Source organism: Rhizobium sp. 268 (assembly GCF_036571585.1).
Taxonomy (GTDB): Bacteria; Pseudomonadota; Alphaproteobacteria; order Rhizobiales; family Rhizobiaceae; genus Rhizobium; species Rhizobium redzepovicii.
In genome coordinates, this window is record NZ_JAPPSO010000001.1 from 220733 (window position 1) to 275712 (window position 54980).

58 protein-coding genes, 2 tRNA genes and 1 pseudogene (1 of these 61 cut by a window edge) are annotated in these 54980 nt (G+C 61.7%); 32 read left to right on the forward strand and 29 right to left on the reverse strand.

The features are described 5' to 3' along the window. Window positions 1–49, reverse strand: the 5' end (the start) of a protein-coding gene (locus OS035_RS01225) for a LysR family transcriptional regulator (RefSeq protein WP_331813263.1). Its footprint begins 848 nt before the window's first position; 49 of the gene's 897 nt are visible here — the first part of the coding sequence; the start codon lies at window positions 47–49; the stop codon falls past the left edge of the window. A 228-nt stretch (window positions 50–277) separates the two neighbouring features. On the opposite strand from OS035_RS01225, the gene OS035_RS01230 reads away from it, so the two are divergent. The 6 genes from OS035_RS01230 (at window position 278) to OS035_RS01255 (ending at window position 4082) form a co-directional block, all read left to right on the forward strand. Further along, window positions 278–1012, forward strand: a complete 735-nt coding sequence (locus tag OS035_RS01230; protein ID WP_097627351.1) for an SDR family NAD(P)-dependent oxidoreductase — start codon at window positions 278–280, stop codon at window positions 1010–1012. 47 nt (window positions 1013–1059) lie between these two features. Continuing rightward, window positions 1060–1812, forward strand: a complete 753-nt coding sequence (locus OS035_RS01235) for an SDR family NAD(P)-dependent oxidoreductase (protein ID WP_331813264.1) — start codon at window positions 1060–1062, stop codon at window positions 1810–1812. A gap of 31 nt (window positions 1813–1843) precedes the next feature. Continuing rightward, complete coding sequence (locus OS035_RS01240; RefSeq protein WP_310804338.1) at window positions 1844–2443, forward strand: NADPH-dependent F420 reductase; 600 nt, start codon at window positions 1844–1846, stop codon at window positions 2441–2443. Between the two features lie 85 nt (window positions 2444–2528). After that, entirely contained in the window at window positions 2529–2942 is a 414-nt protein-coding gene (locus OS035_RS01245) for a nuclear transport factor 2 family protein (protein WP_331813265.1), read from the forward strand. 107 nt (window positions 2943–3049) lie between these two features. Next, on the forward strand, window positions 3050–3682 hold the full coding sequence (locus OS035_RS01250; RefSeq protein ID WP_331813266.1) for a class I SAM-dependent methyltransferase: 633 nt from the start codon (window positions 3050–3052) through the stop codon (window positions 3680–3682). Window positions 3683–3845: 163 nt separating this feature from the next. Beyond that, the gene (locus OS035_RS01255) at window positions 3846–4082 is read left to right on the forward strand and encodes a hypothetical protein (protein WP_027685648.1); all 237 of its coding nucleotides are present in this window, start codon (window positions 3846–3848) and stop codon (window positions 4080–4082) included. Window positions 4083–4294: 212 nt separating this feature from the next. Here the strand turns inward: OS035_RS01255 and OS035_RS01260 are convergent, their stop codons facing one another. The 7 genes from OS035_RS01260 to OS035_RS01290 form a co-directional block, all read right to left on the reverse strand. Further along, a complete protein-coding gene (locus tag OS035_RS01260) occupies window positions 4295–4888 on the reverse strand; it encodes a hypothetical protein (protein ID WP_331813267.1) in 594 nt (197 codons plus the stop codon). Window positions 4889–4901: 13 nt separating this feature from the next. Then, window positions 4902–5099 (reverse strand): response regulator transcription factor, encoded by a 198-nt coding sequence (locus tag OS035_RS01265; protein WP_097627345.1) that lies wholly within the window; start codon window positions 5097–5099, stop codon window positions 4902–4904. Beyond that, the gene (locus OS035_RS01270) at window positions 5096–5389 is read right to left on the reverse strand and encodes a GcrA family cell cycle regulator (protein ID WP_331813268.1); all 294 of its coding nucleotides are present in this window, start codon (window positions 5387–5389) and stop codon (window positions 5096–5098) included. The genes OS035_RS01265 and OS035_RS01270 overlap by 4 nt, the downstream gene beginning before the upstream one ends. Next, on the reverse strand, window positions 5386–5781 hold the full coding sequence (locus tag OS035_RS01275; protein WP_331813368.1) for a hypothetical protein: 396 nt from the start codon (window positions 5779–5781) through the stop codon (window positions 5386–5388). The genes OS035_RS01270 and OS035_RS01275 overlap by 4 nt, the downstream gene beginning before the upstream one ends. Then, window positions 5747–6112, reverse strand: coding sequence for a hypothetical protein (locus tag OS035_RS01280; RefSeq protein ID WP_064837306.1), 366 nt, complete (start codon window positions 6110–6112; stop codon window positions 5747–5749). The genes OS035_RS01275 and OS035_RS01280 overlap by 35 nt, the downstream gene beginning before the upstream one ends. 23 nt (window positions 6113–6135) lie before the next feature. Further along, on the reverse strand, window positions 6136–6363 hold the full coding sequence (locus OS035_RS01285; protein WP_246699179.1) for a sigma-70 family RNA polymerase sigma factor: 228 nt from the start codon (window positions 6361–6363) through the stop codon (window positions 6136–6138). A 160-nt stretch (window positions 6364–6523) separates the two neighbouring features. Then, window positions 6524–6760 carry a hypothetical protein gene (locus tag OS035_RS01290; protein WP_331813269.1) on the reverse strand — a complete coding sequence of 79 codons (237 nt, stop codon included), beginning with the start codon at window positions 6758–6760 and terminating at the stop codon, window positions 6524–6526. Between the two features lie 82 nt (window positions 6761–6842). Between OS035_RS01290 and OS035_RS01295 the strand changes: the two genes are divergently transcribed. From OS035_RS01295 to OS035_RS01305, 3 genes are all read left to right on the forward strand, one after another. Further along, on the forward strand, window positions 6843–7490 hold the full coding sequence (locus OS035_RS01295) for a S24 family peptidase (RefSeq protein ID WP_097627752.1): 648 nt from the start codon (window positions 6843–6845) through the stop codon (window positions 7488–7490). Window positions 7491–8314: 824 nt separating this feature from the next. After that, entirely contained in the window at window positions 8315–8578 is a 264-nt protein-coding gene (locus OS035_RS01300; protein ID WP_097627320.1) for a hypothetical protein, read from the forward strand. Window positions 8579–8590: 12 nt separating this feature from the next. After that, complete coding sequence (locus tag OS035_RS01305) at window positions 8591–8818, forward strand: hypothetical protein (protein WP_097627318.1); 228 nt, start codon at window positions 8591–8593, stop codon at window positions 8816–8818. Between the two features lie 26 nt (window positions 8819–8844). On the opposite strand, the gene OS035_RS01310 is transcribed toward OS035_RS01305, so the two are convergent. Further along, window positions 8845–9084 carry a DUF982 domain-containing protein gene (locus OS035_RS01310; protein WP_088396116.1) on the reverse strand — a complete coding sequence of 80 codons (240 nt, stop codon included), beginning with the start codon at window positions 9082–9084 and terminating at the stop codon, window positions 8845–8847. A 118-nt stretch (window positions 9085–9202) separates the two neighbouring features. Here OS035_RS01310 and OS035_RS01315 point away from each other — a divergent pair, with 118 nt between their 5' ends. Next, window positions 9203–9814, forward strand: a complete 612-nt coding sequence (locus OS035_RS01315; protein ID WP_331813270.1) for a hypothetical protein — start codon at window positions 9203–9205, stop codon at window positions 9812–9814. A gap of 50 nt (window positions 9815–9864) precedes the next feature. On the opposite strand, the gene OS035_RS01320 is transcribed toward OS035_RS01315, so the two are convergent. Further along, window positions 9865–9941: transfer RNA gene (locus OS035_RS01320), tRNA-Pro, on the reverse strand. A 265-nt stretch (window positions 9942–10206) separates the two neighbouring features. Between OS035_RS01320 and OS035_RS01325 the strand changes: the two genes are divergently transcribed. Next, window positions 10207–10614 (forward strand): hypothetical protein, encoded by a 408-nt coding sequence (locus OS035_RS01325; protein ID WP_097627314.1) that lies wholly within the window; start codon window positions 10207–10209, stop codon window positions 10612–10614. Between the two features lie 287 nt (window positions 10615–10901). Here the strand turns inward: OS035_RS01325 and OS035_RS01330 are convergent, their stop codons facing one another. Beyond that, window positions 10902–13877 (reverse strand): NAD(P)-dependent oxidoreductase, encoded by a 2976-nt coding sequence (locus OS035_RS01330; protein ID WP_331813271.1) that lies wholly within the window; start codon window positions 13875–13877, stop codon window positions 10902–10904. Between the two features lie 463 nt (window positions 13878–14340). On the opposite strand from OS035_RS01330, the gene OS035_RS01335 reads away from it, so the two are divergent. Beyond that, window positions 14341–14568: a hypothetical protein gene (locus OS035_RS01335; RefSeq protein WP_331813272.1), complete on the forward strand. Its 228-nt coding sequence runs from the start codon at window positions 14341–14343 to the stop codon at window positions 14566–14568. A 327-nt stretch (window positions 14569–14895) separates the two neighbouring features. After that, window positions 14896–16089, forward strand: a complete 1194-nt coding sequence (locus tag OS035_RS01340) for a TCR/Tet family MFS transporter (protein WP_097627311.1) — start codon at window positions 14896–14898, stop codon at window positions 16087–16089. Window positions 16090–16336: 247 nt separating this feature from the next. On the opposite strand, the gene OS035_RS01345 is transcribed toward OS035_RS01340, so the two are convergent. The 3 genes from OS035_RS01345 to OS035_RS01355 all read right to left on the reverse strand — a co-directional run bounded on the left by OS035_RS01345 (window position 16337) and on the right by OS035_RS01355 (window position 20843). Beyond that, window positions 16337–19732: an acyl-[ACP]--phospholipid O-acyltransferase gene (locus OS035_RS01345; RefSeq protein WP_331813273.1), complete on the reverse strand. Its 3396-nt coding sequence runs from the start codon at window positions 19730–19732 to the stop codon at window positions 16337–16339. A 93-nt stretch (window positions 19733–19825) separates the two neighbouring features. Beyond that, on the reverse strand, window positions 19826–20107 hold the full coding sequence (locus OS035_RS01350) for a YiaA/YiaB family inner membrane protein (RefSeq protein ID WP_003557239.1): 282 nt from the start codon (window positions 20105–20107) through the stop codon (window positions 19826–19828). A 49-nt stretch (window positions 20108–20156) separates the two neighbouring features. Further along, a complete protein-coding gene (locus OS035_RS01355; RefSeq protein WP_331813274.1) occupies window positions 20157–20843 on the reverse strand; it encodes a PspA/IM30 family protein in 687 nt (228 codons plus the stop codon). 111 nt (window positions 20844–20954) lie between these two features. Between OS035_RS01355 and OS035_RS01360 the strand changes: the two genes are divergently transcribed. Next, a complete protein-coding gene (locus OS035_RS01360; RefSeq protein ID WP_331813275.1) occupies window positions 20955–21572 on the forward strand; it encodes a TetR/AcrR family transcriptional regulator in 618 nt (205 codons plus the stop codon). 487 nt (window positions 21573–22059) lie between these two features. Beyond that, a pseudogene (locus tag OS035_RS01365) lies at window positions 22060–22839 on the forward strand (SDR family NAD(P)-dependent oxidoreductase). 247 nt (window positions 22840–23086) lie between these two features. Here OS035_RS01365 and OS035_RS01370 read toward each other — a convergent pair. Beyond that, entirely contained in the window at window positions 23087–23497 is a 411-nt protein-coding gene (locus OS035_RS01370) for a hypothetical protein (RefSeq protein ID WP_331813276.1), read from the reverse strand. A 140-nt stretch (window positions 23498–23637) separates the two neighbouring features. On the opposite strand from OS035_RS01370, the gene OS035_RS01375 reads away from it, so the two are divergent. Next, window positions 23638–23883, forward strand: a complete 246-nt coding sequence (locus tag OS035_RS01375; protein ID WP_331813277.1) for a hypothetical protein — start codon at window positions 23638–23640, stop codon at window positions 23881–23883. On the opposite strand, the gene OS035_RS33535 is transcribed toward OS035_RS01375, so the two are convergent. The 5 genes from OS035_RS33535 to OS035_RS01400 all read right to left on the reverse strand — a co-directional run bounded on the left by OS035_RS33535 (window position 23875) and on the right by OS035_RS01400 (window position 29275). Further along, complete coding sequence (locus OS035_RS33535; protein ID WP_442967632.1) at window positions 23875–24981, reverse strand: DNA cytosine methyltransferase; 1107 nt, start codon at window positions 24979–24981, stop codon at window positions 23875–23877. The two genes, OS035_RS01375 and OS035_RS33535, sit on opposite strands and share 9 nt — an antisense overlap. Continuing rightward, window positions 24981–25688: a hypothetical protein gene (locus OS035_RS01385; RefSeq protein WP_331813279.1), complete on the reverse strand. Its 708-nt coding sequence runs from the start codon at window positions 25686–25688 to the stop codon at window positions 24981–24983. The genes OS035_RS33535 and OS035_RS01385 overlap by 1 nt, the downstream gene beginning before the upstream one ends. Beyond that, the gene (locus tag OS035_RS01390) at window positions 25685–26101 is read right to left on the reverse strand and encodes a hypothetical protein (protein WP_331813280.1); all 417 of its coding nucleotides are present in this window, start codon (window positions 26099–26101) and stop codon (window positions 25685–25687) included. The genes OS035_RS01385 and OS035_RS01390 overlap by 4 nt, the downstream gene beginning before the upstream one ends. 93 nt (window positions 26102–26194) lie before the next feature. Next, window positions 26195–26794: a hypothetical protein gene (locus OS035_RS01395; protein WP_331813281.1), complete on the reverse strand. Its 600-nt coding sequence runs from the start codon at window positions 26792–26794 to the stop codon at window positions 26195–26197. A gap of 6 nt (window positions 26795–26800) precedes the next feature. After that, on the reverse strand, window positions 26801–29275 hold the full coding sequence (locus OS035_RS01400; RefSeq protein WP_331813282.1) for a sensor histidine kinase: 2475 nt from the start codon (window positions 29273–29275) through the stop codon (window positions 26801–26803). Between OS035_RS01400 and OS035_RS01405 the strand changes: the two genes are divergently transcribed. Beyond that, a complete protein-coding gene (locus tag OS035_RS01405; RefSeq protein ID WP_331813283.1) occupies window positions 29243–30742 on the forward strand; it encodes an Eco57I restriction-modification methylase domain-containing protein in 1500 nt (499 codons plus the stop codon). The genes OS035_RS01400 and OS035_RS01405 overlap by 33 nt on opposite strands. Beyond that, a complete protein-coding gene (locus OS035_RS01410) occupies window positions 30739–31167 on the forward strand; it encodes a very short patch repair endonuclease (RefSeq protein ID WP_331813284.1) in 429 nt (142 codons plus the stop codon). The genes OS035_RS01405 and OS035_RS01410 overlap by 4 nt, the downstream gene beginning before the upstream one ends. A gap of 214 nt (window positions 31168–31381) precedes the next feature. On the opposite strand, the gene OS035_RS01415 is transcribed toward OS035_RS01410, so the two are convergent. Further along, a tRNA-Gln gene (locus tag OS035_RS01415) sits at window positions 31382–31455 on the reverse strand. Window positions 31456–31616: 161 nt separating this feature from the next. On the opposite strand from OS035_RS01415, the gene OS035_RS01420 reads away from it, so the two are divergent. From OS035_RS01420 to OS035_RS01430, 3 genes are read left to right on the forward strand one after another with little or no spacing between them, the layout of a single operon-like run. Next, window positions 31617–32525, forward strand: a complete 909-nt coding sequence (locus OS035_RS01420) for an MBL fold metallo-hydrolase (protein ID WP_331813369.1) — start codon at window positions 31617–31619, stop codon at window positions 32523–32525. 21 nt (window positions 32526–32546) lie between these two features. Continuing rightward, a complete protein-coding gene (locus OS035_RS01425) occupies window positions 32547–32996 on the forward strand; it encodes a thiol-disulfide oxidoreductase DCC family protein (RefSeq protein WP_331813285.1) in 450 nt (149 codons plus the stop codon). Continuing rightward, window positions 32993–34726, forward strand: coding sequence for an SDR family oxidoreductase (locus tag OS035_RS01430; protein ID WP_331813286.1), 1734 nt, complete (start codon window positions 32993–32995; stop codon window positions 34724–34726). The genes OS035_RS01425 and OS035_RS01430 overlap by 4 nt, the downstream gene beginning before the upstream one ends. Before the next feature lie 368 nt (window positions 34727–35094). On the opposite strand, the gene OS035_RS01435 is transcribed toward OS035_RS01430, so the two are convergent. Next, on the reverse strand, window positions 35095–36000 hold the full coding sequence (locus OS035_RS01435) for a DUF1499 domain-containing protein (protein ID WP_331813287.1): 906 nt from the start codon (window positions 35998–36000) through the stop codon (window positions 35095–35097). A gap of 108 nt (window positions 36001–36108) precedes the next feature. Between OS035_RS01435 and OS035_RS01440 the strand changes: the two genes are divergently transcribed. Together OS035_RS01440 and OS035_RS01445 are read left to right on the forward strand one after the other, a co-directional pair. After that, window positions 36109–36360: a hypothetical protein gene (locus tag OS035_RS01440; protein WP_331813288.1), complete on the forward strand. Its 252-nt coding sequence runs from the start codon at window positions 36109–36111 to the stop codon at window positions 36358–36360. Then, window positions 36357–36746, forward strand: coding sequence for a hypothetical protein (locus OS035_RS01445; RefSeq protein ID WP_331813289.1), 390 nt, complete (start codon window positions 36357–36359; stop codon window positions 36744–36746). The genes OS035_RS01440 and OS035_RS01445 overlap by 4 nt, the downstream gene beginning before the upstream one ends. 19 nt (window positions 36747–36765) lie before the next feature. On the opposite strand, the gene OS035_RS01450 is transcribed toward OS035_RS01445, so the two are convergent. After that, window positions 36766–37011 (reverse strand): hypothetical protein, encoded by a 246-nt coding sequence (locus OS035_RS01450; RefSeq protein WP_037073946.1) that lies wholly within the window; start codon window positions 37009–37011, stop codon window positions 36766–36768. Between the two features lie 104 nt (window positions 37012–37115). Here OS035_RS01450 and OS035_RS01455 point away from each other — a divergent pair, with 104 nt between their 5' ends. Together OS035_RS01455 and OS035_RS01460 are read left to right on the forward strand one after the other, a co-directional pair. Further along, on the forward strand, window positions 37116–37313 hold the full coding sequence (locus OS035_RS01455; RefSeq protein ID WP_097624184.1) for a hypothetical protein: 198 nt from the start codon (window positions 37116–37118) through the stop codon (window positions 37311–37313). 294 nt (window positions 37314–37607) lie between these two features. Beyond that, a complete protein-coding gene (locus tag OS035_RS01460; protein ID WP_183777331.1) occupies window positions 37608–37883 on the forward strand; it encodes a hypothetical protein in 276 nt (91 codons plus the stop codon). 11 nt (window positions 37884–37894) lie between these two features. Here OS035_RS01460 and ppdK read toward each other — a convergent pair whose 3' ends face one another. Further along, entirely contained in the window at window positions 37895–40579 is a 2685-nt protein-coding gene (gene ppdK, locus OS035_RS01465) for a pyruvate, phosphate dikinase (protein ID WP_183777330.1), read from the reverse strand. A gap of 1091 nt (window positions 40580–41670) precedes the next feature. On the opposite strand from ppdK, the gene OS035_RS01470 reads away from it, so the two are divergent. From OS035_RS01470 to OS035_RS01485, 4 genes are all read left to right on the forward strand, one after another. Then, on the forward strand, window positions 41671–42654 hold the full coding sequence (locus OS035_RS01470) for a phosphotransferase enzyme family protein (protein WP_331813290.1): 984 nt from the start codon (window positions 41671–41673) through the stop codon (window positions 42652–42654). 159 nt (window positions 42655–42813) lie between these two features. Continuing rightward, on the forward strand, window positions 42814–43599 hold the full coding sequence (locus tag OS035_RS01475; protein ID WP_331813291.1) for a hypothetical protein: 786 nt from the start codon (window positions 42814–42816) through the stop codon (window positions 43597–43599). After that, the gene (locus tag OS035_RS01480) at window positions 43596–44675 is read left to right on the forward strand and encodes a toxic anion resistance protein (RefSeq protein WP_331813292.1); all 1080 of its coding nucleotides are present in this window, start codon (window positions 43596–43598) and stop codon (window positions 44673–44675) included. The genes OS035_RS01475 and OS035_RS01480 overlap by 4 nt, the downstream gene beginning before the upstream one ends. Further along, window positions 44668–46779: a hypothetical protein gene (locus OS035_RS01485; protein WP_331813293.1), complete on the forward strand. Its 2112-nt coding sequence runs from the start codon at window positions 44668–44670 to the stop codon at window positions 46777–46779. Before OS035_RS01480 ends, OS035_RS01485 begins: the two co-directional genes overlap by 8 nt. Before the next feature lie 61 nt (window positions 46780–46840). On the opposite strand, the gene OS035_RS01490 is transcribed toward OS035_RS01485, so the two are convergent. The 5 genes from OS035_RS01490 to OS035_RS01510 all read right to left on the reverse strand — a co-directional run bounded on the left by OS035_RS01490 (window position 46841) and on the right by OS035_RS01510 (window position 52714). Further along, window positions 46841–50302 carry a chromosome segregation SMC family protein gene (locus tag OS035_RS01490; protein ID WP_331813294.1) on the reverse strand — a complete coding sequence of 1154 codons (3462 nt, stop codon included), beginning with the start codon at window positions 50300–50302 and terminating at the stop codon, window positions 46841–46843. Between the two features lie 105 nt (window positions 50303–50407). Beyond that, entirely contained in the window at window positions 50408–51178 is a 771-nt protein-coding gene (locus OS035_RS01495) for a DsbA family protein (RefSeq protein WP_375166322.1), read from the reverse strand. 153 nt (window positions 51179–51331) lie between these two features. Continuing rightward, window positions 51332–51913 carry a Fic/DOC family protein gene (locus OS035_RS01500; protein WP_183777328.1) on the reverse strand — a complete coding sequence of 194 codons (582 nt, stop codon included), beginning with the start codon at window positions 51911–51913 and terminating at the stop codon, window positions 51332–51334. 3 nt (window positions 51914–51916) lie between these two features. Further along, complete coding sequence (locus tag OS035_RS01505; RefSeq protein ID WP_097624147.1) at window positions 51917–52111, reverse strand: hypothetical protein; 195 nt, start codon at window positions 52109–52111, stop codon at window positions 51917–51919. A gap of 111 nt (window positions 52112–52222) precedes the next feature. Then, the gene (locus OS035_RS01510) at window positions 52223–52714 is read right to left on the reverse strand and encodes a DUF721 domain-containing protein (RefSeq protein ID WP_097624146.1); all 492 of its coding nucleotides are present in this window, start codon (window positions 52712–52714) and stop codon (window positions 52223–52225) included. A 108-nt stretch (window positions 52715–52822) separates the two neighbouring features. Between OS035_RS01510 and mutY the strand changes: the two genes are divergently transcribed. The 3 genes from mutY to OS035_RS01525 are packed head-to-tail and all read left to right on the forward strand — an operon-like array spanning window position 52823 to window position 54907. Continuing rightward, window positions 52823–53920 (forward strand): A/G-specific adenine glycosylase, encoded by a 1098-nt coding sequence (gene mutY / locus OS035_RS01515; protein WP_331813295.1) that lies wholly within the window; start codon window positions 52823–52825, stop codon window positions 53918–53920. A 2-nt stretch (window positions 53921–53922) separates the two neighbouring features. Beyond that, the gene (locus OS035_RS01520) at window positions 53923–54537 is read left to right on the forward strand and encodes an HAD family hydrolase (RefSeq protein ID WP_310806766.1); all 615 of its coding nucleotides are present in this window, start codon (window positions 53923–53925) and stop codon (window positions 54535–54537) included. 4 nt (window positions 54538–54541) lie between these two features. After that, entirely contained in the window at window positions 54542–54907 is a 366-nt protein-coding gene (locus OS035_RS01525; RefSeq protein ID WP_183777325.1) for a nuclear transport factor 2 family protein, read from the forward strand. Window positions 54908–54980 lie beyond the last annotated feature (73 nt).

Below are 54980 nucleotides of genomic sequence, written 5' to 3' on the forward strand. Positions count from 1 at the left end.
CTCCGCGCGCGGCGGCAAGAAAGTAGCGAACGTCATCCCAGTCGATCATGGTGCATTCCCGCGCCGCGCGGCGCGGCTTCCGAAGCCCTTTCTAGCACACTGAGCCGCAATGTGCGCGAGTGTTGCGGCACTTGATCATCTGGATGGATCGTTTTTGCACCACCCATGTGCGTGATTGCGCACTCACCGCCCGACTTCGACGAACCCATATCGGAGTTCTCGGGAGACATCCCCGTACAGCCGAAAACATGTGACGGCGAAACGAAGGACGCATGACATGAACAGACTGAATGGAAAGACCGCCGTGATCACCGGCGGCGCTACCGGCATCGGCCGCGCCGCAGCCAAGCGCTTCATCGACGAGGGGGCCTTCGTCTTCATCTTCGGCCGCCGGCAGGAGGCGCTTGACGCCGCTGTGGCGGAGCTCGGGCCCAATGCGCGGGCGGTAAAGGGCTCGGTCTCGGATGAGGCCGACCTTGTTCGCCTGTACGACGCGGTGAAGGCAGAGCGCGGAGCGCTCGACATCGTCTTCGCCAATGCCGGGGCGGGAAGCCCGCTTCCGCTCGGCAAAATCACCGCCGAGCACATTGATGAGACCTTCGACACCAATGTGAAGGGCACGATCTTCACGGTCCAGAAGGCGCTGCCGCTGATGGGCTCAGGCGGTTCGATCATCCTGACGGGATCGAGCGCCGGCACCACGGGAGCCCCGGGATTCACTGCCTACAGCGCGAGCAAGGCCGCGGTACGCAATCTCGCGCGGACCTGGGCAGAGGACCTGAAGGGCACCGGCATCCGGGTCAACGTGCTGTCACCCGGGGCGACGGCGACCGAACTCGCGAAGGAGGCGCTGGGTGAGGAAGGCCAGAAGGCCTACGGCGCGATGACTCCACTCCAGCGTATGGCCGATCCCGCGGAGATCGGGGCGGTGGCCGCCTTTCTCGCGTCGTCGGACAGCAGCTTCATGACAGCCAGCGAAGTCGCCGTCGACGGCGGCCTGGCGCAACTCTGACCCGACGCGATCCCGCGTTCTAGGAACACAACGAAGGATAGAACATCATGAAAAAACTTGAAGGCAAAGTAGCAGTCATGACGGGCGGAAGCAGCGGCATCGGATTGGCCACTGCCAAGCGCTTCGTGGAGGAAGGTGCGCAGGTCGTGATTATCGGGCGACGCGAGAAAGCCTTACAAGAGGCCGCGGCCCTTATCGGGAAAAACGTGACGACAGTCGTGGGCGACGTCTCGCGCCTGGAAGATCTGGACCGGCTCTACGCCACCGTGAAGGAGAAACATGGTCACATCGACATTCTCTTCGCAAACGCGGGCGCAGGTACGGTCGCGCCGCTTGCGGCCGCGACTGAGGCCCATTTTGACCAGACCTTCGATGTGAATGTGAAGGGTCTGTTCTTTACGGTGCAGAAGGCCCTTCCCCTCTTCAAGGACGGTGGCTCGATTATCCTGAACTCTTCGGTCTCGAATGTGATGGGGCTGCCAGCGTTCAGCGCTTACGCAGCGAGCAAGGCGGCTGTTCGCAGCTTCTCGCGGTCTTGGACCCAAGAGCTGAAGGACCGCAATATCCGCGTCAACACGATGAGCCCCGGCGCGATCGAGACTCCCGCCTTGGCGACAACGACCGGCCTGACCGCTGAGCAAGCCGAGGAGGCGGTCGCCCAGTTTGCTGCACAGATCCCAATGGGACGCAGGGGCAAGCCAGAGGAAATCGCGGCTGCGCTCACGTTCCTCGCCTCCGATGAGAGCTCCTACATCACCGGTATAGATCTCGCCGTCGATGGTGGTTGGGCGCAGGTCTGACCCGGCGTCAACACAGGATCGGAGAAGCATTATGAGCTACTCAATTATAGGATTCGGCAATATCGGCCAGGCTATTGCTAGGGCCTTTGCCAGAAACAGCATCGAAGTTTCCGTTGCAACCACGCGCGACCCGGAAAGCTTCGCATCCGCCGCAGCCGCGATCGGGCCCACGATCATTCCCAAGAGATTGGCGGAAGCCGTCAAGGCGGACATCATCTTTTTGGCTGTCCGTTTCGAGGCGCACCCGGAGGTCGCGAAGACGCTTCCCACCTGGCAGGGGAAGACAATCGTCGATGTGACCAATGCCTACGGCGTGCCTCCGGAGGAACTGGAAGGACAGCCGTCTTCCAGGTACATCGCACAGGCGTTTTCCGGTGCGAAACTGGTCAAGGGCTTCAACCATTTGATCGCTGCCAGCCTTGACCAGGATCCCGCCGTAAAGGGTGGCAGGAGAGTCGTGTTCCTGGCGAGCGACGATGACGCTGCCGCAGCGGAGATTGGTGCGCTCGCGAAAAATCTCGGTTTCGCGCCGATCGAACTTGGCGGGCTTTCTGAAGGCGGACTGCTTGTGCAGGCGCGCGGAAATAGTTGGGGCCGGCTGATCTTCAAGGACCTGGTCAAGTTCGACTGACGAACACGATATCCCCATCAGCAGCGACACGATGCACCCGATCGGATCGAGCGCGATCCGATCGGCAGAAAATGGAGAAGATGCCATGAGCATCGAGAAGAACATCAAGACCGTGAAGGACTTCTTCGCCGCGATCGGCCACGGCGACAGGGAGGCTCTGCTGGCGCTGGTCGCCGAAGAGATCGAGTGGATCATTCCGGGCAAGGACTGGCCGCTGGCCGGAACGCACCGCGGGCACGCGGGACTGGCAGATTTGCTCGAGACGGCATCCAAGTCGATAGAAACGTCCACGGAACCCCGGGAGTTCGTAGCGCAAGGAGACCGGGTCCTGGTCGTCGGCTTCGCGAAGGGAACGATCAAGGCCACGAACAAGCCGTTCGAGGACGACTGGGTCTTCGCCATCACGGTCCGGGACGGCAGACTGACCAACATCCGGGAATACGTCGACACGCAAGCACTGGCGCGCGCCGCGCAGATGGACGCGTCAGGGCTGGCGTAGCGCTGGCCGACGGCGGCCCTCTGCCCGGCGTCGAAGGTGAATGAGCCATGGATCGGAGCCTCGCACGCCGCGCGCTCGTCGAATACTCAACCGTAAAGGAGATCCCAATGTACGACCAATCCAAGCTATCCGAATTGATCCGGTTCGCACGGGTCGATGCGGGCTCCACCGTCATCGACGTTTACCCGGGCGACGGTGACTGGACCCGCCTCTTCTCCGACATCGTGCGACCCGACGGACGGGTCTTCAGCTTCGTGCCGGCCGAAGTCGCTCACTTCAAGAACGATCCGGTCGGCCGCATGCGAACGCTTGCGATGGAACCGGGCCGAGCGAACGTCGAAGCCGTCTCGGCGGACCTCGTGGCGATGCCGGAGGTCACGCAAACAGCGGATGTCCTGTGGCTGCATCTGTTTTACCACGATCTCCACACCGCCCTGATCCAGGCCAGGGGCGCGACGGCCGCCGTCTTCAATCGAGCCGTCTACGAGCGGCTGAAGCCCGGCGGGTCCTATGTCATCGTCGACCACGCCGCCGCCGTCGGGGCGGGCACGAGCGATGCACAGTCGCTGCATCGGATTGAGCCTGCATCCGTTCGCGAGGAGGTGGAGGCGGCCGGCTTCGTACTGGACGCGGAAAGCACCCTGCTCGCGAACAAGGACGATTCGCACTCGATCAAGGTCTTCGATCCCTCGATCAAGGGAGAGACCGATCGCTTCGCCTATCGATTTTTGAAGATCTAACACTGAGCCATTCGCCAACGATGAGGTCGGCTCTCGTACGGGAGGCGGCTTCTGGTGGTTCGTCTTCGAAAGTGGACGAAATGTTCCAATCCATTGTCACCCATTGACGTAAACGGGTTTCACCCCAATACGGTCAGGCCAGCCAGACGACAACAGGAGTGTAATCGTGAGCGAACCGACCGTAGCAGATGCAACAAACCGCATTTATGAGTCGCTCCAGGCGGACAACGCCGACATCGACGTGCATATCGCGGCCCTCAAGGCAGCGTTGACGCGGGCGGGTTTGAAAGAGGCCGTATTCGACCCGGCCAGGCTCGTGCAGAATAACCGTTCTGGCAGGAAGCGGATGGAGGCCTACTTTCGGCAGCGTGGTGTCATGGTGAAATTCTCAGCCTCGTGAAGCCTTCCTATGAAGGGAGACGGCTGTAATCACAGATGTCGCAGCATGCCCCTCGCCCCGCTCCCGCCCGTGTCTCCGGGCCGCTGCTAATGGAGGCCGAGCGTGGATCCTCGGGCAAGCCCGAGGACGACGGAGGGTGAGTGAGCTCTGCGGCAAGGACAGCGACGGCGGATGGGATGTGGGCGAATTTCGCTTCCCTCGCCCCGTCATCATCACCCACCCCTCGCCCCGCGCAGCGCGATCAACCCGCGCCGCAGCCAGAGCAATTGCTGCGGCGGCATCTGGCGCAGGTGTTCGTAGTCCATCACCGTGACGTTATAGACGGTGCTGCGCACCTGCGGGCCGTCCTGGCAGCGCAGCAGGATGCCCTGCAGCGCCATCATGCGGTTGCTGGCCTTGCGGGCGCGGTCGGCGAGGCTTTCGGTGACTTCGCCTTCGTGGCCCTTGACGGAAAAGAGCGATTGCGCCCGCGGGCTCGGGGCCGGGATGCCGGTGGTTTTGTGGTAGCGGGCGATCGCCTCGGCATAGTCGTCGCCGGCCTGGCGCTGCGCTGCGGTGATCAGGCCGTCGAGGAACATGCGCCCCAGCGTATAACCGGCAAACGGGCTCTTGACCGTCTCGTCGTCGACCGTCCGGCCGAAGCCGTGGATGCGGCGGCGGGCTGATAGCGCGACGCTGATATTGTCCTTCTCGGTCTCGAACGGCTTGATCTTGCCGCAGGGAAAACGCTCGACATTTGCCTTGCGCGGCCGGCCGGCGCCCTTGTTTGCCCGCTGTGTCCTGACCTTGGCTGCTTTGCCACCCATGTTGATTGTCCTTCTATCGAATAATGCCGTTGCGCAGTGCGGCGGCAACCAGTGCGGTATCCTTGAAGACGCCGAGTCTCGCCTTGGCGTTGGCGATGTGCGTATTCACGGTGATGGGGGAGATGCCGAGAATGGTGCCGATCTCGGCGGCGGTCTTTCCGGCCGCCATCCAGCCGATGATTTCGGTTTCGCGCGGGGTGGGCTGGCTCATGATGCCGGCCCATCGATGCAGGGCACGCGCGGCATTGTCACCTCAGCCCCCGACAAGGTCACCCGCGTGACGCGGTCGGGGTGGCGGATCGGTGCCGGCGCCTCGCGGGTCTCGGGCGGCGGCCGGGTGACCTGCCTTGCGGGGAACCTGTCGCGGTTGCGGTGCGCCATGTTGATGACGGTGTTCTTCTTCGAGCCGAACAGGTTGGCGATCTCTCTTGCCGAGAGCCCCTGCTGCCAGAGCTTCTGCGCCTTGACGATCTTGTCTTCCGTCCAGAACAGGCTTCTCACCTCAATGCCTCCTCGTGTCGTGTGGCTCGTGCAATGATCGGGTTGTCGGGAAACATCTCCGCCAGCTCCCGCCTGGCGCTGCGGCTGCCATTCGCGGCGTCGCGCAAGAGCTGCAGCTTGTAGGCCGCGACCTTCGGCTGCGGCGGCTCGGGCGCCGGCGCGACGCGCGGGCGGCTTTGCGCCGTAATCGCCGCCTGCTGCCGGCGGCATTGCTCGGCGAAACTGGCGGAGCTCGGTGCGAAGGCGCGGTTATGATTCCTGACCTTGCCTGAAATGAACAGTTTGGCCGCCTGCCAGACGGCCTCCAGCGGGATGCCGTCGATGGCGAGGAGATAGGCGCGGATCTGCATGTCGGGATCAGTGCCTGATGATGCCGGGAAACCCGAAAGCATCCCCGCTATGATCTTCACCGGAGAGGAAATCTCTTGCGGCATCGACTGTCGTCCTTCTCGTGCTGCTGTTGATCGACCCGGCTTCCCTCGCCTTCTCCTTGAGGTACCAGTCGCATTTGATCGCCTGCCAGCCGCGGAAGATCTGCATCTCGGCAGCGCCGGCCGGATCGCCGGTCAGCAGATATTCCCTGGCCTGGATGCGGGCGGCGTAAGCCGTCAGCGGCTTCCTCAGCGTGCGCCTGCGATGCTCGATGACGGCCGCCGCCAGCTCTTCCCCCAGCACCGGGCTGAGGATGTCCATGATGTCCTTGCTCATTGTGTCCTTCGCCATGCCGTTTTCCCTTCTCCCGCCGCTCAAACCTGCCGCCGCTGCCCGCCGGCAAAATTCACCGGCGTGCCCGGCCTAATCCGATGCGGAAAGCGGCGGATCTCCGCGCCGGCATGATCCTGCTGGGCGGTATCGCCCCTCTCGGCGCTTCGAAGCCGGTGGATCTCGCTTTCCACCGAAGGCACCGACATGCCGAGAATGGCTGCGATTTCGATGTAGTCCCTGCCGGTGCGGAAGAGCTCGAGCGCGTTCATGCCGGGATGATCCTTCTTGTCCATTTCGGGCGCAGCGGGCCGTTGCCGCCGAAGCGGGCGCTGCCAGCTGCTTCATGTGAGTTCATCGGCGGCGATGGCCGCCCGGAAATAGCTGCCGGCGTCGCCGAGGGAGGGCGACGACGCCGGCCACCGAGAGCCGTCAGGGAGGCGTGAGGCTGTCGGGATCGGTGAGCGCAGACGCGCCGGGCCGATCGGCTGTCTGCCGCATCTCCTTCGGGCTGGTCTGCCGGCCGCAATTTTCGCAATGGTGCTCGATCACCTCGGCGATCGACAGCGCCTTGCCGCAGTTCGGGCAGCCGGTGTAGCGGGCGTTTTCGCGCTGGAATGGATCGACTGTCGCCTGGATGGAGGCGTTGATGTTTTGGTTGTTTGTCATGCGTATAGGGTATATTTAATACCCCGCACGTCAAGCAGAAAAAAGCATGACATATACCCTGGAATGGGGTATTTTTTATATCATGTTGAAAGATCAGGAACAATTTGAGCGCGAAGAACGCGCAAAGCGGCTGGTCATGGCCCGGAAAAACGCGGGCTTTGCCGGGCCGAAAGCGATCGTCGACCGGTTCGGCTGGAATGCGAATGTCTACAAGGCACATGAGTCCGGCCGCAACGGCTTCGGAATTGCCGATGCGAAGAAATACGCCCGCGCCTTCAAGGTCAATCTCAACTGGCTGCAGTTCGGCACCGGCAATGCGCTCGATCCGGATGAGCTGCCGGTCTCTGTCGCCGACGTGCCGAAGATCTCCTGGGTCAGCGCCGGCCAGCTGAGCGAGCAGGCGCCGATCACCGACTTTTCGGAATTCCCGACGGTGGCCGCCCTCGATCTGCCTGATGGCGAATGGATCGCGCTCGAGGTTGAAGGCAATTCGATGAACAAGATCTCGCCGCCGGGCTCGATCATCTTCGTCAACCTTCGCGACAAGCGCCTGGCGCCGAACGCGCTTTATGTCGTCGCCGACGAGACGGGGGCTGCCACCTACAAGCGCTATCGCCCGAACGACAACCCGCCCTTTCAGCCCGCTTCTTATGAGGACGTGCCGCCGCCGGATTTCCAGGGCGTCGTCACCATCGTCGGCCGCGTCCGCCGGTCGATCATCGAGATGTAGGCATCCATGCTCGTTGCGAACAAGCCATATTTATCAAGGAAAACAAGACGATCCTCCCTTCCTCTCGCGCCGGCAGAATCTGGTTCCATATCGTCACATTAGCGGCGCTTCTCCTGGCCTTCAGCGCCACGCGCGAAATGTACGGCCTGTAGGATCCCACTCGATTTCCCCGATCCGGCAACCAGGATCGCGAGAGCATCCTTTCTTCCGAAATCAAAAAATGCAAAAGCTCCGGACGTCGTCCACGCACCGCCGCGTTACCGCCGGGATGGAGCGAATGGCTGCGAGAATATCCTTGGCAGCCCTCCCCCACGACTCCAAATTCGGCGACCCCAAGACCCGGGCCCGGTCACACCCTCGCCGGCGATTTCGATCTCGTTGCGCCCCGCCGTTTTTCTCGCAACATCAGACTCCAAGAGAATCTTGTTTCTATCTCTCTGTCTTCGCTTCTGAAGGCTGGTGAGGGAGGGTTCCGGCCAAAGCTTCCCCCTACCCCATGAGCAAAGCCCATGAAGCCGGGAGAGCATTGGCCAAGGTCCTGAAGGCCGGAGCCGGGATGGGACACGTGCCAGAGGGGCCATTCGCTTCGCCCTCGTCCTGATTTTCTGACAGCGCACTTAAGGACTTTCGCTTCCCGCGCCGCTGGGCTTCGTCAGCTCGGGAGTTGCACCCGGTCGCCCAATCGCTGGCGACAGACATACGCCTATGATTCGTACCTCGTCAATCAGTAGGGTATTTTTTATACCTGCTGCGGTTGACGATTTAGGGTATTATATATACCTTAATCTCATGAGCCGATTAGAGGCGCGTGAGAGGACAGGGCGATGCAGCACATCCGCAATATCGAGACCGTGGAAAGCAGGCGCGACGCCCGCTGGAATGGCGCGCTGGGGATGGGAGACTGCAGCGCCTATATGGCGATCGAGGCCCAGCGCATGGGCGCCCTCGGCTTTGCCTTCCTGCGCCGCCCCGAACATTTAATCCGCGGCCCCTCCTGGCTGCGCGGCGCCCGCGCCTCCGTCGAGGAGCATTACCGCTATGCCCGCGAGATCATGGGCACGACCGATCGCGATCAGCTTTACGCCTGAGGGGGAACGGAGATGTCTGCCGATTGCATCGTCAAGGCCTTTTCCGGCTGCGCCTGCCCGCTCGGTGAATGCGCGCAAAAGCCCCTCACCCCGGCGCCGGTCACCTTCATTTCCTGGCGCAAGCAGGCCATCACCTGCCTCACCTTCGGCTTCCTCGCCGCGATCATTTCGGCCGCCTGGATGGAGACACAGTTCAAGAACCAGGACCGCGCCAATCAGGAACAGGTGTCATGGAAGTAAGCGAATGCTTTTTGAAGCGCCGCCGGTCAGGAAGTGAACTTGATGTCGCTTGCCCTGGCTGCGGTTATGAATGCCCGCCGCACCTGCTCTGGCTCGGCGATATCGTTGAAGACATCGAGCACAAGCAGCTCGGCAGCCTTGGCCGCCGGCGTCTGCTCGGGCCAATCGTTCAGCAAGGTATTGCCGGCCTGAACGACATTATAGACCGTCCTGGTCTTGCCATTGATGGTGATCTTCACCGGTTTGAAGCTTCGTCGCTTGCTCATGATGCAGCCCCTCACGCAGAACACGCGACTCAACGAGCGGCGTTCGGACTCGTTCCGGTTGAGGCGATTATCTCACATGTTATTGTCGCTGAGCGAATCAACTTGCCGGTAGCCAGACGTGCCAGAGCCAGAAAAACGTGGCGACCAGCTTACGTGGACATATGCTCTCTGGCTGTTGCCGTTTCTGGGGCAGGATTGGCTTTATTGGCTTGCTCCCCAATGGGACTGGTGGACGGTCGATCTTTTCGTCTTCCTCGCAACGCTGATCGCCATGGCAGGCTCCCTCTGCTTCAACCTGGTACTGCGGCGCTGGCGACGTGTCCTGTCTCTGCTGATAACGCCCCTGCTGCTGCTCGTCTGCCTTCATCTTCTCGCCGTCGCCGGCATAACGCCCGACAGCGTTCGATTTGCACTGACCAAGCAGGCATATCTGGCAGAGATCAAACGAGCCGATCTCCCGGGCGCGGAGCAGCGCTTCCGGACATTCGTATGGGACGATACGTTCAGGCGTAAGACATACTCGACGCTCGTCTATGATGAGAGCGATGAAATCGCCTTGCCCAAAGGCGCGCAATCCGCAGCCTGGCAACATCGCCTTCAGACGTTCTGTCTGGAGAGAAAGAAGGAATGCGTCACTCTCTATCCCGGTGCGGACGAGTTCATCAGTGTCAGCAAGATCGGCGAACACTTCTATATTCTGGACGACAGCCTGCCGACCGCGTTTCCCTAAGCCAAGATCTTAGCGGAAACGAAAAACCCCGCCGAAGCGGGGTTTCTAGCTGGTCGGAGTGGAGTGATTCGAACACTCGACCCCCACGTCCCGAACGTGGTGCGCTACCAGACTGCGCTACACTCCGTGACCAGCGGCGCTTCTATAGAACAGCCTATCTGGTTGCACAAGCACCAAATTCCAAAAATCCGGTGGAATTTTTGACGGGTTGATGACAGGGCGCGGCGGTGCGCTGCTGCAGCAAAAAGACACACCCGGAGCAAATCGTCGGGAAGTGCGACGGGGGCAATTTTCTTTTGCCGGGTTCCGCGCTAAAGGGCTCGACGGGACAGGCGAAACCGCGCGCAAAGAGCGGATTCGCAGCCACTGCGCTAGAGACCAGGGACAACACGATGAAACTCCGCACCATCACCGCGGCCGGGCTTGCAATTGGGCTTGCCGGATGCACCACCATTCCTTCCGCCGGCAATCCGATCGAGGCCCGCTGGGTCGGCAAATCGGCCGGCATCTTCTTTGCCGCCTACGGGCCGCCGCTCAGCGACCGCGAGGAAGGCGCCACCACCGTCTATACCTGGCGCGGCGGCTACAAGACCGTGCGCATTCCGGCAAAATATGCCGAAGGCGCCGACGGCAAGCGCGGCAAGCAGATCGCGTCCGCCCGCACCGCCTATCTGCGCTGCCAGGCCGAAATTACCACCAGCTCGGATTACACGATCCGCGACATCCGCACCGTCGCCGACATTCCCGGCGTCAACGGTCCGTCCTATTGCGCCGAGTTCCTGGCGCCGGAACAGAAGTAACGGGCAACCCGAAGACACGAAAACAGGCGGCCGATGTGCCGCCTGTTTTGTTTTTGGGCTGCCGCTCCGGATCCTCCATGCGCCCGCCGCAAGACCCTCCCCACAAGGGGAAGGAACTAAGCTGTGGTGTTGGGCGGTGGCCAGAAGACGAGTTCTTGCTGGCTGTTATCGCCCCACGGTTCGGTACGATGGAGATTAGTGAAGCGGTGCCGCACGTTGGCTCCTCCCCCTTGTGGGGAGGGGTTGGGGCGGGGTCTTGGGCTTGGCCCGAACCGCGCCGCTGCAGCTCACCCCTCCGCCGGCCCATACAGGCCAAGCTGGTCGAGCAGCGCCCGCTGCCGGTCGGCATTTTCGACCAGCAGGCTCGTGTAACGCTCGACGATCCGCTGGCGATGATCCGGATCGGAAACGGCCGACAGCGCGCCTGTTATGGCGGCGATCTTTTCCGAGGCCTGGCGCAGTTCTTCGAGCAGCTTCGCCTTGCCGCCGGCTTCGGCCACGACCTGCTTCGTCACCCGGCCGATGCCGGCCGGTGTGCGGCTGCCGCCGGAGACGTAACCCTCAGGCAGGTCGCCCTTCAGATTGACGACGGATTTGAAACGGATGACGTCGAAGATCTGGTCGACAGCCTGCCTGGCGCCGGTCACCCGCGAGGGGTGGTCGGTGTCGGCGGCGGCGTGCGGCAGCAGTTCGAGCTTGCCCTTGTGGCGCTCTTCGAGCGGCAGGTAGGGCAGCATCGGGCCGCTGAGCGTGCCGGTCGCCGCATCCCTGAAGAGATCGGCGTCGATCGCCGCATGGGCGATCTTGCCTGAAGAAAGTGCCGCATCGAGCGCATAGGGATCGACGACTTCGCCGCGGTCGTAATTGACCAGCACCGCGCCGTCCTTCATGGCGCCGAGCACCTTGGCATCGACGGTGCCGGCATTGGAATAGGTGCCGGTCGAGGCGTCGAGACGGCCGAGGCCGATATGGACGGAGAGCACGTCGGCGCCGCTGGCCGCTTCCACCGGGCTTGCGGCATAGTCGAAACCTTCAGCCTCGATCCAGCGCTTGTGATGCTCGCGGGCATAGATCGCCACCTTCATGCCGAAGGCCTTGGCGAGCTTGGCGACTTCGCGGCCGATATTGCCGTAGCCGAGAACGGCAAGCTTGCGGCCCTCGAGCTTTGCCGTCGGGAAATCCTTGAGCTGGCGGCCGGTATCGAAATCGCCGCCGGCGACCATCCGGTGAAGCCGGTCGACCGGCAGGTCGGGCACGACCTTCAGGATCGCCTTGAGAGCCATCTGGGCGGTCGCCCGGCTGTTGATGCCGGGCGTGTTCATCAGGGGCGCATTGCCGCCCTCGCCATTGCCGCCGCCCCAGGAAGCCGAGCCCATATTGCCGGTGCCGGCGCCGATGCGCACGCCGCCGAGCGAAAAGACGGAGGCCTTCGGGATGAAGGTCGCCGCCGCGATCAGCGCGTCATACTGGCCCTTGTCGGTCTGCGGCAGGATCTCCGCCTCGGTGCTGAGGTTCGGCTGATAGAAGAAGTGGATGCGGCCTTTTTCGAGCACCGAACGGTCACTGAGCGGGCCGAGATGGAAGCTGCCGCCCTTCTCCTCGATATAGGCCTTGACCTCGCTGTAATCGGGCTCGCTGTCGGCGCCGAAGCGCAGGCCCACAAGATCGGCGACCAGCACCGTATAGGCGCGGTTCGGATCGTCCTTGCGCACGGCGCCATCGGTCTTGACGGGCGCCTCGAAGGTGACGCCGTGTTTTGCCAGCTCCTCTTCGAGAACGACGATCTTGGCGCGGAGATAAGCGTATTCAAGATTTTCCAGCAGCGCCACGACATCTTCGGGCTCGCGGATGCCGCCGACCCAGGCGCGGTAATCGCCGGGGGTGCCGGGGAAGGCGTTGACATAGCGGGCCGCGTCGAGGCCCGGCTCGTATTCGCCGTTCGGATGGGTGATGCCCTCATAACCGAGCAGCTGCTTGGAACGGGCGATGATGCGGGCATGGAGGCCGGCATCGGTGATGCCGTCGTCCTCGACCTTCAGCAGCGTCACGGCCGCGCCACGCCGCTCGGCATCGGCGACTGCAAGCGACAGCAGCGGATGCGACTTGACCCACTCGTCGATCACGGCGCGGTTGGCGGCGGAGCGGCGGTTGAGCTCGACGACGGAGCCGACCCGGGCCTCCGACTGCAGCAGGCCGAAAGTGGTCTCGGCAAAGGCGAGCGCGCTGTAGGTGTTGATGACGCCACCGAGCATGCGGTCTTCGGCCGGATCGAAGAACGGCCCGGCATCGACGGAGCGCTTGGCCGAAAACGGCTGCCGCGGATCGATCGGCGGGGCGATCTTCAACTGGCGCGGGATCGCCCAGGCCGGATCCTGCTGGTTCTTCTCGATCAGCGCCAGGGCATGCGGGGTGAAGGAGGCGACGAAATAGCCTGATACCCCGCCGATCGCCTTCTGGAAGGGCATGAACAGGCAGCACTTCGCCATCACGGCGCTGACCAGCTCGGGCTCCCACGGCATGGCGCCGAGCATCGAAGTGGCGTCGAACACCGCATGACGGTTGGCCGGATCGCCGTCGAGCCAGTTCAACAGCTCGTGGATTTCGGCGCTGGTATAGGCGTTCGCCCCCGTCGTCTCGTGGCCGACGCCGACGAAGATCGAAACGCCGAGGGAGGAGAGTTCGGCCGCTGTCGGGATCACCCCCTCGGAGGCGGCGAAATGGATGCGGCTTTCGCAACCCTTTTCGGCGAAGCGCTGCATCTCGATCAGCTGTGTCGCCCAGGACTGGCGGAAGAAGCCGGCGGCCTTGGACGGATCGCTCTCCGGCCGCGGCGTATCGACATAGACGCGCTGGGCAGCGTCGTTGGCATTCATCAGGTGCTGGATGCAGACGGTGAACCCGCTATGGCCGCCGCCGAGCCCCACCGCCATGCGGTTGGTCTTGGGAAAGCCGAAATAACGATGGATCGCCCGCATCATGTCGGTCAGGATCTTGTCGGCCGGATAGCCGCGATGCATGCTGCGGGAAATCTCGGCCGTGGTGAAGCCGCCGATATCGTTGCCCCGATCGTCGAACTTGCGATAGGTCTTCTCGATCCAGGCGTCGAAGGCGATGCGCCGCAGGCGGCTATCCACTTCATCGGTCGTCGCATCGGTGATCGGCCCGACGCCGAAGAACGGGTTGGACGGCAGCTTCGGCGCACCCGACGCAGTCTGTCGAAGGGCGCTCAATCGCTGTTCCTGCATCTGCGCGATATCGGTCATGGCCTGCCTGTCTGTTCCCCGAGCTGAAGTTGCCTCATGGTGAAGCGACTGCCCCGGCGGGACAACCTCATATGCGCCGAACGACAGACGAAACGCGTCATTGGGGGTGCGGCGTTCATAATATCCCCGCGAAGCCCACCCCCATCCACCCATCTCGACCCCAGGGGCCGCTGCCGCCGGTCTTTCGATCTCCAGGCGGCACGCACAACGATCAGCCCTCATCCTGAGGTGCCCGGCAGGGGCCTCGAAGGACGAGGGCGGGTGGCTGCGGTGGCCAGCCCCGCCTTCGAGGCTCCGCCCTGCGGGCTACGGCCAGGATGAGGCTGGAGAGAGGGCATGCCGTGCCGCGCGACCGTGCGGGCGCGCGTTTACCATCTCTTCCCTTCGATACTTCGCCCCGTTGATGATGCCCCTAAAAATTGCAATGCTTCAATGTGGCAGGGAAGCGCTCGAGAAGGTTGGTTTGGCCGAGGCAGAAGAAAGACGAACGATTGGGCGACGCTTGATTTCACTGGTCAAGATCGTGTGGACATTTTCGATCGTCATGACGGCAACGGCCCTGGGGGCCCATTACGGCTGGGAGAGCCACGGAATTGCTGGAGCGCTGGCGCTTGGCTTCGTTGGCCTCGTGGCGGGAGGCTTTCTGAGTTCACCTTCCATTCTGTTGGAGGTCCTCGTCGGTCTCACTTGAAACACGGCAGAGAATTGATCGACGGCGCCACAAAACCTCACACCGGCAACCATCCCCCACACAAAAACAGGCTTGCCCTACTCAACCATCCGGCGTATGTCTTGCCCGTCGCGAAAAGCGACTGCCTCCCTTGATCCGCTCAGTGGCGGAGTAAACAGGTGGACGAATGGGTCGTCCAGGTGGTCGAGCACACGCCAGCCATGCGCATCAGCCATGGTTCGGCCAGCACTTCCCTGAAACCAATCGCCTGACATAGCTCAGGCCTCATCGTGAGCTATCGGCGCACTCTGTGGGCGCTGCGGGCTTGCGTCGACCCGGAACGCACCCATGACCAGATCCCTTATCGTCATCTTTACCGCCATTGTCCTCGATGCCGTCGGCATCGGGCTGATTTTCCCGATCCTGCCGTCGCTGCTGCGCGATATCACCCATGCCGAAAACGTCGCACCGTATATCGGCACGATGACGGCGCTCTATGCGGTGATGCAGTTCATCTTCGCGCCGGTGCTCGGGGCGCTGAGCGATCGGCTCGGCCGCCGGCCTGTGCTGCTGATTTCGCTCGCCGGCGCCGCCGTCAACTACCTGTTCCTCGCCTTTGCGCCCAATCTCGCATTGCTGTTCGTCGGCCGGGCGATCGCCGGGCTGACCAGCGCCAATATCTCGGTCGCCACCGCCTATATCACCGACATTTCGCCGGAGGAGAAACGCGCCCGCCGCTTCGGCCTGTTCAACGCCATGTTCGGCCTCGGCTTCATCATCGGCCCGGTGCTCGGCGGCGTGCTCGGCGATCATTGGCTGCGGCTGCCGTTTATCGCAGCCGCCGTGCTCAATGGCGCCAACCTGCTGCTTGCCTTCTTCATCCTGCCGGAATCGCGCCCGGGCAGCCGCGAGACGATCGATCTGGCGGCGCTCAATCCGCTGAAACCGCTGCGGTCGGTGCTGGAGGTCAAAAGCCTGCTGCCGGTCGTCACCCTGTTCTTCATCTTCAGCGCCACCGGCGAGGCCTACGGCACCTGTTGGGCGCTGTGGGGCAGCGAGGCCTTTCACTGGAACGGGCTGTCGATCGGCCTTTCGCTGGGCGCCTTCGGCATCTGCCAGACATTTGCCCAGGCCTTGCTGCCGGGGCCGGCGGTCCGGCTGCTCGGCGAACGCGCCGCGATCCTCGTGGGTGTTGCCGCCGTCTCACTCGCGCTCACCGTCATGGCCTTCGCCGGCCAGGGCTGGATGATCTTCGCGATCATGCCGGTCTTTGCGCTTGGCGGCATCGGCGTGCCGGCGCTGCAGTCGCTGGCGACCCGGCAGGTCGATGAAAATAGCCAGGGCCAGTTCCAGGGCGTGCTGGCCTCAGCCGTCAGCCTCGCCTCGATCGTCGCGCCGCTCGGCTTTTCCAGCCTCTATTTCCTCTTCCGAGAGGAATGGCCGGGCGCCATCTGGCTATCGGTCGTCGCCGTCTACGCGCTCGCCGTGCCGCTGGTACTGGGGTTGCGGCTGGAGACGACGGAGCGGGCGGCGGTGAGTTAGCCGGTCGTGGTGCGCTTCTGTTGGCGCGTGGCGGGGGCTCCCTCCTCTGTCCTGCCGGACATCTCCCCCACAACGGGGGAGATCGGATAGACGTTAGGGCTTCCCCAAACAATTGCCATTTGGAATCAACTTACCGGCAAAGTGGGACCGAGCGTTGGCCTCCTGCCGATCTCTCTCCTTGTGGGGGAGATGTCCGGCAGGGCAGAGGGGGGTGCCGCAGGACGCGACGCCCCAAACCTAAGTCCGCCTAAGCCGCCTCCCCCTTCTCGGCCACGCTCTCCGCCAGCTTGCGCGCCGCGACGAAATCGACCTTGCCGGAGCCCAGCACCGGCACCTTGCCGATATTGACCTCGGCCGGGACTATCATGTCCATCGCGCCCTTGGATTTGGCGAAAGCGAGGAATTCGGCGCGGGTGGCGGTGGGGGCGTCGGTGAGCAACACCAGCCGCTCGCCCTTCTTGGCGTCGGGCAGCGAGGAGACGACCGAGAGGGCGCCCGGCCAGAGCTCGGCGGCCAGCGTCTCGACGGCGGCGAGCGAGATCATTTCGCCGCCGATCTTGGCGAAGCGTTTGGCGCGGCCGCGGATCTTGACGAAGCCATCCTCGTCGATGGTGACGATATCGCCGGTGTCGTGCCAGCCGTCGACGAGCGGCTCGAGCACGCCGGGCTTTTCGGCGCGGAGATAACCGGCCATGACATTGGCGCCGCGCACATGCAGCCGGCCGCCCTCCTCGATGCCGGGCACCGGTTCGAGCTTCCATTCCATGCCCGGCAGGATTTTGCCGACCGTGCCCGACTTGTTGTACATCGGCGTGTTGATCGAAATCACCGGCGCGGTCTCGGTGACGCCGTAACCTTCGAGGATGCGCAGGCCGAATTTTTCCATATAGGTCTGGCGGGTTGCGGCCTTCACCGGCTCGGCGCCGGAGAAGATGTAGCGGATCGAGCGGAAGTCGTAGGGATGCGCCGTCCTGCTGTAACCATTGAGGAAGGTATCGGTGCCGAAGATGATCGTGGCGTTGGAGACATAGATCAGTTCCGGCACGATGCGGTAATGCAGCGGCGACGGATAGAAATAGACCGGCACGCCCGAGATCAGCGGCAGCACGGTGCCGGCGGTCAGCCCGAAGGAATGGAACACCGGCAGGATGTTGAACACCTTGTCGCCGCTGTGGAAATCGATGCGGGCGGCGGCCTGGGCGGCATTCGACAGGATATTGCGGTGGGTGAGCACCACGCCCTTCGGCGTGCCCTCGGAACCCGAGGTGAAGAGGATGACGGCCGGATCATCCGGCTTACGCTTCACCAGCGGCCGCGCCTTCCTGAGATAACCCAGGATTTTGTCCTTGAGTGAGATTTCGGCCCTGAGATCATCGAGCCAGACGATCGTCACCTGCTTTTCCATCTCCTCGATCACGGCACCGAGCTTCGCCTGAGTGACGAAGGCGCGCGAGGTCAGCACATGCTTGACTTCGGCGGCCTTGCAGGCGGAGAGGATATTGGCGGCACCAGCGGTGAAGTTCAGCATCGCCGGCACCTTGCCCGCCGTCATCACCCCGAGAAGGGTGGCGGCGGCGCCATTGGCATTCGGCAGCATGACGCCGAGGTTGGTTTCCGGGAAGCGGGCGCGGAATTTGGCGCCGAGCACGGCAGCCCCGGTCAAGAGCTTGCCATAGGTCAGCCGGCCGGTGACCGGATCTTCGACGGCGAGCTTGCCCATGCCGAATTCATGGCCGGCCCGGATGACGCGATCGAGCACGGTCGACGAGGTATCGGCGGTCTGGAACAGCAGGTTCGACATCACCTGATAGAGGGCGGCGCCCGCCGCCGTGCGGCGTTTGCGGCCTTTCAGCTCCGGCGGCACTTCGAGCTTCACCGGCTCGAGAATGGTGACCTTGACCTTGGGGAACAGCCGGCGGCGGATCTTGCCGTTATCGAGATAGGAGAGATAACTCTTCTCCAGCCCGTCGATCTTCACCGGCACGACCATCGAGCCTGTCTTGTCGGCGACCATGGCGGCACCGTCATAGACCTTCATCAGCGTGCCGGTCACCGTCAGGCGGCCCTCGGGGAAAATGCCGATCGGGTTGCCGTCCTGCACCACCTTGATCAGCGAGCGCGTCGCCATCGGCTTGGTCGGGTCGAGCGGCAGGAATTTGCACATCTTCAGGAAGGGCCGCACCCACCAGGCCTGGGCGATCTTGTAATCGACGGCAAAGGTGGGCTCTTCCTCGGTGATGGCGAGCGCCAGGGCGCCATCAAGCAGGCTGACATGGTTCAGCGCAATGATCGGCGCGCGGCCGGCCTTCTTGATATTCTCCAGCCCCTCGACCTCGAGGCGCATGAAGGCGCGGAACAGGATCGAGATGAAATCGCGGAAGGGATTGGTCGGCAGCGTCTTCAGCATCAGCCAGGCAACAGCGAAATTGATGATGCCGAGGCCGATCAGGATCTGCGGAATGGAGGCGCCGAGCGCCTGGACGGCGGCAACCAGGCCGAGGCCGAAGGTGATGAACAGCGCCGAGAGCACATTGGCGGCGCCGATGACGCGGGCGCGGCGGTCCTCATGCGCCCAGGTCTGCAAAGCGGCGAAGGTCGGCACGGCGATGAAGGCGCCAGAGATCGCCATGCCGGCGAGATCGATGGCGACGCGGATGGTATTCTCACCGGCGAAGAAGCCGGCGATCGTCGTTGCATGGCTTGTGGAAGCCAAGCCCCAGAGATTCCAGGCGAGATCGAGGCTGAAGAGGCCGAGCAGCGCCGTGCCGACGGGGGCCGGCAGCAGCACGATGCGGCCGGATGACATCCAGGCGGCAATCGCCGAGCCGACGGCAACGGCAATGGCAAAGACGGTGAGATAGGCCGGCACGACGAGCTCGGAGCCGCCGAGCAGCTCGGTCACCATGGTCGGCAGGATGGACAGCACAAAGGCGCCGACCAGCCAGAACCAGCAATTCATCAGCGCCGAACGCCACAGGCGCTTGTCGGCGCGGATTTCCATGACCAAGGTGTAGCTGGAGCGGATGACATTGCGGTCGATTTCGAGATCCGGCGCCTTGGAGCCGGTGGGCGGGATCATCCGGCTGGCCAGCCAGCAAAGCACCGAAAGCCCCATCATCATCGTGCCGAAGATCAGCACATTGTCACCGCCGGAGAAGGCGAAGGCGGCGATGATCGTGCCGGCGAGGATGGCGATGAAGGTGCCGCCCTCGATCCAGGCATTGGCCTTCGGCAGGTCGCGGCGTTCGAGATGATCGGGCAGGATGCCGTATTTGATCGGCCCGAACAGCGCCGAGACGACGCCGAACCCAAACAGCGCCGCCATCAGCACGAAAATCGAGGAAAACGCCAGACCGACGACGGCAAGCCCGGCAATGGCGATCTCGCAGCGTTTCAGCAGCTCGGCAATCCTGGCCTTGTCATGCTTGTCGGCGAGTTCGCCGCCGAGCGCCGAGAGCAGCAGGAAGGGGACGATGAGGATGACGCCGGCAAGCGTCACCAGCGCAGCCCCCTCGCTCGCCGACATCTTGAAGAGAATGAGGAACACCAGGGTGTTCTTCAGAAAATTATCGTTGAAGGCCGTGAGGAACTGGGTCCAGAACAGCGGCGCGAATTTCCTTGATGTCATCAGATTGTGTTGCACGGGCTCGTTCCTCTTTCGGCAGGCAGAGAAGGCCACAGAGTTGTTACGCAATAGTTGAGTGCGATAACAACTCTGCAGTGCGGTTAACGAAGATCAATCTTCATCGTTACGATTGAACTTGACCAGCAGTTTCTCGGTGCGGGCATCCTCGACCTTGCGGATCAGCTTCTCGGATTCGGCGTTATCGCGCAGCGTCTTGGTGATGTTCACCGTGGTCTGCACCAGCATTAGAATGCCCATGGCGAGATAGCCTTTGCCCCAGAGATCGAGCGGCATCATGTAAAGGCCAAGCGCCAGCATGAAGGCGGCCGAGCCGAAGGAGATGTAGGAGAAGCTGACCCAGCTTGAGGAATGTTTCTGGAAACTGTCGTTCATATCAGTGGTCCCTATGGTTCGATGGATGAATGGTTCGATGGATGCAATTTCAGGCAGCAGGCGTGATGCGGCTCTTCAGCCGCGCCAGCACATCATCGGCGGATGAGCGGAGCGGCGCCCCGCAACCGGCATTGGCAAGTTTTTCGATGATACCGGCCGGGCGGATGGCGCCTTCCATGTCCTTCAGGGCGGCCGCCGTCAGCTCATTCTGGCTCTGGCGCAGGCGAAGCCGGGCCAGCGTCTCCTCGGCATCGTCGAGCGTCGCAAGCCCCGGACCGCCAACGACGACATCGAGCTTCTGCGCCTCCTGCGTGGCACGGGCCAGCCGCTCGCCGCGCTGCAGCTCCTGCAGCCGCGCTTCGGAGGCACGGACGATCGCCTTCAGCTTGTCGATTGACGTCGTGAACTGGGCTTGCGCCTTTTCCGATGCATCGCGCTCGGCCTCGAGATAGGCGATCGCCTCGGCCGCCTCGCGGGCCAGTCCCTCATTGCCCTTCGCCAATGCGGCGGAGGCGCGGTTTTCCAGATCGGCGATGCGGGCAACGATCGCTGCGTGCTGCACCCTCTCCTGCTCGTTCTGGGCGATGGCGACGGCGACACTGCGGCGGGCCGACTGGATCGATTGGGCGGCATCGCGGATCTGCTGGGCAAGCAGCGGCACGGCGTTGCGGTCGGCGAAAGCCTGTTCGCCATCATGCGCCCTGCCCCGCAAGAGAATAGAAATCAGTTTGAACATTTCTTGCCTCCGGTTTATGAACGTTGTTCACGAGAGGTGTTATGCCAGAATCATGAACGTCGTTCAAGATAAATTTTGAACGACGTTCAAAAAATCGAAGTGGAATGGTTAATGGCCGGCAGACGAGAAGAAAAACGCGAAGACCTGAAGGCCCGGCTGATCGAGGCGGCGCGCGAGCGGATCGCCCGCGACGGGCTGACGAATCTTAGGGCCCGCGACATCACCCAGGATGCCGGCTGCGCGCTCGGCGGCCTCTACACGGTCTTTTCAGACCTCGCCGAGCTGGTCATCCACGTCAATTCCGCCACGCTGAAGGCGCTGGAAGCGAGGCTGACGCTTGCCGAAACCAAGGACAAGCCGCCGACCGACCGGCTGCGCAACCTGGCGCAGGGATACCTCAGTTTCGCCGTCGAGCACCGGAACCTCTGGAAGGCGCTGTTCGACCACTTCCCCCCCGACACCAGCCCGACGCCGCAATGGCACCTCGACGAACACCTCTTCCTGATGGACGTGATCGCCGAACCGCTGGCCGAACTGCAGCCCGACATGCCCCCCGAAGACCGCGCCATCCGCGCCCGCACCCTGTTTGGCGCGGTGCATGGGGTGGTCAGCATCAGCCTCGAAGGCCGCTTCGTCGGCCTGCCGCTGGAGCGGCTGGCGCGGGAGGTGGATGAGCTGGTGCAGACGATTGCGGCGGGGGCGGAGCGGCGGCGTGAAGCGAGCGTGTGAGGTGGCGTTTGGTGAAGTGGCGGGGTCGAGTGGCGCAGGCTGACGTTGCCGTTTTCGCCGAGCCCCACCCCATCCTCCGTCATCCTCGGGCTTGACCCGAGGATCTACACCCGCCGCCATGATGCCGGCGGCACTGGAGTCAAGCCACTGAAATCACCGGAAAAAATGCCCCTCATCCGCCTGCCGGCACCTCTGCCTGCGCCGAACCACGTGTCTCGCCCCGTCCTTCGAACCCCCGCAGGCGGGACGAAGGGGATATGCCGCAACCTCTCCGTCCCCCACTAACCTCTCGCGAGGTACGTCCCCTCGCCCCGTCAGAACGGGGAGAGGGCTAGGGTGAGGGGCAGGCATCCGCACGAAGGGGCGGCCAAAAACCCGCACACTGTATCGACCAAACCCCGGGAACCCACACCCCAACTCCCGCATTGAGCAGCCCAACGAAAGCTGCTTGACTGACGCCCACCACGCCACCGCGAAAGGAGCCCCCATGAGCCGCATTTTCATCACCGGTTCCACCGATGGCCTCGGCCTTGCCGCCGCCCGCACCCTGATGAAGGAAGGCCATGACGTCGTGCTGCATGCCCGCTCCCGGGAGCGGGCCGCCGCCATATCAGAGATTTCAGCCGCCGCACTCGGCCTCGTCATCGGCGATCTCGCCAGCGCCGCCTAAACGCGCTCGATTGCCGAACAGGTCAACGCCATCGGCCGCATGGACGCCGTCATCCACAATGCCGGCATCTACCTCGAGCGGAGCCGGGGCGAAACGCCTGATGGTCACGCCAAGACGCTGGCGGTGAATGTGCTTGCCCCCTATCTGCTCACCGCCTGGATCACCCGCCCCGATCGCCTGGTCTATCTCAGCAGCGGCATGCACCGCAGCGGCAGCAGCACCCTTGACGATATCGACTGGAAGAGGCGGCCGTGGAACGCCAGCCAGGCCTATTCGGAAAGCAAGCTCTACATCGCCACCCTCGCCGCCGCCGTCGCCCGCCATTGGCCGGATGTCCTCAGCAACGCGGTGGATCCCGGCTGGGTGCCGACCAAGATGGGCGGCGCCGGCGCGCCCGATGACCTCGAAATGGGGCATCTGACGCAGACGTGGCTTGCGGCGAGCGATGAGGGAGCCGCCAAGGTCAGCGGCGGTTATTGGTATCATCGGCAGCGGCGGGAGGCGGCGGCGGATGTTGGCGATCCAGGGTTTCAGGATGTGCTGGTGGAGAAGCTAGCCGGGCTGACGGGTGTTCGTTTGTTTGCAGAGAGTGGGTGAGGCTTGAGAATCCGAGATGAGGACTAATCAGCGAGCTATAACGTTGTTCTGGCCACGATCTCAGAGAGCAGTCTGTCAACATTCCCAGCCGACGTGGAAAAGCGTCCGTCGATCAAGTGAGGAATTCGCATTTTTTCCTCATAATCATAGCTCGCTCGAAAATTCTCAACTGCGTCGCCTGCCAACGGAATGCCAGCTTTCACAAGACGTTCATAGGCCAGTACGACGAAGTTAAAAATACAGGGATTTATATTTCCACTGGCCCATACCAGTGAAATAAATCTTGGCATGCCCGTCGCGCGGCATCTTTGTGGCGGGGCATTGTCTCCTCGATCGCCGCCTCCACGGAGGTGCGTGGCACCACGCACATGTACATGAGGTCCGTGACGATTGGATAGTCGCCAAGGGGCACCAAACTTACGAGATGTTTCAATTCCTGATGGTGATGGAAATAATTCCTGAGGCATTTGAGCGCGGCGAATTGGCTAACGTCAAAAAAATCGAGATCGGCACCAATCTTCAAGCGGTCATTGAGACTGTGGCTCGCCTCCAAAAAAGAGAACAGCGTGTCTTCGTCTGGTTCACCGCAATGACGTTCATATAACCGGAAGAAGCGCTCTGAAGCAGCCGCTGTGTTTGCGAAATCGGCGTTTGACATACTTGCTCTTTCGGTGTTGCAATCAGCGCGAGATGATTAATGGGCTGCTGCGGGGAGCCATCCGGTGGCAACTGCTTCCACAAAAGCCAGCGCAATCGATCGGCATCTTGTTCTGAATAAGATATTGAAGGAGGGGCACCTTGAACGAGATCATGGGAACGACTTTTCTTGAAAACGGTAAGTGGCTTCTTCGGCACGAAGGGGGAGCCGGGAACAAGGTTCCCTTATTAGGCCCCAACGAGGTGCTCGTTCAGTTGAAGCACGGTCAGGCACAGATCTTCGAGGGTTCTTACGGTCGGGATCATCGCGGTGTCGTGATTGCGGCTCATGTCGCTTCTATAAAGACTTTTGAAAAGGCCAGCACCGATCCGGTGCAATCACCGTAATCGGGCCTCAAGACGCTCTAAAAAGCCTTCGGGATAGCGCAATCGGCTTTCGCGGGCCCTATTTACAAAGCCGGTAAGGGCGCGATCCGACAAATCGGTCCACGTATAATTCCCATCAGATATTCGCCCCAGTTCAAGAGAACTGGGAGCTTCTTGAACTTTGACGGCGAGACGTAAACCCCGCCCGTCTCCCCAAGCAGCCAATGGCCATATGGGTCGGTCGGGCATGGGCGAAGAAAGTTTACGATCCCAAACTGCCGGAGAATTCATCCGATCAGAAACCCATCGCACTACCGGAACACTCACTGCGTTACCAACCAATCCCCACCGTAGGCGCGGCGGTGCGGCTTCCGTCCACCCCTCTGGAAACCCCTGAAATCTTTCAGCCGTCTCGATTGTCGGAATCTTGACGCCCCCATTTGGAAACAAGACGGCGGGCGGCGATGGTATCCCGATTGACGAGCCGGTCTTCAACGGTGGTATCGCGTCGGCCGTCAGGCCATGGCCGCTTCTGCCCTCCGTCCAATAGAAGCCGACTGGTAGCGATGGGTCCAAAGAATTGGCCGGCAGGGTACTGCCGGCATCCGAAAGGAGCACTTCGCCCGGATCGGAATCTCGTGAGGCCATGAAGTAAAAGCGTCGGCGTCGCTGGGGAAGCCCAAAAGCTCTGCTATCCAACGTGCGATATGCCCACGAGTAGCCCAGCTTCTCCGCCGCATACATGAGATATAGAAGAACTCGCCCGCCATGAACAAAGCGGATAGATTGGACATTTTCCAACAATATGTGGGCCGGACGAATCGCTGTCGCGAGTCGAAACACGTGTTCAACCAAAGCCGAGCGCGTACCTGCCAAGCCACGTTGTCCGCCTACGATGGAGACGTCTTGGCATGGAAAACCCGCGACCAGCGCGTCGGCGGAGTTGATGTCACCCTGTTGAACGTTTCGCACGTCTTCTATCAAAGTCGCCTGTGGAAATTGCGTCCGGAGGACGCTAATGGCACTGGGTGCAATGTCGTTCAGAAGGATAGTATTGTGGGCGCTGCCGAAACCGACCTCAAATCCGCCAGCTCCGCTAAATAGGCTTGCGATACGCATTACGCGAGCTGCAGGTCAGGAAAGTAGTAATTTTGGGTGACGCAGACCGGCGTTTGCTTGATCGAGGCATCCCATTTTTTCAAAAGCGCTTCCGAAATCTCGGTCAAACGTTTTCGTTGTCTTGATCTGATAACATTGACGCCCTCTGCCTCTGATTGCCGCTTCGGCCACGTTTCTGGAAAGAACTCGGACAAAACCAAGTCGAGGCAATCAGTTGGAAGTACTGTGCTAAACGGAAATCTTGGAACGGCTATTGGAATTCTCTTGCTATTGATTAAGTAATTCTCCGAAAGTTGCATATGTACATGCGGTCCCAATTGGTCTTTATTCTTTAAGTCAAAATGGAAATGTATTATCTCTTCATCTGTCTCGACAGAATAAACGTATATGTGCGTCTCCATTCTTTCGACAGACCATAATCCTGTCTTTTTCGCTTTTTGGTCCACTGCAAATATTGAGTAAAATTTCCAGCCAATTTTAACCTTATGGGTTTTTTTATCCAATCCATCATAGTGTTCAGCCGGTTTTGTCCAAATCGGCTTACCGAGCAACCACGGGAATGAGTCGCGCCCCTTGTTGAAACGACCTTGATCGAGATCGTCCTTCATTCGAGACAAAGCAGGATGCGACGCAGTCTCAATCAAAGGACTGAAAGCGGCGATCCAATGATTGAGTTCCGTTGCGTAATTCCGAAGGTCAATTTTCATTCGTCGTCCAGCAAATCACGATCTTCGTATACAACCTTAGCTCTCAGGTGCTTGTCTTCTTTCACCAATTTTATCAGCACCCAAGCAGGATCGACATTGGCCGGGAAGTCCTCGTCGGTCACGCGAACGCATTCGCTTGCCTCTGCAATTTCATCCGTCTCTACCAAATCGGCGTCCGAGAGAAGGACCGGCTCCGATTGCATTAGCCAAGTGATGTTCTCCCCGACATTCAGCTTTCCAAGTGCAGCTTCGTATCCGTGCTCATCTTGTGACAGATTCCATGAGAGATCATCAATCGCGGCTCGCCACCAGCGTCTGCCAAGGAATTCGTTTAGAGGGCCGCGATACTCACATGCATCTAAAACGCTTTGGCGAACAAACTCCCCTTTTCTTTGCTCCACTGCATTTGTCATGGAGCGAAAGCTTTCCGGAGTAATTTTTAGGCGAAGTGCGGCCTGAGCGTCGGTCAATAGAAATGATGGATAGGGAAGTACGTGCGCAATCAGTCAGCCAATAATAGACCGCGCGGCGGCAGGTCCAGAGGACGTCGGGACTTCTCGAGGCGGGCGCGCTCGATCAATTTGACGCTGAGCGCTATTTGCCCATTCCGCGTCCTTCGGAAGCCCGAGAACCTCAAAGGCGAGGCCATCGGGTTCATAAGTTCCTAACGTTTTGTCTTTGACCGGAAGCGGTTTCAAGCTTTTCGCAATGACGTTGGATGCATCAGCAAGGGCAAGTATCCGCTGAAGCGTTTCCTTTGACTTATCACCAATCCATTCGACACCATGCTTTTGCGCAATCACGTGGTGACGTTCTATGCGTCCGAGCGGTTCTCTGACTGCTTTTTCGACGTCGCTGCTCACCACCACGGTCGTCGGACGGCCGCCGATCGTCGCCTTCCACTTTTGAAAAAGACTAAGGCCATTGTCGTCGTGCGGATCGGCAACCAGAAAAAAGTCGAAAAGCCATACATCTGCGGTTTGCGCGGCAGCGAAGGCCACGTTCGAATCATCATTTTCAAATGTGAATGCCGAGATTGAGGCCGCAGCTCCATTGGCCAGCGCCATCAACTCCGAAGGTGAATCGTCGATATAAACTATAGTCATGCAATATTACCTCATCGGAATTCTGAAGCGTATCGTCGTGGCGAAGCCGCTTGACGGCACGATAAAATCGATTTCGCCGCCATATTCCTGAACGAAGGCGCGGGTAATCGTGAGTCCCATTCCCATGCCTTGACCCAAAATGGCGTCAGGTCGCTCGGTGGTAGACTGGAACGCCTCAAAGAGACGCCGGGCGCGCGATAGATCAACGGCGGCACCGGTATTGGAGACTTGAACCTCGCAAAAACCGCCATGCTCGCGTGCTACGACTTCAATACGCCCACCTGCGTCGCTAAACTTGACCGCATTGGACAGCAGGTTCGTGAATATCCCAGACAACTCAGATGGGAACATCGGCGGGGTTCGCAAATCGGTCGGGATATTGTTCACTACCGCGATGTTCTTCTGTTCAATTCTGGTTTCAAAAAACAATCGCACAGTTTCGAACCTGTCTCGCAGCAACAGCCGACTGCGCCTGCGACGTCCTTCAAAGCTCGTCGCATCAACCAAATATGTGGCATTGCGCCGTATCCGATCGGCTAGATCCAGCGCTCTTTGTCTGGCCTTGCGTATTGCAGTTCGAGTGCGCGCAAGATCGTCGATCGTAAGGGCATCCTCAAGCTCGCGAGCCAGCGCCGATATCTGAAGTCCCACGGCATTGATTTCGTGAACGAACGCCGCGAGTTCGGTACCGAGTGAAGCTAAGACCCGCCATTGCACAGCCTCGCTGCCGAACTGATCGGCCATCTCCCGAATTTCTGAAAGATTGGGCTGCAGCTCTTTAGCTTCACGCGTCGCTGTCACGAAGTCGTTGCGTTCGACCGCTTTCTGGATGTTGGCAAAGCTCCGCTCAACTTGCATCGCGTGCTCCCTGACTCGTAGCGCAGTCGGTGTTTCATTGACATCCGAGCGAATGCTCGCGTCACGTTGAGCTACACGTTGCTGACTTCGGATCTCCTTGACCTCTCTACGTGCTACAGACCCTAGTCGGACAATCAGATCCGTCGTCACACGAGTCCATTGGGTGATGAAGTCGAACGCTGCACCCGGCAGGAAGCCTTCGCGGCTAACGACCATCTCAAGTCCTGGGCTGCTCGACCTGTGCAGGAAAATGCCGCCCATGTACGCGTGATTACCTTGGGTCACGAGCTCTTCGTTCTCCAGGCCAGCAGGGATTTGATTTGCATCTAAGACTGCCAAACTTGTCAACTGACGTTTAGCTCTTGAAAGATAGGTGCGTTCTAGGCCCAGCCAGTCGTCGCGAAGGTCGCCATACGGCGACACACGAAAGCCTTCCATAAACACGCGAATGCCTTGGACCTCAGTTTCCCAAGATGCGCCGGAACGTTGAAGTATTCGTCCAGTGAAAGATGGCCCCGAACCTGGACCAAGATTTTTTTTCAATCGAAACCCCTCGGCGCCGGGATACTTGCGGACCTCAGCTTTCGTGGGTGATAGCGCGATTTGGAGTATTCCCGTTCCTCGATCGAAAGATAGTTCCGCGATCCAACTCGCTGCTGCCGCGCTATCGGGCAAAAGGAGATCGCCAAGACTTAGATCCCCGCCGAAGACGACTTCAAACCCCGGGTCGCCTGATTGTTGATCTCGGATCGGCAAAGTTTCGAATAGCAGCTTATCCGCGAGAACGTTTTCACGTAACTTCTTCCAAGTGGCAGCCAAGGGTGCGAGCGTAGCGGCCTCACGCAGGAAACTTGAGCGTATACGATCGGTCCATGCCGTCCGCAGAGGCGCGATTTTCAACGTCGTACCGCTAGTAGGCTTGGACGGCTTTGCCCGTTCATCAACGCGAACTGCGCCGCTCCCATCCACCTGATCCAGCGTCTCCAATGCCTCAATCGCACGCCAGTCTATATGAGCGACCACTTCCGATAGTGGTGGCGGCAGAGTGTTTGCGCCTCTGGGCGCCGGTCCTGCTTTGCGCGATTGAACCTCTACAACTGTTCCTAGCTTATGAGAGGCGAGACGCCCCACTCCTTTTTCACCAGTATAGCGTCGGCCAAACACCGGGGATCGGCGGTCGCCAGAATTTTTGGTACGACCCGCAATAGTAAGAAACCCGCGGTTAAATTCGTCGCCGCTCATCCCTACACCGTCGTCCGACACGACGATGCTACCACGTGCGGCATCTCCCAGATTGTGGCCAGTTACCGTTACCACGGTGGCATCAGCATCGTAGGAGTTCTTGATCAATTCGACGAGCGCAGTACTCTCTTTCGCAACCAGCAGCTCGCCTAGCTCTTGGAAAAGCTTGGTATCAACACTGAAGCCTGTCATCTGCTGGACATCTGCCGGAAACTGATCGGGAAGAGGTGTGGCCGTTGGACACTCATCATTTACTGAAACTCCCGACCATATTGATGGTTTTCTCACTGCCCTTAGGCCGGTGATATTGTTATAAGCACTGAAAGGAAATTGCCAGAGGACGAATGAATGGAACTGCACGCAGCGATAGAGCAATTGCACGATCGTTGCGCAATATATACCTCAGCTCCAACCGTGGCCCGCTTGCTTGATTTGATTGGTTGGACGCCCGCCACGGACCTATCGCAGGCAGTTCTCTTGGAACCTTGCGCTGGCGAAGGCGCGATCCTCTTGGAAGCAGTCCGCCGTCTTATTCGCTCGTTCCATTCGCACGGCCAGACAGCTTCTCTGGCGACTTTGAAACCACGAATCAAGAGTTTCGAGCTTCATGCGGGAGCGGCGGCTACGGTGCGACGATTTCTTCGGGCGCTGCTCGTAGAGGAAAACCTTGGCCCACATCTCGCCGACCAACTCGTCCTAGAATGGGTAGCAGAGCGCGATTTCCTTTTGGAGAAGCCGGGACGCGCCACGCACGTTGCGGCAAACCCGCCTTACGTCCGTTGGAAAAATCTTCCGCCTGTTTTGGCAGATATTTATCGTGAGGCCTTGCCGACCATGAGCACGCGGGGTGATCTGTCTGTCGCTTTCATAAATAGAATGCAGGAGTGGGCCGAGGATGGGGGTTCTATTGCCGCGTTGACCAGCGATCGTTGGATGTTTGCGCAGTACGGTGACGCATTTGTGGAAAACACCAAGTCCCGGGGCTGGACGATTACCGTAGCGGACGAGCGTCCATCGGATCCATTTTTGCGAACGGTAGGCGCGTACAGCGCCATCGTCCTTTTGACGCAAAGCGATCAGTCGATCCATCGCGTATCATCGAACAGAAGAGAAAAAGCGCGAGCGATACAGCGCGAACTGCTTGCCCGACATGGGAGTCTTTTCGAGGCTGGTTGCGTCGTCCGCGTGGGACCAGCGCTTGGGGCGGGCAAAACGTTTATACTGGAACCTGAGCAGGCCGCAGAAGTGGAAGACGAACTCATCCGACCTTTTGTCGAGCGAAGAGATTTGGCCGGTCCCGTGGTTGAGGCCACGCGATTGCGGGTAGTGGTACCGTATGATCGCCGTGGCACACTTATCGATCCTACGCAGTGGCCAGGCTTCGCCGCTTGGATCGAGGGGCACAAGGAAGCACTCAGCAAGAGAAGCCACTTCAGGGAGAAGGGCGAGTACTGGCGTACGATTGATGCTGTTCCTGCCCTTTGGTCAGAAGGTCCCAAACTTCTGATGCCCGAACTATGCAACAAACCGTTTGTCACCCTGGATCGAACCACGGCAATTCCCACACATTCCATTTACGCGATCTGGCCAGGGGAATGGCCGGTAGAAGTACTCCAACGGGTTCTAAACGGCGGCCTACTCGAGGTGACAGCAAAAGCAGAAGCGCCAGCTCTTAACCAAGGTTGGATGCGCTTTTACAAACGTTTTTTATTGAAAACGCCATTACCGAAGTGGGGTCATCTATCATCCGAAGACCGCTCCGGTCTCGCGGATGACAACTGCCTTCACTTCGATAAGGCGTTCGAAAGGCTGTTCGGATTTACGCCTGGCGCTACCTTGGTGCCATGAAGACTCGCGATCTTTTTGCAGATGTACCTGAGCAGCGCCGCCGCTTGATGGCAAAGGTGGGACCGACCGATAGCAAGCCCGAAATGCTGGTACGACGCGCAGCGCACAGGCTGGGCTTCCGGTATCGACTTCACGTTCGAACGCTCCCTGGTACGCCTGATCTTGTCTTTCCGCGGCTTCGCAAGGTTGTATTTGTTCATGGGTGCTTTTGGCATCGTCATCCGGGATGCACGCGAACCACTACGCCCAAAGCACATGCAGAATATTGGCAGCAAAAATTCGATGATAATGTCAGAAGGGACGAGGTAAGCCAGTCACGACTGGAGGCGCTTGGCTGGACTGTATTGGTAATCTGGGAATGCGACACGAAGGATCAGGCAGGTTTGGCGTCGCGCCTGAATGAGTTCCTGTTGGAAAGCCAATGAATCTGACAGAGAACAAATGAAATTTGTAAAGATATAAATACAATCCTATGGTTATCTTTATGATGATAACCATAGGAGACGCCGAGCGCCGCTCAAGCCATTGGAGGCCGAGCAGGTAACGTGGCCATCGATCTTGCCGCAAGCAACCATGCGCGTCCCCCCCTCGAAACTCAGCAGCGCCTGGAAGAATCGTAAAACACGAGGAATCAAGATGTGGCTGGGGCGCCTGGATTCGAACCAGGGATGACGGTACCAAAAACCGTTGCCTTACCGCTTGGCGACGCCCCACCAGAGCTTGAGCGGAAACCGCTTGCTCAAATCGACGCCTGATTAGCAAAGCTCTTCGCCTGTCACAATGACTAAGTTTAACCCGGCGCAGATTTATGCGCTGCGTAGCGGCCGCCGTCGTGCTAGGAATTGGCGACGTCATCGGCCGAGATCATTCCTTCATGGACAGTCCCGCATTCGACCTCGCTTTCGAGCCGGCCTATGGGCAGGCCGTGCCGGTGGTTGCAGGTGTCGAGCGGGTTACCGTGAACAATCCCGGCCCTTTCACCTTTTTCGGCACCAACAGCTATATCGTCGGCTCTTCCTCCGTCGCGGTCATCGATCCCGGGCCGGAGGACGAGGCGCATTTTCAGGCGCTGATGGCAGCGCTTGCCGGCCGCGCGGTGACGCATATCTTCGTCAGCCACACGCATCGCGACCACTCTCCCCTCGCCGGCTGGCTGCAGGCCGCGACGGGGGCGGTGACGGTGGGCCAGGGGCCGCATCGGCCGGCGCGGCCGCTGCGCGCCGGCGAGATCAATCAGTTTTCCGAGAGTTCGGATGTGGAATTCGTGCCGGATATCGCGCTCGGCGACGGTGAGAGCATTGCGGGCGATGGCTGGGCGCTGACCTCAGTGCTGACGCCGGGGCACACGGCCAATCATGCCGCCTTCGCGCTTGCGGGTCGCGACATCCTCTTCTCCGGCGATCACGTCATGGCCTGGTCGACCTCGATCGTCGCGCCGCCGGATGGGTCGATGGCGGATTACATGGCCTCGCTCGAGCGGCTGATTGAGCGCGAGGACGGCCTGCTGCTGCCCGGCCATGGCGGGGCGGTGACGGCGCCGGCCAGTTTCCTGCCGGCGCTGAAGGCGCATCGGCTGAAGCGCGAGCGGGCGGTGCTGGCGCGCATCCGGGCGGGCGACCATAGGATTGCCGAGATGGTGAAGGCGATTTACAGCGATACCGATCCGAAGCTGCATGGGGCGGCCGCGCTTTCCGTGCTCGCCCATATCGAGGATCTCGTCGAGCGCGGCGAGATTGCGGCGGATGGGCCGCCTTCGCTTGCCGCCACCTACCGGCTGTTGTAAGCGGGAGATGGGGAGATTACCATGACGCGCGCCGCTTACAGCTATCGCAACGATCCCGCCGTGCCCGATTTTGCCGATGACCGGCCGCTGATCATCTTCGATGGCGAATGCGTCTTCTGCTCCGGCTGGGTGAAATTCGCGCTGAAGCACGACAGGCAGAGGCGATACCGCTTCCTCGCCGCCCAGTCGCCGCTCGGCGCCGCGCTCTACCGGCATTATGGGCTGAATGAGCGCGATTATGAAACCAATATCCTCATCGAGAATGGCCGCGCCTTCTTCAAGTCGGATGGGTCGATCCGCATGGTGGCCGGCCTCGGCGTTCCCTATTCGCTGGTCAGGATCTTCCGGCTGCTGCCGCGGCGGGTGGCCGATGCGCTCTATGAATTCATCGCCCGCAACCGGCTGAAGATCGCCGGCCGGCAGAGCTGCATGGTGCCGACGGCGGAGCAGCGCAGCCGTTTCATCGCATGAGCGGCGGCCGGCTTTCGCTGCTGATCATCGGCGGTTACGGCACCTTCGGCGGCCGGCTGGCGCGGCTGCTTGGCGATCAACCCAGGCTCAGGCTGTTGATCGCCGGGCGCTCGCTTGAAAAGGCCGATGATTTCGTTGCCGACCTCAGATCGCCGAAAGATGGATCCGAGGGCCTGGGAAGCACCAATCTCGGGGCAACGCTGCAGGCAGTGGCCTTCGATCGTGACGGTGATCTCGCCGAACAGCTGACGCGGCTGCGGCCCGATCTCGTCATCGATGCCTCCGGGCCGTTCCAGAGCTTCGGGGAAGACCGCTATAAGGTCGTGCGCGCCTGCATCGGGCTCGACATCGATTATGCCGATCTCGCCGACAGCACCGGTTTCGTCGCTGGGATCGGCGGGCTCGATGCCGAGGCGAGAGCGAAGGGGGTTTTTGCGCTCTCCGGCCTCAGCAGCCTGCCGGCGCTGTCCTTCGCCGCGCTCGAAGTGATGGCGCCGCGGTTTTCCCGGATCGATGCGGTGGCCGCCGGCATTGCCCCGTCGGCGCATGTGAAGATCGGGCTTAATGTCGTGAGAGCAATCGCGAGTTATGCCGGCAAGCCGGTCTCGGTGCTGCGCCAGGGCCGGCCGGCGCAGGCGCCGGGACTGATCGAGGCGATGCGGGTGACGGTCGCCCCGCCCGGGGTGGCGCCGCTCAAGAGCCGGAATTTCCTGCTGGTGGATGCGCCGGATCTGGCGCTGCTGCCGGGCCGCTTTGCCGGCCTGCAATCGAGCTTCACCGGGGTCGGCACGGAGCCGCAGCTGCTGCAGCGGCTGCTTGGGCTTGCGGCAGGTCTCACGCGGCGGAAGCTGCTGCCGTCGCTCACGCCGTTTGCGCGGCTCATGCAGCGGGCGAGCCACGGCCTGGCGATCGGCGAGCATCGCGGCGGCATGTTCGTGCGCCTGAGCGGCCTCGATGCCGCCGGCAAACCGCTTGCCTGCGGCTGGCATCTGATTGCCGAGGGTGATGACGGGCCGTTCATTCCGGTCACCGGCGTGGCGGCGCTGGTGCGCCGGCTGCTGCACGGCGTCCGGCCGGAAAGTGGCGCGCGGCCGGCGGCGGGGGAATTGCGGCTGGAAGATTTCGAAGCGGAATTCCGGCGGTTCTCGATTGCAACAGGGATCAGGACGGAAAGCGAGGGTGCCGGCCTATCGCTTTACCACCGGGTTCTCGGCAGCGCCTTCGCGCGGCTGCCGCCGGCCATATCAGCCATGCATGCGGGCGGATATTCGGGCAGCGCCCGTGTCGCCTCCGGGCGGGCGCGGGTCGAGCGCGGCAGCGGGTGGCTGGCGAGGATCGTCGCCCGGCTGATCGGCTTTCCCCCGGCGGGCGAGGATGTGCCGGTCACGGTGCGCTTTACCGCCGATGGCGAGAAGGAGATCTGGACGCGGCATTTCGGCGATAAGAGCTTCCATAGCCTGCAGCTCGAGGGCAAGGGCCGCGACCGGCATCTGCTTACCGAAGTGTTCGGGCCGTTCCGGGTGCTGGTGGTGCTGGTGCCGGAGGGGCAGAGGCTGCGGCTGGTCGTGCGCGGCTGGCGGTTTTTAGGGATTCCGCTGCCGCTGTTTCTGGCGCCGGGCGGGCAGACGTTCGAGGAGGAACGTGAGGGGCGGTTCCATTTTCACGTCGAGATCGGCGGGCCGCTGACCGGGCTGGTGGTAAGATATACGGGGTGGTTGGTGGTGGAGTGAGCCCTCTCCAGCCTCATCCCGAGATGCGTAGCCCGCAGGGCGAAGCCTCGAAGGACGGGGCTGGCCACCTTCGCGATGCCGCGGCAATTCAGCCACCCGCCCTCTTCCTTCGAGGCCCCTGCGGGGCACATCAGGATGAGGGCTGATCTTTGTGCGTGTCGCCGTCTCTCCAGAGGCCGATCGTCGAATTCGCGGCATCGTAAGAATGTCGAGCCTGCCGCACCCTCTCCCGGCCCTTCGCTTTAAGCTCAGGGCGTTCGCCGCTGCAATCGATTCACTGGATCGATTGCTGCCGCTCCGCGGCACCTCGGCTCACCCACTGCAATCGATTCGCTGGATCGATTGCAGGCGCTTTGCGCCACCGCGGCTCACCCACCCGCAATCCCCAGCAACTCGGCGTCCAGCGCCTTCAGATAATCCCCGGCGATTTCCGCGCTGAAGCCGAGGTCGTGTTGGCCGTAGCGGGAGGCGACGCGGATGTCGACGAAGGTTGTTTCGGCCTCTTCGCGCAGCCGAATGAGGATATCGAAGCGCAGGCCGAGGATCAGCGTGCGGTTGCTCGCCTGCAGCGTCACGCCGTTGGCGCCGCGGATCAGCTTGGCGACATCGTCGTCATAGGGGCGCGGCGTCGGCACGGGAATGATGCCGGGCGCATCGGCAACGGCCTCGCCGCCGGGCTCGGGTTTGGCCGGTCCGTCCTCCGGGTCGCGGTCCGGCTCGCTGGTGCCGGTGCTTTTGACGATGGTAAAGCCGCTCTGCTTGGCGACCTTGCGCACCGCTTCCAGCACGCGGTCGAGCGCGCCCTCATAGCGCCGGCCGGTCAGCTCGGGATAGGCTGATATCTGCTTTTCGCGATCCTCCGGCGTCACGAGATTGCGCTTCAGCCAGATCTGATCGGATTTCGGGGTCGACAGCCAGTCAGGGGCTGCGACCGGGTCGGTGGAGACGTCGTAGATATCAGGCAGCGTCATGTACCGCTCGGCGGCGAAGGCGCCGATGCCGAGCGGAAAGGCGGCATAGATCAGGGCGGCGAGTGCGGCGAGCCCGCCTTCGGCGCCTGTCATCCAGAGGCTGCGCAGGCCGAGTGCGGCCAGCATGGCGGCCAGCAGCCCGCAGCCGGCGGCGGCGATCAGAAGCAGCACGAGATAGGGGGTGGCGAGGCCGCCGAAGCGATGGGCGATCAGCACCGCCAGCGCCAGAACCAGCGAAAACGCCCCGAGCAGCCGCGAAAAGCGGGCGGCGCCTGAAACGGGACGGTCGAAACGGATGGCCATCAAACTTACCGGTTGCTCGTCAGCGCCGCGCCATCAAACAACGCAAATCGCCATAACCCTGTTTAGAGCAAGATGCCGAAAAGTGTGAAGCGGTTTTCGGACGACATCATGCTCTATTTCTTTGATTTGGATCCGGATTCAGATTTTTGGCCAGCCCGGCCCAAAATCATCCGGATCTGGGCAGGTTCGGCTGAGTTGAAGCTGTTGTCTTGGAATATCAGCCGGAATTCGCCTGGGATGGCCGAGGCGAAAGGTGAGGCGAAGATGGGGCCATTTCATGAGCCCTTGCTGATATGGTTAAAAAGGGTCATTCTGCCGCGGTTTCATCTCCGAATTCAAAGGCAAGGAGAGACGGGATGATTTCACCGGAGATAGCAGCCAGGCCGCAGGCGTCCGCGCTTGGCGGGATCGACCACAGCGAACCGATGCTGCCATTGGAGCTCGTCGAGCTCGAACTTTCGCTCGAAGGTTATGCCGGCGGCGATGCCGGTTTCTGCGAGGCAGTGCGCCAGGCAGCACAGCGGTCGGGCGGCGAGCTGCTGTTCGACCTGCCGGCCGGCGGCCTTGTCGCGGATTGCCGGCGCATCGCCGTGCTGCGCATTCCCGATGGCGGCAGTCAGATGCGCGTCGTGCTGGCGCTGCTCGATCATGCCGGCACCGAAATCCGCATGCAGGCGCCCAACGAGGAGACCGCGCATCTGGTGCGCTTCGCCGATGCCTTCATCGAACTGCTGGAGCGGATCTGACGCGTGATTTTTGCGCAATTTAGCGCCGCTCGGCCGCAGCCTCCGCCAGGCTGCGGAAGGGAAACTTGCGGCCGCATTCGCATTTCAGCATGAAGCTTTCCTGGTGGTTGGACGGCCGCTGCACGCCAAAACCGCGCGGCAGCTGATCGACCTTGAAATCCGGGTGCTTGCGCTTGGGATCGTCGATCTCCGAGGCTTCGGCAAAGCCCTCATTGCCGCATTGCGGGCAGTTCAGTTTCTTCGAAAATCGATCGCGGATGGCCATGCTCGTCCTCATGCTTGAGGCCTTCTCATACAGAGGAATGCCGGCTCGTGAAAGTGGAACCATCTTCCGGCGGTGCCGTTCCCCTCCTCGAAAAGGAGGCCATCATGCCGAACAGAGATCCTATTCCGACACCGACGACCGATACGCCGCGCGGGCCGACGCCAACACCCGGCATTCCCGACCGCATCCAGGAAAAACCGCCACTGACGCCTGCCCAGGACCCCGGCGATACGAAAAACCCGCAGGACCCGCCGCTCAATCCGGCGCTGCTGCCGATCGGCGATCCGGCCGGGGCGGCTTGACCGTCACACTCGCTCGTTCTTGTGCGGAGTCTCCCTGGTTTGGCGGCTTTGACGAAAACGCCAACCGCACTCTCCGTCATCCCAGGCCTTGAGCCTGGGATCCATGCCACTGCCGCTGATGGATGCTCGGCTCAAGGCCGAGCATGGCGGAAGGTGGGGTGGGCAGGAAAAACCATTCACAGGTAGACATCCCTGTCGGCCATCCGCCAGCGAAACCAGGGGCACGCCCGCGGCCCGAAACTTGACGCCCGCACCCGAATGGCATTTCCTCCGGGAAAAGCAAGGAATACCCCGATGCGCACCGCTGTCCTCATCACCCTTCTCGCCACCATCGCCGGCCTGTCCGCCTGTCAGACGATGACGCCGGAGGAGCGGCGGGCGGCGGATGAGCAGCGGTGTTTAAGCTATGGTTTCCGCCGCGGCACCGATGGTTTTGCCACCTGCCTGCAGCGCATCGATCTCGACCGGCGGGCCGAATCGCGGGCGCAGAGTGCCGAGATGATGCAGAGCATGGCCTGGGATCTGAACGGGCCCTATATCTACCGCGATCGCTGGCACCATCATCATTGAGGCCGAGCTGACTATTTCCCCCGGAGGTCTTTCAGACCGCCTGATATGACCGCCTGCGCGGCCGCCAATCTGGCGATCGGCACGCGAAAGGGCGAGCAGGAGACATAGTCGAGGCCGATCGTTTCGCAGAAGCGGATCGAGGCCGGGTCGCCGCCATGTTCGCCGCAGATGCCGAGCTTCATGTCGTTGCGGGTGCGCCTTCCGCGTTCCGCGGCGATGCTGATCAATTCGCCGACCCCGTCGAAATCGAGTGAGATGAACGGGTCATGCTCGATGATGCCCTTGCGCTGGTAGGTGGGGATGAAGGCCGAGGCATCGTCGCGCGAGATGCCGAAGGTGGTCTGCGTCAGGTCGTTGGTGCCGAAGGAGAAGAATTCGGCGGCTTCGGCAATCACATGGGCGCGCAGCGCCGCCCGCGGCAGCTCGATCATCGTGCCGACGAGATAATCGATCTTCATGCCGGCCTCGCTCATCACATCGCCGGCGACCTCGTCGATGCGGGCCTTGACGTAATCGAGCTCGGAGCGCAGGCCGACCAGCGGCACCATGATCTCAGGCACGACGGCCGCGCCGGTCTCCTTCGCCGCGGCAACCGCCGCCTCGAAGATGGCGCGGGCCTGCATCTCGACGATCTCAGGATAGGAGATCGCCAGCCGGCAGCCGCGATGGCCGAGCATCGGGTTGAACTCGTGCAGCGCATCGACGCGCTGGCGCAAGGCCTGCGCTTCCATGCCCATGGCGAAGGCGACTTCGGCCACCTCGTCATCGGTCTTCGGCAGGAATTCGTGCAGCGGCGGGTCGAGCAGGCGGATCGTTACCGGCAGGCCGTGCATGACGGTGAAGAGACCGGTGAAATCCAGTCGCTGCATCGGCAGCAGCTTGTCGAGCGCCAGCCGCCTGCCCTTCTCATCGACGGCCAGGATCATCTCGCGCATGACATGGATGCGCTCGCCCTCGAAGAACATGTGCTCGGTGCGGCAAAGGCCGATGCCTTCGGCCCCGAAGGAGCGGGCGGCCATCGCATCGGCCGGCGTATCGGCATTGGTGCGTACCGTCATCCGCCTGGCGCGGTCGGCCCAGCCCATGATCCGGCCGAAATCGCCCGAGAGTTCCGGCTGGATCATCGGCACCTCGCCCTTCAGCACCTGGCCGGCCGAGCCGTCGATGGTGATGATGTCGCCCTTCTTCAGGGTGACGCCAATGCCGAGCAGCCGCTCGTTGCGCTGATCGATGCGCATGGTGCCGGCGCCGACGACGCAGGGGATGCCCATGCCGCGGGCAACGACCGCCGCATGGCTGGTCATGCCGCCGCGCGTCGTCAGGATGCCTTCGGCCGCATGCATGCCGTGAATATCCTCGGGGCTGGTCTCGACGCGCAGCAGGATGACCTTGCGGCCTTCGGATTCCGCCTCGACGGCCTCTTCGGCGGTGAAGACGATGGCGCCGGTCGCAGCGCCGGGCGAAGCCGGAAGCCCGGTGCCGATCACCTGGCGGGTGACGCGCGGATCGATTGTGGGATGCAAGAGCTGGTCGAGGCTGGAGGGTTCGATGCGCAGCACCGCCTGGTCCTCGGTGATCACTCCCTCATCGACCATGTCGACGGCGATCTTCATTGCCGCCCGGGTCGAGCGTTTGCCCGAACGGGTCTGCAGCATCCACAGCTTGCCGCGCTCGATGGTGAATTCGATATCCTGCATGTCGCGGTAATGGATCTCAAGCTCGCTGCAGATGCGGCAAAGCTCGCGGAAAGCCTCCGGCATCAGCTTTTCCATCGAGGGTTTTTCAGAGCCGGAGGAAATCCGCCCCTCCTCGGTGATGCTTTGCGGCGTGCGGATGCCGGCAACGACATCCTCGCCTTGCGCATTGACCAGGAATTCGCCGTAGAGCGCCTTCTCGCCTGTGGAGGGGTTGCGGGTGAAGGCGACGCCGGTCGCAGACGCATTGCCAAGATTGCCGAAGACCATCGCCTGGATGTTGACGGCCGTGCCCCAGCCTTCGGGAATATTGTGGAGCTGGCGGTAGGTGACGGCGCGCGCGCTCTTCCAGCTGGAAAAGACGGCGCCGACCGCGCCCCAGAGCTGGACTTCCGGATCCTGCGGGAATTCCTGCTCCAGTTCCTCCTCGATCAGCTTCTTGTAGAGCGAGACGATGTGCTGCCATTCCGAGGCGCTGAGTTCGGTATCGGTTTCATGGCCGAGCTTGGCTTTCTCGTCTTCGAGGATCTCCTCGAAGGCGTCGTTGCCGAGACCCATGACGACATCGGCATACATCTGGATGAAGCGGCGGTAGCTGTCCCAGGCAAAACGCGCGTCGCCGGCATCATGGCCGAGCGCCTGCACCGTCTCGTCGTTGAGGCCGAGATTGAGCACCGTGTCCATCATGCCGGGCATGGAAACACGGGCGCCGGAGCGCACCGAAAGCAGCAGCGGCTGGCTGCCGGAGCCGAAGCGACGGCCGGTGATCGCCTCGATGCCCGCAATGCCGGCGCGCACCTCGGCCTTTACGCCGTCCTCGATATGGCGGCCATTCCTGTAATAGGTGTTGCAGGCATCGCCGATGATCGTCAGCCCCGGCGGAACCGGCAGACCCAGCGCGCACATTTCCGCCAGATTGGCGCCCTTGCCGCCCAGAATCTCGTGATCGCGCGCCCGGCCCTCAGCCTGCCCGTCGCCGAACGTATAGACCCACTTGGTCATCTTCCCCCCAACACCAAACCGGGATTAGCTTAATCCGTTGGTGTTGAAATGAAAATCGACAAATGCGGCAGAATGTTGCGTTGCACAATAAATCTTCGGCAGGGCAGCGATCGAAACGATTGAAACATCGCCCGGCACGAAGACGGCATAAAAAAAGCTTTGCGGGACTGCAACATGTCCCGCAAAGCCTTGTTTCCGTCCGGCCAGGAAAACCGGACGGGGGGTCCCTCAACCCAGGGCACTTTCCTCAAGTAATGGAATGCCCTATCGCTTGGTCTTCACGCAATTCCTGCGAAAGCCGCTTTGCGCGCCTCCTGGAACTGCCCCCGATTTTCCGGCTCTTGCCCTCTGCCCGGAAAACCGCCTGCAAATCCGACAATACGCACATATGACCGCCCACGTTTCCGCAGAAGCATCAGGTTGCGTTGAAACAACTTCTAATGCAAGTCATCGCAAAGAGCATCACCCAAATGGGGTACGAGCCGCAAAGAAGCCGACCTTTTTTGGTGCTTACGAAAATTCCGACGAAAGTGCGGGCCTTTTCAGCAGGTTTCGGCCGTCGGCCTGCGTGTCTCCGCCCCTCCCGGGCCACTCTTTCATGCCTCAGAAATCACGCCGTATGGCGCGCTGTTACGCAATATGACCAAACGCCGCCCGTCAAGCCCCGTCTCCCGCCGGTTTCGTCCCTCTCCTCGGTCATCCCAGGCCCTCTGAGTCTCGGACCACGCGCTGCTGCTGATGGCGCTAAGATGGATCCTCGGGTCAAGCCCGAGGAGGACGGAGGGTGGGGTGACCACCGCAGCAAAACAGCGACGGACGCCAGATATGAATGCGGTGCCGCCTCTTGCCAGGTTCTCCCTTTCCGGGTCCGCGCCTCCTGCCGGTCCCGTCCCCTCAACCTCCGTCATTCCTGGCCTTGAGCCTGGAATCCACGCCACTGCTGCTGATGGTGCCAAGACGGGTCCTCGGGCAAGCTCGAGGGGGACGGAGGGTGTGGTGAATCTGGGCCCGCTTGCCACAAGCAAGCGTTGCATCTGTGCCAGACACTCCCTATCCTGCAGAGCCTGCCAGCGCTTCTACGGGACCATCCCATGCTCGATTTTGACCCGCTCTATTCGACCGCGCAGATCGGGGCGATCGGACAGTTCATCGATAAACACTACGCGCTCGCTGGTCCGGTTCATTGCCGCATGCTTCATCGGGGCTTGAACGATGTCTATCTTGTCGTTGGCAGCAACGGAGAGCGTTATGTCTTCCGGCTGTCCCACCATCGCGCACGTGGTCGGGCCGACGTCAAAACCGAGACGGCCTTTCTCACGCATCTTTGGCAAGCGGGCGTTCCGGTGGCTGCCCCCATCCCCACACGCGACGGTGCCCTCTTCCTGCAGGGGCATGCGCCGGAGGGCCTCCGCGAGGGCGTGCTTTTCCGGGCGATCGATGGCCGCGGAATAAACGCGACGGACGCCGGCGATGCCAGCGCCAACGGCAGGACGCTTGCCCTGATGCACAATGCCGCCGAGACATTTTCCCCTGACGGCGCGGTATATGGTCTTGACCTCGAACACCTGCTGCATCGCCCGCTGACGCGCATATGCGAGAGCGGCGTCGTCGAAGACGCCGATGTTCTTCGCGATCTTGAAGAGATCGCCACGCGGACGGGAAAGGCGATCGAGGCGTTCGACACGCTGACCTGGACCTATTGTCACGGAGACTGCCACGGCTTCAACGCGCGCATCAATGACGCCGGTGAAGCGGTGTTTTTCGATTTTGACGACAGCGGCCTGGGATACCTCGCCTACGACCTGTCGGTTTTCCTCTGGGCGAAAGTTTCCTTCGGCCGCAAGTTGACCGGCATGTGGGAGGCCTTCATCGACGGATATCGCGCCGTCCGGCCGATCACGCCCCAAGACTTCGAAGCCGCCCTCCGCTTCGTGATTGTCCGCCACTTCTGGCTGATGGGCGAATACGCCAGCCGTGCGCAAGAATGGGGAAGCGAAGCCGTCGGCTGGATTGCGAGAGAAGCGAATTTTCTGAAGACCTGGGAGACCGATCAATTTGCCGACCGCCTGTTTTGACCTCCTCTCACAGCGCTGATCGGCGACGGGCGGAATGGGTGATTTCGAGGCCGAGAGCGGCGGAATGTCCAGATGTGCCGATAGCAGCCGGCCGACATTTTCCATGCCAATAAAAGGCGTACAACCAGATTCATTTTATTTTCAATATTCGCGTCGAGATTGTCTTTTGAAGATTTGCATTCTTTTGAGCTCAATATTGCGATGGCCCTCAGCACCAATCATTCTTACGCCGCGGCCGACAATGCGGAAGCGCAACCTGCTCCAGCTGCGATGATCGATGACGACGCGATTGCCGTTCTGGACAAGGCAGCTCGCTCGCCGAAGATGGATAATGACATCCTGAGTTCGACCCCGGCTCGCGACATCCGCAGTTCGGCAAACGAGCTGGTTGAAATGCTTGAAGATATAGACCTCCAGAAGATGTTGCGGAAGCAGGGCCTGCTTGGTCGGTTCACCGGCGCAGCCGTCGAGGCCCGCCTGGAATTCGAACTTGCAAGTCACAGGGTCGCCGATTTATTTCGCCAATTGAGCCGAGCGGCACAGATCGGTGAGCGCATCCGGGGAATTCTCGACAAAACCCGACTGGAGCTCATCGACGAACAGACGCGTCTTGGCGGCGTCATATCGGACGCCACGCTGCTTGTTTCGCAGGAGAGCGGCTCGGACCCGGCTCTGGTTGCGAGGTTTGAGCGACGTCTTGCCAACATCATGGCGATTGAGACTGCCAACACGCTGACAATTCAGCAGATCAAGCTGTCAGCCAGCGTGCTTGCTTCCTTGCTCGACCGATTTACCGACATTGAAACCCTGCTGTTGCCTCTCTGGCAGAGAAATGCGCTGGCGATCATTCATGGCGAAGCAAAACCCCGCAGTTCCGCCGTGACTGCATTTCTTGATGCTCACAGCAATCTCATAGGCTTCCTGAAGAAGGTTGGACAACAATGATCAAAGCAGCATTGCCACTGCACGACGCGTCAAATGCGGCCGCCGGAGAACAGCAGATCGATCCGGAAGTCGCGCGTTTGGCGGCCACCATTGACCTGTCGTCGGCCCTCTCCATCCAGCAGTTTGGCCAGGAGGTCGGTGAGCGGTCATCCCAATATGCCGATGAGATCCTTGGAACGGCACGCGCAACCGGCCTCGAGGACACCGGAGCTCAGCTGAACGAGATCGTGCTTACGGCGCAACAGTTCAATTTGTCGTCACTCGATAACCCGACTGGACGAATTCCCGTCATCGGCGGCCTTTTGAAGCGGATCGCGCGATCGAAGGAACGTGCCATTGCCCGGTTCGACACCGTCAAAGGTCAAGTCGACAAGCTCGTTGCGCAAATCGAGACGACGGCCCAAACGCTGTCGCGGCGAAACCATGACTATCAGCTCATGTATGAGGGCGTCCGCGCCGAATACGCATCACTCGGCAAACATGTCGAAGCCATCGAGATGCGGCTTCATGACATGGAGGACGAGATTGCCCGCCAGAATAACCCATCCGGTGACCTTGTCGCGACCGAATATCTCGCTGTCCTCGAGGCAAACCGTCAGCAGCTTTCGAAGCGGGCGGACGACATGCGTGTTCTTCAGCACGCGGCTATGCAGACCCTTCCGATGGTTCGCATCATCCAGGCAAACAATCTCGCGCTTGTCGACAAGTTCCAGACGATCCGCCAGTTAACCCTGCCCGCGTGGAAACGCGCATTCATGCTGGCACTGACCTTGGACGAACAGAAAAGCGCCGTCGCTTTGGCGGATACCATCGACAACGCAACCAACGCCATCATGCGCAGGAACGCCGATCTGCTGCACCAGAATTCGGTGGCGACGGCGAAATCCAACCAGCGCCTTGTGGTCGATGTCGAAACGCTCCAGCATGTCCATGACAAGATCCTGCTGACGCTGACCGACGTTCGCGATGCCCATGAGAAGGGCGCGACGGACCGCCGCCAGGCAATCGGCGAACTGGAACGTCTTCGGAGCGAGATGCTCTCCGGTGTCAAGGCGGCCGGAGTTGCCGGTGGCTGACGCCTCCGCTTTCGGCAGGCGTGTGCTCGGCGCAGCCTCGTCTGCGCCGGTCTCTGGCTCAGCACCAGGTAAGCCCGATCAAACGAGCGACCAAGAGCATGCCGGATTGCATCGTCGATCCCATCTGCTGTCGCTGATTGCCCAAGGACTTGCTTTCGTCGCGTTCATGCTGCTCTTTGCAGCAGCGTATACCCGGCCAACTGATGCGATCGATCTGCGGATGTTGAATGGCTCGATTTATGTGCTCGACGGGTTCACCAATGCGTTGGGGCTGGCCGGCGTCAAATCAGCGGACTCGTCAGTTCAGACCGGGCTCTGGACGCTACCCTATCATGCCCAATATGTCTCCTTCATCCTCGCGCTTGCGACCGCTGGGATGATCATCAAGGGGCGTTGGTTTTTCGCAGGCCTGGCAGTCGTGTTCTTTCTGATACGGTGGGGATTGTTCGGGGGAGCAGAATTGCTCGCTCCCTTTGCGTTCGCCTTGTTTGCATTTATTGCCCTGATATTTCACGCTCCGCTTTCCCGCCGCGCGATCATCGCCATTATTGTCGTCGGCATTCCGGGCATCCCTGTTGTCGGCAGTCTGATGTATGACCTTTGCCGGGATTTCAGTGCTCGGCCGACCTATGAAAAATACAGGGTGATCCGCCCGTCCGATTTGCCGGCAAACGTCTACGAGGCTGCCGCCGATGCGAATGGAGATCAACGGGCGCAACCGGGTGGGAATGCGAAGATCTTGCCGTACTTCTTGGCGCAAGTGGCGGCTTTTCGTGGCGACAGCGCTGCTGCTGCGGCCGCACTCGACAAGCTGGAAACAGGCGGCTTCCTTCTTAACAATTTCGATCAGACCCGTTTTCAGGCGATACGGAACTTCGCGCTGGCCTCCGGCGGTTTTGGACCGCAGGCGCGCGAAAAGTTCCTGGCCGACAATTCCGCTCAATCGCAAAAGGCATATCTGCTGCTTTCGGCCGCACTGATCTTTGCCATCGCCGCGCCGCTAACAAATGGGCTCGGCTGGTGGGTTGCACGCCGGAGCCGAAGGGTTTGGTCGATCGAGCGGGAGCTGGAACAGCGCCGTGCCAACCTCACGGGCGCGGTCAAACGCGCGGCTGGCGTGTTCGGCAGCCGCATCGCCAATAAGCTACCCAAACCATCTTCGATTGCCAATGGCGAACGTGCGATCGAAGCAATCGCCGCCCGCGCACGTGGTTACCTTCTGTTTGTCCTTGGTCTTCTGGCCTTTGCGGCCCTGTCAGCTTTCGGGGCCTATTGGATCTGGCTGCCTGAGGCGGCTGATAACACCGCCTTCCATTTTGTGGCGCTTGCCGGAAGCGCGGCCGATTATGCGCAGCAGAACGGCGTTACAGTCATCGCCGGCGCTGACGAATGGACGGTCGGGCCCCTATTGCTGAACTGGCTCAAATATCCGATATGCCTTGCCGCGATCGTTCTTGCCACGCGCCGATCGCGATATCTCGGCGCGGTGGCCGCGATGGTTTTTGTCGCATTCTTCGCAATCGATGACTATCGATTTGCCCAGCACTCGCGTCGTGAAGCCTTGCCCCAGCAATTCTCGCAGCGCCTGCGTTCGGAGCTGGATCTGGCCGCCGGCCGGGGGAACGGCGGGCTGACAGCGCCTCCGCAGCCTGTCACCGACACTTTCCGCGGCCTGGACATCAATCTTCGTGGGTCGATCGCGGCGGAAAACAAGTCCGCTTCCCCGGTTGCGCCGACGGAGATCGATGCTTCGCTCGCGGCCTATACGCTCGCACAGATCGCCTACCTTGAGGGGAATGTCGTCGATGCCGCGAAATTCCTCAACCAGGTCAGCGAGATGAAGGTTTTGTATGCCGGCGTTCACTGCGAGCGCTTGGCGCTGATGCGGGATTGGGTCTCGGCCAACGGCTACACTGCGAATGCGATGGATTGGCTCAATGCCGATTTTCCATCGCCGGTGCGGCGGTTGGGAAGGTGGCTGCTGACGCTTTTCATCGGAAGCTTGGGGCTCGCGGCTGTTGTCACTTCCTTTGTCGCAATTGCCGTTGCGCGACGCCGCCGGATCGAAGCCCTCCTGGAAGAGCGCGGCCGATATCAGCTTTAGGCGGAGCTCGGCTTCGATCGTCAACCGACGCCGGCAACCAGCCCGGTCGCGGGGGAGCAATTCAGGCGATCTCGCGCAGGCGTTCGGCGGTCTGCAAGTCGACGGAGACGAGGGTGGAGACGCCCTGTTCGGCCATGGTGACGCCGAAGAGGCGGTTCATGCGGGCCATGGTGATCGGGTTGTGGGTGATGATGACGAAGCGGGTTTCGGTGGAGGCCGCCATTTCGTCCATCAGATTGCAGTAGCGCTCGACATTGTGGTCGTCGAGTGGCGCGTCGACCTCGTCGAGCACGCAGATCGGCGCCGGATTGGTTAGGAAGACGGCGAAGATCAGCGCCATCGCCGTCAGCGCCTGCTCGCCGCCGGAGAGCAGCGTCATGGTCTGCGGCTTCTTGCCGGGCGGCCGCGCCAGGATTTCCAGGCCGGCTTCGAGCGGATCGTCGGATTCGATCAGCTGCAGCTCGGCGGTGCCGCCGCCGAAGAGATGGGTGAACAGCCGCTGGAACTGGGCGTTGACGATGTCGAAGGCGGCGATCAGCCGCTCGCGGCCCTCGCGGTTGAGGCTCTGGATGGCGCCGCGCAGTTTGCGGATCGCATCGATGACGTCGTCGCGCTCCCTGATCAGCGCTTCGAGCTTCTCGCTCAGCTCCTTCTGTTCCTCGTCGGCGCGCAGGTTGACGGCGCCGAGCCGCTCGCGCTCGATCCGCAGGCGCTCCAGCTCGCGCTCGACCTCGCGCGGATCGGGAAGCGCCTGCATGGCCGGGCGCCCGGTCAGCTGCAGCGCCTCATGCGGCGCGACATTCAAAACTTCGCGGATGCGGCTTTCGCTTTCCTGACGCTTCTCGCGGGCCGAAACCAAGCGCTCCTCGGCGCGGCCGCGCCTTTCCCGGCATTCGGCAAGCGCGGAGAGCGCCGTCGCCGCCTGGTGATCGGCCTCGCGCTGGATGCGTTCGGCCTCCGCCAGGAGATCGCCGGCGTTGCGGCGCGCCTCCTCGGCCTTCTGCAATTCGGAAAGCAGAGCCCGGCGCTTGTCGTCGAATTCATCCGGCGCCATTTCGAGTTCGGCTGCCTCTTCGCGCGCCTCTTCCTCGCGCTCGCGCAGCGTCGCGACCTGGTCCTCGCCGCTGAGCGCCCGCTGGCGCCAGGTCTCGCGCTCCTGGCCGATCGCCATGATGCGGCGCTGGCGAGCCTCGTTTTCTCGTGCCAGGCTTTCGTGGCGGGCGCGGCTTTCGGCAAGCGCGCCGCGATCGGTCGCGACCTCCGCCTGCTGGAAGCGCAGACGCTCATCGATCGCGGTCAGATCGGGCGCATCTTCCAGCTCGATGCGGGCGTTCTCTTCCTGGACGCCGATCTCCTCCAGCTGCGCGCCCAGCTGGCTGACCGCCTCGCTGACGACATCACGGCGGCGGATCAGGTCGCCGGAGGCTCGCTCGGCCGCTACCAGCGCTTCGCGGGCTTCGGCCAAATGACGCGCCGACAGCCGGCTCATGTCGCGGGCGTCAGCAAGCCGGCGCTCCTCCAGCCGGATTGCTTCGGCGGCCGCCGCCTGCCGCTCCTCGGCTTCGGCGAGCACGTCGCGGGCAAGGGCTGCTTCGCCTTCGAGCTCGGCCAGGCGGTTCTTCTGGGCAAGGCGAAGGGCGGCCGCACTCGGCGCGTCGGCGCCGGTGACGTGACCGTCCCAGCGATAGACGGCGCCCTCTTTCGTCACCAGCCGCTGACCGGGCTGCAGCGCCGCCATCAGGCGTTCCGCGTCTCCATCGGCGACCAGGCCGATCTGGCGGAGGCGGCGGGTGAGTGCGGCAGGCGCGCTGATATGGCCGAGCAGCGGCGTGACGCCTTCGGGAAGGGCAGGATCGCCGGAACCATCACCATTGTCCGACCAATGGGCCGGCGCCTCGGCAGCAAGCGGCGATTCCAGATCGTCGCCGAGGGCAGCACCGAGTGCGGTCTCGAAGCCGCGGTCGACCTTCAGTTCGTCGGCAACCGGCGGAAATTTGCCGGCGGCAGCACCGGCGGCGAGCATGCGGGAAATGGTGCGGGCCTCGGTTTCCAGCGCATTCAGGCTCGAACGGGCCTGATCGACCGGCGCGCGCGACAGCGCCTCGGTCTGGCGGGCAGCGGCCAACGCCTGCTCCACCACCTGGACGGCGGCTTCCGCGTCGGCAAGGGCGATTTCGCCGGCCTCGACGATGGCGCGTTTTTCATCCGGGTCAGGCAGGCCGGCGATCTTGTCGCCGATGGCTGCGAGTTCGTGGTTGGCCTCGTCCATCTGGCGCTCGAGGCGCATGCGGCGATCGGCGAGATCGCGGATGGCGCGTTCCAGCTGGTTGCGGCCGGCAGCCGCTTCGGCGCGCTCGGCCGTCAGCGCGGTAAAAATGCGCTCGCTGTCGGCGAGCTTTGCGGCCGCTTCCTCAAAGGCCTCGCGGGTTTCCTCGGCATAACGGCCGGAATCGGCCAGCACTTCCGCAATCTCGGCTTCTTCGGCGTCGAGCCTTGCCAGGATGACGGCATTGTCGGCCACCAGCCGCTCCTCGCGGCGAATATCTTCGCCAAGCTGGGCGAGACGGCGGGTGAGTTCATCGCGTCGGCGCAGGATGCGGCCGGCATCTTCCTCCAGCTGGCTTCGGGCGATCTGAAGCCGCTGCAGGGCGGCGGCGGCACGCGCTTCGCCGTCGCGCAGTTCCGGCAGCTTCAGGCTGGCAATGCCCTGCTGCTTGGCCGCCTCCATCTGGGCTTGGGCCTTTTCGGCGACGACTGATGTCGCCTGGTTCAGCGCGCTATCGGCCTCGGCCTCGGCCTCCTTGGCCTGCATCCAGCGGATATGTAAAAGCATTGCCTCGCGGGCGCGGATATCGGCCGACAGCGTCTTGAAGCGGTTGGCCTGGCGGGCCTGGCGTTTCAGGCTCTCGATCTGGCTTTCGAGCTGCGAGGTGACGTCATCGAGACGCTCGAGATTGCCTTCGGCGGCGCGCAGCCGCAGTTCGGCCTCGTGGCGACGGGAATGCAGGCCGGAAATGCCGGCCGCCTCTTCGAGCAGCTGGCGGCGGGCCTGCGGCTTGGCTTGGATCAGCTCGCCGATACGGCCCTGCCCGACCATCGAGGGCGAACGGGCGCCGGTGGAGGCGTCGGCAAACAGCAGCTGCACATCCTTGGCGCGGCTTTCCTTGCCGTTGATGCGATAGAGCGAGCCCTGCTCACGCTCGATGCGGCGGGTGACCTGGATCTCGTCGGCATCGTTGAAAGCGGCGGGCGCGGTGCGCGTTGCATTGTCGAGATAGAGTGCCACTTCGGCGGTGTTGCGGGCCGGCCGGTTTCCGGAACCCGAAAAGATCACGTCGTCCATGCCCGAGGCGCGCATGTTCTTGTAGGAATTCTCGCCCATCACCCAGCGCAGCGCCTCGACGAGGTTCGACTTGCCGCAGCCGTTCGGGCCGACGACGCCGGTCAGCCCCCGCTCGATGATGAATTCCGTCGGCTCGACGAAGGATTTGAAGCCGACCAGGCGCAGCTTGTTGAACTTCATGCGTAGACATCCACGGCAGGAAGCCCCCTCAGCCGCAAGCTGCGCTGAATACGAAAAACGGGCGCACGGCTTTCGCCGTCGCCCGTCGTTTCGAAACGGTCAGGTTCAGATGAGGCTGTCGATGAGCGCCGACAAGGTTTCAACCGGCATGTCTCCAGAGTAGCGCTTGCCATTGATGAGGAACGTCGGCGTGGCGTTGACGCCGAAATCCTTGGAACCTCTTTCCCGCGTGGCGTTCACTTCATCCAGAAGCTTCTGGTTCGTCAAGCATTTCGTGAAGCTATCCTCAGTAAATCCGGCGAGCTTCGACATCTGCAGCAGTGCGGCGCGGCCGTCATCGGCGGCGGCCCAGACCTGCTGCTGCTTGAACAGCATCGAGACCATCGGGAAATACTGTTCCGGCGTGCTCAGCTGCTCGGGATTGGAAGCGCTGCAGCGGGCGAGCATGAAGGCGGCGGCGGCGCGCGGATCGAAGGGGAATTCGCGGATGATGAACTGCACCTTGCCGGCGTCGACATATTTCTGCTTGATCGCGTCGAAGGTGGTGTTGTGGAAATGGGCGCAATGCGGGCAGGTCATCGACATATATTCGACGATCTTGACCGGGGCGTCGGCCTTACCAAGCGCCATCTCCGGCAGCGCGCCGGGCTTCAGCACCTCGGCCATATCGACATCGCCGTCCGACTGCGGCATTTCGGTCGCGGACGTGGCCGCCGTCTGAATGGTATCGACATTGGTGCCGTCGGCCATGGTCTTGCCGGAGGACGATGCATCGGCAGCGTCCTTGCTGTCGTTGCAGGCGACAAGCGCTGCGGCAGCTGCGGCGATGGCGATCCCACCCAGGAGGCGGCGTTTCGTCAGTTGCATTTCGGACATCTGCATGGGTTCCCCATAGGTATGAGAGTGACGGCGTGACTGTGCGATATAACGGCTGACGGCCGCTCACAAGCCACGGTTCACCAACTTCCTTCAAAGAATTGTGACCGTGATGGGACCGCTAGGCAAAATTGCGAGCGGGCGGCTCGCGCGTCAAGGTTCGGTGATGATGTCGAGGATGAGCCTCGCCAGCGGTTGCTCTGAGCCGGCAAAGCTCTCGATCATGGCGTCGATAACACGGTCGCGATCTAGTACTTCGGCATTGAACGGCAGACCAGCACGTTCGGCCAGTAGAGCGAGAAAGGTCAATTGGGTGCGGCCGTTACCCTCACGGAAAGGGTGGACCGCGTTGATCTCGGCAAGAAGGTGCGCGGCTTGAATTGCAAAATCTGCTGGTGCCAGTCCTCGGAAATAGTTCGCCTGGGCCAGCTCCCGAAAAATCCGATTCAGCTCGTTTGCGATGAACTCAGGATAACAGAACCAGTTGCCACCTTTGCCGATACGGATGGTGCGAATCTCGCCGGCCCAATCGTAGACATCCTGGAACAGGTGCTGATGGAGGGCGAGATAGTGGATGACATCCAGATCGCCCTCCGGCCAAGGCTCATCCGAGCGGAGCACGAACATCGCTGTTTCAAACTCATCGAGCTCCGCCTGGTCCGTAAGGTCCAGTTTGTTGCGGAGCACGGGCGTGCCCAGATAACAGAGCGGGTCGTATTCGGCAGTATAGACCAACGTTTAGGCAGACTTGCGGACAAACTGCGCGCGGATCGCTTCACGGCGCGCTTCTGTCGGCTGGTCTACAGTCTCCGCGAGGACCTTACGCATGCGCGGGCTGAGTATCAGGCCCTCGACCGCACTGATCTTTTCGGCTCGCGCCTGGGTCAGGCGACCGATATTGGCATTGCGGGTCAAGTTGGGCTTTTTGCTCATCGTGAGTCAGAACGTAGCACGACCTCACGCGGACTCGCAAAAGGAATTCGTTTGATTTGAACGCCGGGATCACCGTTGCACGATACAGATAGGCAAGCGGCAAACAAAGGATCACCGCCCCCGCTTGCCCATCACCGCGGTCCCCAGGCGCTGGATCGCCTGGCGCAGCTTGTCGTTTTCGATGCCTTCCATCATGCCTTCGAGCTTGCGGGCGGCTTCGCCTTTCAGCGGCGGCGGCGTGCGGGAGCGGCGGATGGCTTGTGAGACTGGCTTTTGGACGATGCGGATCTGGTGGACGGCGGCGAAGCCGAAGAAGCTGTTGATGCGCTGGATGAGTTCGCCCTGGGCATGGGTCAGGAAAAGCGCGCGCGCGCCTTCGCAGGCGATTGTCAGCACGCCGGGGCGGAAGCCGCCGTCATCGCCGCCGCCGCGGGCCCAGGCGATCTTTTCCGGCCGGGTGCAATCGGCGAAATCCTCGCCGGCGATTTCGCTCCACGAACCGAGCAGCGCAGTGTTGATGCCGGCGCGGCGCGCCAGGACGGGATCGATCAGCCCGTTCGCCAGCTCGGAAATCTGCTTTGCACCTTTGCGTGGAGAACTCATCGAAACCCTTGGACACCTCTGCCAATCGCACAGGCAATTTGCATCACCGGCTTGATCGCGCGGCATTGCTTCGCCAAGTATAGGCACTTCCCCCGATCCCGGCAAATCATGACGATCACGACACCCGACACGCCCACCGCAAAACCCCTGCTCGACTGGTACGACCGCCACCACCGCGATCTGCCCTGGCGCATCTCGCCCGGCATGGCGGCCGGCGGCGCCAAACCCGATCCCTATCGTGTCTGGCTTTCGGAGGTTATGCTGCAGCAGACGACGGTGCAGGCGGTCAAACCCTATTTCGCCAAGTTTCTGCAGCGCTGGCCCGAGGTGACCGATCTTGCCGCCGCCGAAAACGATGCCGTGATGGCGGCTTGGGCCGGGCTCGGCTATTACGCGCGGGCCCGCAACCTGAAGAAATGCGCCGAAGCGGTGGCGAAAGAGCATGGCGGCGTCTTTCCTGATACCGAGGAAGGGCTGAAGTCGCTGCCGGGCATCGGCGATTATACGGCCGCCGCCGTCGCCGCCATTGCCTTCAACCGGCAGGCGGCCGTCATGGACGGCAATGTCGAGCGGGTGATCTCCAGGCTTTATGCGATCGAAACGCCGCTTCCGGTGGGAAAGCCGCTGATGAAGGAAAAGGTGGCGCGGCTGACACCCGCGACCCGTCCTGGCGATTTCGCCCAGGCGATGATGGATCTCGGGGCGACGATCTGCACCCCGAAGCGGCCGGCCTGTTCGCTCTGTCCATTCCGCGGCGCCTGCGCGGCGCTGAAGCATTCCGATCCCGAACTCTTCCCGGTAAAGGCGGCGAAGAAGGAGAAGCCGGTGCGGCAGGGTGCAGCCTTTGTCGCAGTCACCGCCGACGGCGAGATCCTGCTCAGGCGGCGCGCCGAAAGCGGCCTGCTCGGCGGCATGACCGAGGTGCCGACAACGGCCTGGACGGCGCGGCTCGACGGCGAGACCTCGGCTGCGGCCGCGCCCTTCGAGGCGGCCTGGCAGGCCTGCGGCACCGTCCTCCATGTCTTCACCCATTTCGAACTCCGGCTGTCGATCTGGCGCACGGCAATCGCCGGCAAGGTGGATGACCGCGCGAATGACGGATGGTGGGAGCCGGTTACAAATCTTGAAGCGCAGGCCCTGCCGACCATCATGAAAAAAGCGATCGCAGCGGCTATTCCTCTCGCGTTCAAAACATCCAAGGGATGACCATGACCACCGAAATAAAACATATCGTTTTCGATATCGGCAAAGTCCTTATCCATTACGATCCGCATCTTGCCTTCGCCCGCCTCATTCCCGACGAGACGGAGCGCAACTGGTTCTTCGCCAATATCTGCACCCATGACTGGAACATCGAGCAGGACCGCGGCCGCACCTGGGCTGAGGCCGAAGCGCTGCTGATTGCCGAGCACCCGGCCCGCGAAGAGCATATCCGTGCCTTCCGCAAATATTGGCACGAGATGGTGCCGCACGCCTATGAGGACAGCGTCGCAATCATGGAAGGGCTGATGGCCGAAGGGCGCGATGTGACGATGCTGACCAATTTCGCTTCCGACACCTTCCGCGAGGCGCAGGCGCGCTTTCCCTTCCTCACCAAACCGCGCGGCGTCACCGTCTCCGGCGATGTCGGCCTGATCAAGCCGGATCTCGCGATCTACGAGACCCACACGAAAAGCTTCGGCCTCGACCCCAAGGCGACGATCTTCATCGACGATGCGCCCGTTAATGTCGAAGGCGCCAAGGAGTTCGGCTGGAATGCGGTGCTTTTTTCGGGCGCGGACAAGCTGCGCAGCGATCTTGCCGCTTACGGCCTGAAGGTCTGAAGTCATGGCTTTCGATCCCGCAGAGGAAATCGACCGCTTTCACGCCGCCATCAACGCTCTCGACTTCGCCGCGATCGAGGCCTATTTCGCCGAGGATGCCGCCTACGTCTCGAACGGCGTCGGCAGCCTTGCCGGGCGGAGCGAGATCATGGCCGCCTTCAGGAAATATTTCGACGACTATCCCGATCAGACGGCGGAAAATTCGCTGGTGGAGACACTGACGCCGCTGTCCGGCCGGGCTGTCTGGTCGCTTCGCGCCACCCACAGCAAGACGGGCAAGGCGCTGATCCGCGAGGGCGAGGAGACGATCACCTTCAACGATGAAGGCCGCATCACCCGGGTCGACGTCACCGATTACAAGGATTTCTGAAGCAGGGCCTCAAATCGAAGACGCCCGGGGCTAAAACCCCGGGCGCCTTGGCCTTCTTCCGCAACTGGAGGAA

Excerpts from the sequence above, each read along its gene's own strand:
- OS035_RS01285 (WP_246699179.1), bottom strand. The coding sequence starts at position 6,363 with ATGAACGCGCTCGAGCTCTTCCGCACCGGCAGGGACTACATCGAAATC.
- OS035_RS01510 (WP_097624146.1), bottom strand. The coding sequence starts at position 52,714 with ATGAGTTCTCCACGCAAAGGTGCAAAGCAGATTTCCGAGCTGGCGAAC.
- OS035_RS01435 (WP_331813287.1), bottom strand. The coding sequence starts at position 36,000 with ATGGCCATCCGTTTCGACCGTCCCGTTTCAGGCGCCGCCCGCTTTTCG.
- OS035_RS01340 (WP_097627311.1), top strand. The coding sequence starts at position 14,896 with ATGACCAGATCCCTTATCGTCATCTTTACCGCCATTGTCCTCGATGCC.
- OS035_RS01520 (WP_310806766.1), top strand. The coding sequence starts at position 53,923 with ATGACCACCGAAATAAAACATATCGTTTTCGATATCGGCAAAGTCCTT.
- OS035_RS01355 (WP_331813274.1), bottom strand. The coding sequence starts at position 20,843 with ATGTTCAAACTGATTTCTATTCTCTTGCGGGGCAGGGCGCATGATGGC.
- OS035_RS01245 (WP_331813265.1), top strand. The coding sequence starts at position 2,529 with ATGAGCATCGAGAAGAACATCAAGACCGTGAAGGACTTCTTCGCCGCG.
- OS035_RS01440 (WP_331813288.1), top strand. The coding sequence starts at position 36,109 with ATGCTCTATTTCTTTGATTTGGATCCGGATTCAGATTTTTGGCCAGCC.
- OS035_RS01370 (WP_331813276.1), bottom strand. The coding sequence starts at position 23,497 with ATGTCAAACGCCGATTTCGCAAACACAGCGGCTGCTTCAGAGCGCTTC.
- OS035_RS01305 (WP_097627318.1), top strand. The coding sequence starts at position 8,591 with ATGTCTGCCGATTGCATCGTCAAGGCCTTTTCCGGCTGCGCCTGCCCG.
- OS035_RS01490 (WP_331813294.1), bottom strand. The coding sequence starts at position 50,302 with ATGAAGTTCAACAAGCTGCGCCTGGTCGGCTTCAAATCCTTCGTCGAG.
- OS035_RS01290 (WP_331813269.1), bottom strand. The coding sequence starts at position 6,760 with ATGACAAACAACCAAAACATCAACGCCTCCATCCAGGCGACAGTCGAT.
- OS035_RS33535 (WP_442967632.1), bottom strand. The coding sequence starts at position 24,981 with ATGCGTATCGCAAGCCTATTTAGCGGAGCTGGCGGATTTGAGGTCGGT.
- OS035_RS01430 (WP_331813286.1), top strand. The coding sequence starts at position 32,993 with ATGAGCGGCGGCCGGCTTTCGCTGCTGATCATCGGCGGTTACGGCACC.
- OS035_RS01445 (WP_331813289.1), top strand. The coding sequence starts at position 36,357 with ATGATTTCACCGGAGATAGCAGCCAGGCCGCAGGCGTCCGCGCTTGGC.
- OS035_RS01390 (WP_331813280.1), bottom strand. The coding sequence starts at position 26,101 with ATGACAAATGCAGTGGAGCAAAGAAAAGGGGAGTTTGTTCGCCAAAGC.
- OS035_RS01495 (WP_375166322.1), bottom strand. The coding sequence starts at position 51,178 with ATGTCCGAAATGCAACTGACGAAACGCCGCCTCCTGGGTGGGATCGCC.
- OS035_RS01260 (WP_331813267.1), bottom strand. The coding sequence starts at position 4,888 with ATGGGTGGCAAAGCAGCCAAGGTCAGGACACAGCGGGCAAACAAGGGC.
- OS035_RS01420 (WP_331813369.1), top strand. The coding sequence starts at position 31,617 with ATGGACAGTCCCGCATTCGACCTCGCTTTCGAGCCGGCCTATGGGCAG.
- OS035_RS01250 (WP_331813266.1), top strand. The coding sequence starts at position 3,050 with ATGTACGACCAATCCAAGCTATCCGAATTGATCCGGTTCGCACGGGTC.
- OS035_RS01525 (WP_183777325.1), top strand. The coding sequence starts at position 54,542 with ATGGCTTTCGATCCCGCAGAGGAAATCGACCGCTTTCACGCCGCCATC.
- OS035_RS01450 (WP_037073946.1), bottom strand. The coding sequence starts at position 37,011 with ATGGCCATCCGCGATCGATTTTCGAAGAAACTGAACTGCCCGCAATGC.
- OS035_RS01235 (WP_331813264.1), top strand. The coding sequence starts at position 1,060 with ATGAAAAAACTTGAAGGCAAAGTAGCAGTCATGACGGGCGGAAGCAGC.
- OS035_RS01480 (WP_331813292.1), top strand. The coding sequence starts at position 43,596 with ATGATCAAAGCAGCATTGCCACTGCACGACGCGTCAAATGCGGCCGCC.
- OS035_RS01295 (WP_097627752.1), top strand. The coding sequence starts at position 6,843 with ATGTTGAAAGATCAGGAACAATTTGAGCGCGAAGAACGCGCAAAGCGG.
- OS035_RS01330 (WP_331813271.1), bottom strand. The coding sequence starts at position 13,877 with ATGACCGATATCGCGCAGATGCAGGAACAGCGATTGAGCGCCCTTCGA.
- OS035_RS01455 (WP_097624184.1), top strand. The coding sequence starts at position 37,116 with ATGCCGAACAGAGATCCTATTCCGACACCGACGACCGATACGCCGCGC.
- OS035_RS01300 (WP_097627320.1), top strand. The coding sequence starts at position 8,315 with ATGCAGCACATCCGCAATATCGAGACCGTGGAAAGCAGGCGCGACGCC.
- OS035_RS01405 (WP_331813283.1), top strand. The coding sequence starts at position 29,243 with ATGGAACTGCACGCAGCGATAGAGCAATTGCACGATCGTTGCGCAATA.
- OS035_RS01240 (WP_310804338.1), top strand. The coding sequence starts at position 1,844 with ATGAGCTACTCAATTATAGGATTCGGCAATATCGGCCAGGCTATTGCT.
- OS035_RS01230 (WP_097627351.1), top strand. The coding sequence starts at position 278 with ATGAACAGACTGAATGGAAAGACCGCCGTGATCACCGGCGGCGCTACC.
- OS035_RS01310 (WP_088396116.1), bottom strand. The coding sequence starts at position 9,084 with ATGAGCAAGCGACGAAGCTTCAAACCGGTGAAGATCACCATCAATGGC.
- OS035_RS01280 (WP_064837306.1), bottom strand. The coding sequence starts at position 6,112 with ATGGCGAAGGACACAATGAGCAAGGACATCATGGACATCCTCAGCCCG.
- OS035_RS01350 (WP_003557239.1), bottom strand. The coding sequence starts at position 20,107 with ATGAACGACAGTTTCCAGAAACATTCCTCAAGCTGGGTCAGCTTCTCC.
- OS035_RS01505 (WP_097624147.1), bottom strand. The coding sequence starts at position 52,111 with ATGAGCAAAAAGCCCAACTTGACCCGCAATGCCAATATCGGTCGCCTG.
- OS035_RS01265 (WP_097627345.1), bottom strand. The coding sequence starts at position 5,099 with ATGAGCCAGCCCACCCCGCGCGAAACCGAAATCATCGGCTGGATGGCG.
- mutY (WP_331813295.1), top strand. The coding sequence starts at position 52,823 with ATGACGATCACGACACCCGACACGCCCACCGCAAAACCCCTGCTCGAC.
- OS035_RS01460 (WP_183777331.1), top strand. The coding sequence starts at position 37,608 with ATGCGCACCGCTGTCCTCATCACCCTTCTCGCCACCATCGCCGGCCTG.
- OS035_RS01425 (WP_331813285.1), top strand. The coding sequence starts at position 32,547 with ATGACGCGCGCCGCTTACAGCTATCGCAACGATCCCGCCGTGCCCGAT.
- OS035_RS01410 (WP_331813284.1), top strand. The coding sequence starts at position 30,739 with ATGAAGACTCGCGATCTTTTTGCAGATGTACCTGAGCAGCGCCGCCGC.
- OS035_RS01470 (WP_331813290.1), top strand. The coding sequence starts at position 41,671 with ATGCTCGATTTTGACCCGCTCTATTCGACCGCGCAGATCGGGGCGATC.
- OS035_RS01395 (WP_331813281.1), bottom strand. The coding sequence starts at position 26,794 with ATGACTATAGTTTATATCGACGATTCACCTTCGGAGTTGATGGCGCTG.
- ppdK (WP_183777330.1), bottom strand. The coding sequence starts at position 40,579 with ATGACCAAGTGGGTCTATACGTTCGGCGACGGGCAGGCTGAGGGCCGG.
- OS035_RS01360 (WP_331813275.1), top strand. The coding sequence starts at position 20,955 with ATGGCCGGCAGACGAGAAGAAAAACGCGAAGACCTGAAGGCCCGGCTG.
- OS035_RS01275 (WP_331813368.1), bottom strand. The coding sequence starts at position 5,781 with ATGCTTTCGGGTTTCCCGGCATCATCAGGCACTGATCCCGACATGCAG.
- OS035_RS01325 (WP_097627314.1), top strand. The coding sequence starts at position 10,207 with ATGAAACTCCGCACCATCACCGCGGCCGGGCTTGCAATTGGGCTTGCC.
- OS035_RS01385 (WP_331813279.1), bottom strand. The coding sequence starts at position 25,688 with ATGAAAATTGACCTTCGGAATTACGCAACGGAACTCAATCATTGGATC.